Here is a 54,776-nt window from a genome sequence, read left to right as displayed (position 1 = left end):
CGACAGCGGCGCTGCGGGGCCCCTTCTGGAAAGTGCGCTGCCGGAGTTCGAGAAGGCCCTGATCCGTACCGCCCTGGCTCGCGCCCATGGGCACCGGCAGGAAGCGGCGCGGCTGCTCGGCTGGGGTCGCAACACGCTGGCACGCAAGATCCAGGAGCTGCAGCTCGATTCATAGCCGCACGTGCGGCGCTGCATGTCTGGCCAGGCGGTCTGTCGCCATCTTGCAATTGCCAGCCGTCCAGCCATCATGGCAGGCCCCTCACGCAGGCAGAGGAATCCATGAGCCGCCGGAGCACCACCACAGGCCGGAGCAGGAGCCGCCCGTCACCGGTCAAGGGACGCAATACGCCCAAATTGGGTCGCGCGCGGGTACGGACACCGGACAGCGAGAAGCGTGCACCGCTCGGCGCAGCCTCGTCCAGGACCACGAAGTTGGCGGGGCGCCAGGAGGCACCCGCCGGAATACCCGCCCATATTCGTGTGACAGGCGCCGCCGCCGATCAGGCGGACAAGGACTACCTGCGACGCAAGCTTGGCCGCAAGCTCGGCAAGTTCTCACGCGCCATCCAGCGGGTGAGCGTACGGATCGGGGACATCAACGGCCCGCGTGGGGGAATCGACCAGCGCTGCGTGATCAAGGTGACCCTGGCTGATTTTCCGAGCGTCATCATCGAATCCGACAGCGACTCGCTGCAGGCGGCGATGGACGATGCACTGGCGCGGGTGGAACGTGCCGTCAAGCAGACGGTGCAGCGGCGCCGCTCGAAGCCGCTCAGGTCACGACGGCCAGTGGGCTAGCAGACGTTGCCGGCAGCGGGAGCGGTCGCGTCGAGGCTGCCAACCAGTTGCGCCAGCCCTGACATCTGCATTCGCGTGAGGTACTCGGCCAGGCCGGCATTGATCTTCCGGCAGACCAGCGGATCGTAGAACAGCGCGGTTCCCACGCCGATGGCCGTCGCCCCGGCGATGATGAACTCCAGCGCATCCCTCGCGGTGACGATACCGCCCTGGCCGATGATCGGTATGCCGTGCTTGCGGGCCTGCTGGTATACCTGCCAGGTCTTCAATACCGCGATGGGGCGGATCGCCGGCCCCGAGAGGCCGCCCTGGATGTTGCCCAGCACCGGCCGCCGGGTCTCGACATCCACTGCCATGCCCATGAGGGTGTTGATCACGGCGAGCGCGTCGGCGCCGGCCTCGATGCAGCGGCGGGCGTTCTCCTGGATATCCGTCTGGTTTGGCGAGAGCTTGGCGATCAATGGCTTCTTCGTCGCTTTCCGGCAGGCTGCCACCACCTGTGCCGAGGCATCCGGATAGTTGCCGAAGGAGGCACCGCCCTCCTTGACGTTCGGGCAGGAGATATTGATCTCGATCGCATCGATGGGCGAGTCGTCGAAGCGTCGGCAGACGGCTACGTACTCCTCGATGGTGGAGCCGCAGGCGTTGGCGATGAAGCGGGTTTCGCTCCGGTCCAGCGTCGGCAGGATACGGCTCACCACGGCGTCCACGCCCGGGTTCTGCAAGCCGATGGAATTGAGCATCCCGGAAGGCGTCTCCCAGACCCGGTGCGGGGCGTTGCCCAGGCGCGGGTTCAGCGTTGTGCCCTTGAGGACGATGGCGCCGACATCGCGGTTCGAGAATCCCGCGATGCGCGTGTACTCTTCGCCGAAGCCCACGCAGCCTGACAGCAGCACGATGGGCGATGCGAGCGTCATGCCGCAGAAGCCGGTTGCGAGCCGCGGATCGGCGACGGTATTGCCTGGTGCAGTCAATGTTCGACCTTGTGCTTTTTCAGCCGGAAATCCCGCCAAATACCGGCAACATCATACGCCTGTGTGCCAACACGGGGACGCGCCTGCACCTGGTCGAGCCACTGGGATTCACGCTGGAGGATCGCTATCTGCGTCGTGCTGGCCTCGATTATCACGATATGGCCAGCGTGACCGTGCACCCCGATCTGGCCAGCTGCTTGGCTGGCCTCGCGGGGCAGCGGCTGTTCGCGGTGTCGACGCGCGGGCGGATGTCCCATGCCGCGGTGGTCTTCGCGCCGGGTGATGTGTTCCTGCTGGGACCCGAGACCGCGGGCCTGCCCGGCGAGATCCTCTCGACAGTGCCGCGCGAGCGGGTGCTGCGGATACCGATGAAGCCGGGCAGCCGCAGCCTGAACCTGTCGAATGCGGCAGCCGTCGTGGTGTACGAGGCCTGGCGCCAGCTCGGCTTTCCGGGCGGTGGCTGAAGCGCTGGCCCTCAGGCCGCCGATTCGGGCTTCAGCGCACGGCTCATCAGGGCCGCCACGGCCTCGCCAGGCGCGACACCCTCGTAGAGGATGCGGTAGACCTGTTCGCAGATGGGCATGTCCACGCCGCGGTGGCGGGCAACCTCGCGGACGGCCCGGGCGGCGATGATGCCCTCGCAGACGAAGCCGATTTCCGCTGCTGCGCCGCTGCTGCTCCTGCCGGCGGCAATCAGCAGGCCGGCACGGCGATTGCGCGACTGGTCGTCGGTGCAGGTCAGCACCAGGTCGCCCATGCCGGATAGCCCCATGAAGGTTTCGGCCCGCGCCCCCAGCGCCACGCCGAGGCGGGTCATCTCGGCCAGGCCGCGATTGATCAATGCCATGCGGGCGTTGGCTCCGAACCCGAGGCCGTCGGAAATGCCCGCGCCGATTGCGAGGACATTCTTCACCGCGCCGCCGACCTCGACGCCAGTCATGTCGCTGGAGGTGTAGGCACGAAAGCGCTGGTCCGAGATGCGCAAGGCAAGATCGTCGGCGAATGCCGGATCCGAGGCAGCCACCGTCAGCGCAGTGGGCAGGCCGGCTGCCACTTCGCGCGCGAACGTCGGCCCCGACAGCACGGCCAGCGGCCGGTCCGGGCCCAGCAGCTCGCGTGCCACCTCGTGAGGCAGCTTGCCGCTGGCCTGCTCGAAGCCCTTGCTCGCCCAGGCGACGCGGCTGGTCGGCGCGAGGCACGGGGCGATGGCTGCGACGAGGGTACGGAACGCCTGGCTCGGCACGCAGACCAGCAAGTCCCGATGCCGGCGCACCGCGCGTTCGAGGTCGGGCTCGACCGTCAGGTTGTCGGGCAACCTTGCCGTAGGCAGGTAACGCCGGTTGACGCGCCCGGCAGCCATCTCCCGCAGGGCCGGCGCATCGCGTCCCCAGAGGCTGGTGGCGCCGTTGACCTTCGCCAGTTGTACTGCCAGGGCGGTGCCCCAGGAGCCGGCGCCCAGCACGGCGATGGAGTCGGGTGGTGGTGCCTGGCTCACGGAGCTGCGCCGTGCGTGCGGGTGCTTCAGGCCGATGCGACGCCGGTGCGCTGTGCCTCGGCGTAGTGTGCTTCGAAGTTGATCGGTCGCAGCTGCAGGCGGGGAAAGCCGCCGCGGCTCACCAGCGAGGCAATCAGCTCCCGTGCATAGGGATAGAGCGCCTCCGGCGCACGGGTCCGCAAGAGGGCCATGGTTTCCTCCGACGGGTATCCGCGGATCTCGAACAACCCTCCCTGCTTCACTTCGATGATGAACAGGGACTTGTCGCCTGCCGTGGCATGCACGGTGACGTCCAGGGAGACCTCGAACAGGTCCTTCTCGCGCAGCCGATGACCGCTCTCGACACTGAACGTCAGTTCGGGCTGCTCGTGCCCGAACAGCACGCCGGGGACATGCGGGGATTCGAAGGAGAGATCCCGCAGGAAGACCAGGCGCAGTTCGAAGACCGGGCCGGGCGGACGGGTGTCCGCGGCACCGTTGCCGGAGGTGTTCTCAGCGCTCATGGCAGATCCACTTGCCGATCATCGGCTGATGCCCAGCAGCGGGTCGAGCCCGCCCTGCTGGTCCAGTGCGGAGAGGTCATCGAAACCGCCGACATGGCGGCTGCCGATGAAGACCTGCGGTACGGTCCGCCGGCCGCTGCGCGCGATCATCTCCTCCCGACGGCCATCGTCGCCGGCGATGTCGATCTCCCGGTACGACACGCCCTTGCCCTTGAGCAGGGCCTTGGCGGCCGCGCAGTAGGGACAGGTCGGCTTGGTGTAGATCACGACTTCCGCTGCGTGGTTCACGGGGCTTCCTCAGCTGCGCGGCCGCCCGCTCACCACGGGCAGGTTGTCCCGACGCCAGGCAGTCAGGCCGCCGTCCAGCGCCCAGGTGCTCTCGAATCCTGCCTTGCGCAGGCCGCCGACGAGCCGGACGCTCTGAGCGCCGCTGTCGCAGACGAGGATGACTGGCCGCTTCTTCTTCAGGCGGGATTCCGCGCCGGCCACGAGGTCGCCCGCAGCAAGGTTGATGGCATCGACGATATGCCCACCGGCGAAACTGTCCTTCTCGCGCACATCCACCACGGTGGCGCCCTGGTTGATCAGCATCACCGCCCGTGACGGCGGCACCGCGAGGCCGGCCCGACCGCGCAGCCGGATCTCGTTTGCGATCGCAGCGACGAGCGCCATGAGCGTACCCCCGACGAGAAGCGGGTGGCGCAGGCAGAACTCGATGAATCGGGCCATGTACTCGCGGTGCCTCGTGCAGTGGCGGCGGATTATACCCGCTCGCCGCGCGCTGCTGCCCGGCCGCGGCAGCCCTGTGACAGAATCCGCCATTCACCGGTCACTCCTCCATTCCGCGGCCTCATGACAGCATCCGCCACGCGACCGCCCCGCCAGGCTGCGGGCCTTGCCCCGGCCCTCGTCGTCCTGGCCGCCATGGCACTGCTCGCCGGCGTCGCCGGCGCAGCCGGTACGTCAGCCAGGAAGGCGGAAACCGCACGGGAACTCGATGCCATCCAGGAGCGCATCCGCAATCTGGAGACGGAGATCTCCCGGGCAGCGGCCGGGAAGCCCACGGCAGGCAAGGCGCTGAAGGACGCCGAGCTCGTGGAAGCGGACGCGCGCAGCGCCCTGCAGGGGATTCGCCGCAAGCTGGCCGAGGGGCGGGAGCGGGAGCGCGGGATCCGCGCAGACATGGCTGATGCCGAGGCGGATCTCGCCCGGCATCGCGCGGCGCTGGGCTCGCAACTGCGGCTGGCCTACGCCACCGGACGCGAAGAATGGTTGCGGGTGGCGCTCACGCAGCAGGACCCGGTCGCGCTGTCACGTCGCGTCGTCTATTACGGCTACATCACCCGCCAGCGCGGCAAGCTGCTGCAGGACGTGGAGCAGGAGCTGGCACGGCTGGCCGCCGCTGCCGCCGAACTCGACGCCCAGCTCGCCGAACTGGCGGATCTCGGTGATCGCCAGTCGGCCCGCGTGCGCGAGCTGGCGGCTGCGCGGCAGGTGCGCGCGAAGTCGCTGCAGACGCTGGAGCGCAGCCTGGATAGCCGGCAAGCGAAGCTCGGCCGCCTGCGCGAGGAGGCCAGGGGACTTGCTGCCCTCATGGCACGGCTGGAGCGTGAAAGCCGTGCCAGCACCGCACGACGCACCGCACCTGCACCGGCCCCGGGACCGGCAGTGCAGGTCAAGGACCTGCCGTTGCGGGGACGCGCCATATCGCGCTACGGCCAGCCGCGCGCCGATGGCATGCTACGCTGGGACGGCATGATGCTCGAGGCACCAGCCGGTGCCGAGGTCCGGGCGGTACGCGGCGGCCGCGTTGCCTATGCCGACTGGCTGCCTGGCATGGGGTTGCTGCTGGTGGTGGACCACGGCAAGGGCTACATGAGTCTCTATGGCCACAACCAGGACCTGCTGAAGTCCGTCGGCGACACGGTCGCGCAGGGCGAGGTGATCTCCCGTGTCGGTGACAGTGGCGGGGAGAACCGCTCCGGGCTCTATTTCGAGGTACGCCGCAACGGCAAGCCCATCGATCCGAAGGACTGGGTGCGCTAGCAGGCTGGCGCGGGTGCGCCGCCACTGGCCATGCGCAGCGATGCCCTGTGATATCGTGGCGCGCATGCCACCCGTCCCGGATAGCGCCCGCTGATGTCCGGCAGGACCCGTGGCTTCCTGCTCTTCGGCCTCGGACTCCTCGCCGGCGTCGCGGTCGCCACCGGCGGCAGCGTGCTCGCCGGGCGCGATACGCAGGGCGGCGTGCTGCCCTGGGACGACGTGCGTCTGCTGACCGAGGTCCTCGAGCGCGTCAAGCTCGACTACGTGGAACCGGTCGACGACCACCGGCTGCTGGAAAGCGCCGTGCGTGGCATGGTCACGAGTCTCGACCCCTACTCGCAGTTCCTCGATGCCGACGAGTACGAGGACTTGCGCATCAGCACCACCGGCAACTATTCGGGTGTGGGGCTCGAGGTGAACATGCGCGACGGCAAGGTGCTGGTGGTATCGCCCATCGAAGGCACGCCCGCGGACCAGGCCGGCATCCGCAGCGGTGACGTCATCCTCAGCATCGATGGCCTGGTGGTGAGCAACGACAACATCACCGATGCCATCAACCGGCTGCGCGGGCCGGCAGGCACGAAGGTGAGCCTGACCGTGTCACGGAGCGGGGAGGCCCAGCTGCTGGCCTTCGAGCTGGTGCGGGGCAATGTCGAACTGCACAGCGTCCGCTCGCGGATGCTGGAGCCGGGCTTCGCCTATGTGCGTATCAGCCAGTTCAGCGGCACCACCGGCGCCGATCTGCGCAAGGCCCTGGCGGAACTCACCGGCAGGCGACGCGGCAGCGCATTCCGCGGCCTGGTGCTGGACCTGCGCAACAATCCGGGTGGGGTGCTGGATGCAGCCGTGGAGGTGAGCGATGACTTCCTCGACAGCGGCGTGATCGTCACCGCCAGCGGCCGCGCCAGCGACGCCAGCTTCCGCCACGAGGCCCATGCCGGCGACCTGCTGGCCGGCGTGCCTCTCGTGGTGCTGGTCAATGGTGGTTCGGCCTCCGCTTCGGAGATCGTCGCCGGCGCGCTCCGCGACAACCATCGTGCCACGATCATGGGGGTGCGTACCTTCGGCAAGGGCTCGGTGCAGACGGTGATGCCACTGTCCGGAGGCCGGGCGCTGAAGCTGACCACCTCGCACTATTTCACGCCCTCCGGAGAATCCATCAACGGGCACGGCATCACGCCCGATGTGGTGCTGGAGGGCGCGGGCGCTCCGGCCCAGCCGCCGCAGGCCGATCCGGCGATCGACCAGGCGCTGGCCTATCTCAGGAGTGGCAGGACAAACGCTGCCGATCTGCCAAGCGGGTCGCGGACAGGGCCGCAGGGTACTGGCACCATCCACGACCGGTAAGGCTTTCCTGCCCTCGGGGCAGGGTGGCGGCAGCAGTCCGCCACCGGGAATCACGGACCATGGCAGATTCAACCCCGGGGTCCGACGACGGGACAGGCGGCGTCGGGCTCGCCCGCATCCTGCACGACGGCACCGGAATCGAGATCCTGCTGCTGGTGCTGGTGCTGCTTCATTTCGCCATCCCGGCGGGCGGCATGACCCATCCCGGCCTGTACCTGGGCGCCTGCCTGGCCTACGGTGTGCTGCTCGCGGCAGTGCACCGGTTCCCGGCAGACCGGTCGCGGGACCAGCGATTGCTGGCAATCGTTGCCATGGTGGCGCTGATCACCGCCGTGCTCGCACTGTCCGGTGACGGTCGCGAGAGGCTGGCAGGCCTCTATCTGCTGCCGGTCATCGGTGCGGCACTCACGCTCGGCCGGGGCATGACCATCGCTATCGTTGGCCTGGTCCTGGCAGCAAGGCTGGTGCTGGACTGGCTTGGCATGGGCCGTGAGGCGCCCGGCCTCGCCTCCTCGCTGGCATTGGTCGCCGGGGAGTTGCCGATGCTGCTGGTGGCCCTGGTGACGGCTGCATTGGCTGGGCGCATGGCCGATGCCCGCGAGAAGCTGCAGGTGATGGCCGATCACGACCCGCTGACGGGCCTGCTGACGCTCTCGGCGTTCTCGCAACTCGTCGAGACGGAGCGCGAACGGGCCATCCAGCGCGGCAGCGGCTTTGCCGTGCTGCTGGTGGACATCGACGGCCTGAAGCTGATCAACGCCCGCCATGGCCACGATGCCGGCGATCGCGTGCTCGCCGCGGTGGCCGCAGCCCTTCGGCGCAGCACCCGCTCGGTGGATCTCGTGGCCCGCTATGGTGGCGACGAGTTCCTGCTGTTCGTTTCCGGGGCCGGGCCAGCGGTGGCGAAGGCGGTCGCCAACCGCATCCGCCACAACATCGGCACCACGACCGTGGAAATCGGTGGTGTGCTCCAGCGCGTGACGGTCGGCATCGGCGCCGGCGTGTTTCCGGGTGATGGCCGCAGCCTGCTCGATCTCGGCAATGCGGCCGGGCGCGCCATGGCGAAGGACAAGGACAGACGACGTCCGCCCGCACTCGGCACCGCCACGCCCCCGGCTGCCGCCGCACGCGGCTAGTTCAGCCCGTCATCCGGTCTGCAGTGCGGCGCGGATCCTCTGCGCATGCTCTTCCAGCAGCTTGCCATCGGCCATGCTGCGGCCGTGGCTGCGAAGCGGCTGGCCGGCATAGCGTGGTATGACATGCAGGTGGAAATGGAACACCGTCTGGCCGGCTGCTGCGCCGTTGTACTGCACCAGCATGACGCCATCGGCATTGAAGGCCTGCTTCACCGCGCGCGCCAGCTTCTGGCCGGACTGGATGACGGCGGCAGCCATGGCGGGGTCGAGATCGAAAATGTTCTCTGCCGGGCTCCTGGGCACCACCAGCACATGGCCGTCCGATTGCGGCATGACATCCATGAACGCCAGCGTGCGTTCGTCTTCATGCACCCGGAAGGCGGGGATCTCGTTCCTGAGGATCTTCGCGAAGATGTTGCTGGGATCGTAGGCCATGGACCGCTAGCATAGGTTTGGCCGGCGGGCCGGACAAGCGCCGGAGAGGGCAAGGCCATGAGCGAGCAGCGCACGCGTCCCGATGCCAACCAGTGCTTCGTCTGCGGGCCCGACAACCCGCTGGGCCTGCGCCTGCCCTTCCGCATGGACGGGGAAGCCTGCCGCAGCGAGTTCAGCCCCGGTCCCTTCCACTGCGGCTACGACCGGCTGGTGCATGGCGGCATCATCTACAGCGCGCTGGATGACGTCATGGCCAACTGGCTGTTCCTCCAGGGCATCCGCGGGCACACGGCACGCTGCGAGGTGCGCTATCGCGAGCCGGTCGAACTCGGTGACCGCCTGCTGCTGGAGGGGCGACTGCTCCGGCGCAAGGGGCGGCTGGCCGTGCTCTCGGGCAAGGCAATTCGTGCCGCGGACAACACGCTGGTCGCCGAAGCCGAGGGCACGTTCATGATCGTGGATGGGGGCTGAGCGGCCGGCGGCTCACTGCATCGCCGGTGGCGGTGCCTCGAAGATGCCGATGTCGTAGATGCCGGTGCCGGCACGCAGCGGCTTGACCGTCTTCTGGTACTCGTCGCCCTTCACGAAAGCCTTGAGCTGCTCCATGGTCGGGAACTCGAGGATCACCACCGACTTGCCGTCCAGGCCGGTGCCTTCCAGCAGTTCCACGGTCTTGCCGCGCACGACGTAACGGCCGCCGTGGCTCTTCGCCAGCGCCGCGGACTTCTGCGCGTATTCCTTGAGCTGCGGGGTCATGTTCGTGAACTGGACGACCGAGATGATGTAGGCAGGCATGGCTTCTCTCCGCTGTGGCGCCGGGTGCAAGGGCCGCCATTGTAGGTTCTTCAGGGACTGGAGCGCAGCCCGGCGCGGTAGAGAAGCGCAGCAGCCAGCGCGACCATGGCCAGCCCGGCCAGCGCGCCCGGTTGCCAGGCGTCCGGCACGGCCAGCAGCCCGGTGCTGCCGGTGACGACGATCGGGATGGCGAGCAGGATGCCCACCAGCGCCTCGCCGGTGATGAGGCCTGCGGCGAACAGGGTGCCGGCGCCCGCGCCGCTGTCGGCACGGCCCAGCCGCCGTTGCACCAGCCAGGCGATGAGGCCGCCGACGAAGATCGGCGTATCCACCTCCAGCGGCAGGTAGATGCCGACCGCGACTGCCAGCACCGGCGCGCGGAACGACGCGCCACGGCGCCGCAGCCACTCGTCGAGCAGGATGATGGCAACGCCGATGGCGGCACCCGCGGCGACCATGCCCCAGGGCAGGCCACCACGGAACACGCCCTGCGCCACCGAGGCCATCAGCGTCGCCTGCGGCGCCACCAGTGGCTTCGGGTGCGCAGCGCTCGGTTCGCCGATGCCATAGGCCTGCAGCAGCAGGTTGAGGATCGGCGCCATCACGAACACCGACACCAGCACGCCCGCGGCCAGCGCCAGCTGCTGCTTCCACGGCGTCGCACCGACGAGCTGCCCGGTCTTGAGGTCCTGCAGCAGGTCGCCGCCGAGGGAGGCCGCGCAGCACACCACGGCGCCGATCATGATGGCCGCGGCCGGGCCATTGCCGCTGTCCGGGCCGAGGAGCAGCAGGAGCAGCAGCGACGCCAGCAGCATGGTGGCCATGGTGACGCCGGAGATCGGGTTGTTGGACGAACCCACCAGGCCGGCCATGTAGGCGGCCACCGAGGAGAAGAGGAAACCGGCGACCAGCATGGTGACCGCCATGGCCGCCGCTACCCCGTAGTGCCCGACGATCTGGCCGTAGAGCAGGAAGATCGGCAGCACGCAGGCGGCAATGCCGGCCAGTACCCAGGGCATGGGCAGGTCGCGGTCGCGTGGATCCGGTGCCTGCTCGCGCGAGCGGCGGAACTGCACCAGGCCGCTCCTCACGCCGGAAAACAGCGAGTGGCGGATGGCGACCAGCGCCCAGAGGCCGCCGACCAGCATGGCACCGACGCCGAGGTAGCGGATCTTCCTGGTCCAGATGAGGTAGGCGAGGTCCGCCGGCGGCAGCGCCGCCGTGCCGGAGAATGCCGGGTCGCCAGGCAGGAACCAGGCGGCGTACACCGGGATCGCCAGGTTCCAGGAGATCATGCTGCCGGCAAACACCAGCGCGGCGATGTTCAGGCCGACGATGTAGCCGATGCCGAGCAGTGCCGGCGACAGGTTGGTGCCGAAGTAGGCGATGCCCCGCCCGACATGTCCGGCGATCTGGGCGGTACCCGGCCAGAGTTGCAGGCCGGTTTCGCAGAACTTGATGAACGCTCCCAGCAGGCCAGCCCCCACCAGCGCCCGCAGCCCCTGCCCCGCCCGTTCGCCCACCCGCAGCACCTCGGCGACTGCCGTGCCCTCCGGGAACTTCAGGTCCTGTTCGACGATGAGCGCGCGGCGCAGCGGGATGGTGAGCAGCACCCCGAGCATGCCGCCGATACCGGCAATGGCGGTGACCCAGAGGTAGGGAAAGTGATCCCAGACGCCGAGAAGCACCAGTGCCGGCAGCGTGAAGATCGCCGCCGCCGCCAGTGCCTCGCCGGCCGAGCCCTGGGTCATCACCAGCGTGTTCTCGCCGATCCCGGCGTGGCCAAGCAGGCGCAGCACACCCATCGAAATCACCGCCGAGGGAATGCAGGCGGATACCGTCATGCCGGCAAACAGGCCGAGGTAGGCGTTGGCGGCGCCAAGCAGCACCGCGAGGATGCCGCCGAGGACCAGCGCGCGGACGGTCAGCTCGCGTTGCGCTTGCATGCGGTGTCCTGGCTAGCCGGCATCGCCCATCAGCCGGCGGATGGGTCGTGTGAACACGAGGAAGAGCATTCCGGCACCGGCCGTCATCAGCACGATCTGCAGGTAGAGGCCGGGCATGTCGGCCAGGACGTCATCCTTGAACTGCCCGGCGAACAGTCCCGCGAGGATATTGCCCACCGAAGCCGCGAGGAACCAGATGCCCATCATCTGCCCGACGAAGCGCCGCGGCGCGAGCCGCGTGGTCGCCGACAGGCCCACCGGGCTCAGCGCCAGCTCGCCGAGCGTGTGGAACAGGTAGGTGAAGATCAGCCAGGCCGGCAGCGCCTGCTGGCCGGCCGCCACCAGTGTCGCCGCGCCCAGCATCACGCCGAAGCCGGCCGCGAGCAGCAGCAGGCCGAGGCCGAACTTGGCTGGAGTCGACGGGTTCAGGCCGCGGCGTGCCAGGCCGACCCAGAGGGCCGCGAACACCGGCGCGAAGCTGATGACGAAGACCGGGTTCAGTGACTGGAACCACCCGGCCGGAATCTCGAAGCCGCCGATCATGCGGTCGGTGTAGCGCTCGGCGAACAGGTTGAGGGAAGACCCCGCCTGCTCGAATCCGGACCAGAACGTCGCTGCGCCGAGGAACAGCACGATGATGACCGCTACCCGCTGCTTCTCCTGCCGGTCCAGCCGGCCGAAAAGGAACAGCCAGGTGAAATAGGCGGCGGCGAGGATGCCAATGGCCCAGGCGCTGCCGCGCGCGAGCTCTGCCGGCGTCAGCGGCAGCGTGCCGGTGCCGATCAGCACGGCAAGCACGACGACCAGACCAGTGGCCAGCGCCACGCGGCGCCAGCCCGAGCGGATCAGCGCCGCCTGCACCGGGTCCGTGGCATCCAGCGTCGGATGCAGGCCGACGCTGCCGAGGCGCGACCGGGTGGCCCGGAAAAAGGCCAGACCGATTACCATGCCGACGCCGGCAGCGGCAAAGCCGTAATGCCAGCCGAAGCGCTCACTCTCGCCCAGCGTGCTGCAGATGAGCGGCCCGATGCCGGCCCCCAGATTGATCCCCATGTAGAACAGCGTGAATCCCGCGTCGCGCCGCGGATCGCCGCTGGCGTAGAGCTCGCCCACGACGGCGCTGATATTGGGCTTCAGCAGCCCGGTGCCGGCGATGATGAACAGCAGCCCGGCGAAGAATGTCGGCGTCGCCGGCAGCGCCAGGGTGAAATGCCCGACGGCGATGATGATGCCGCCGATCCACACGGCGCGTTGCGCGCCGAGCAGCCGATCGGCGATCCAGCCGCCCGGCAGGGCCACGATGTAGACCGCCGCGGTGTAGAGCCCGTAGATGGCGGTGGCGGCCTGGTCGTCCAGGCCCATGCCGCTGCCGGCGTCCACCAGGAACAGCACCAGCAGCGCCCGCATGCCGTAGTAGCTGAAGCGCTCCCAGAGTTCCGTGAAGAACAGCGTCCTCAGGCCGGCCGGGTGCCCCGACGGCAACGGCGCCCGGGCGCCGGTCATGCAGCGCTCTTGTCCGTGGAGGCCGCCGCGCCGGAGGGGTACATGAGCCGGGCCATCAGCAGGCCGCCTTCGAAGAGGCCGTACATGGGCAGGGCAAGCATGAACTGCGAGATGACGTCAGGCGGGGTCAGCACGGCGCCGACGACGAAGGAGCCGAGGAAGATGTACGGGCGCTGCCTGCCCAGGGTCTCCGCCCTGACCAGCCCGGTGGCGATGAGCAGCACGGTGGCCACGGGAACCTCGAAGGCAATGCCGAAGGAGAAGCAGGTCAGCAGCGTGAAATCGAGGTAGCTGTTGATGTCCGTCATCATGGTGACGCCCTCGGGCGTCGTCGCCGCGAAGTAGTGGAACACCGTCGGGAATACCAGGAAGTAGGCAAAGGCCACGCCGGTGTAGAACAGGACCACGCTGGACACCAGCAGCGGCACGGCGAAGCGCTTCTCGCGCCGATAGAGCCCTGGCGCCACGAAGGCCCAGACCTGGTAGAGCACCACCGGCATGGCGAGGAACAGCGCCACGAAGAAGGTCGTCTTGATGGGCGTGAGGAACGGCGCCGTGACCTGGGTGGCGATCATCTTCGCACCCTCCGGGAGCTGCTTCATCAGGGGCTGGGCCACCAGCGTGAAAATGCGGCTCGCGAAGGGCAGCAGGCCGATGCAGATCACGGCCACGGCCAGCACTGCCCGCAGCAGCCGCCTGCGCAGCTCGATGAGATGGGACATGAGCGTCCCCTCCTCGAGCACCTCGTCATCAGGAATGTCGCGCCTGTCTCCCGCCATGCCTGCGCGCCAGGGTCAGGGCCGGGCGTCGCCGGGGGGCGCGTGGCTGTCCGGGCCGGCCTGCGTCGCCTCCTCGGCCTGGGCGGATGCCGCCTGCCGTGGAGGAACGTCCTGGGCGGCTTCGCCGTGCGGCTTCAGGTCATCGACGCCGGGACGGCTGTAGTCCGGGGGTGCTGCCGGCGATGGCGGGTCCATGTAGTGGCGCGGATCCACCGCGTTCATTTCTTCCTGGAACTGGCTGCTGAGCATGCGGGCCATGCGGCGTGCCTTGCCGGCCCACTGGCCGACCTGGGCCGCGACTTTCGGCAGACGCTCGGGGCCCAGCACGATCAGCGCCAGCACGAAGATGACCACGAGTTCGGAGAAGCCAACGTCGAACATGCAGGATCAGCCCGTACCGTGCCTGGACCGGGGTGCCCGGGCCGGAATCATGGCGGCATCAGGTCCCGGAAGGGGTCAGCCGGACTTCTTGCCGGCGGTTTCGTTCTGGCGGTTCTCGGTGAAGTCCGCGTCAGCCTGCTTGTTGATCTGCTTGGGTGGCTCGTCCTGGTCGGCCTCCGACATGGCCTTGCGGAAACCCTTCACCGCGCTGCCGAGATCGGTGCCGATGGAGCTCAGGCGCTTGGTACCGAATATGAGCACGGCGATCGCCAGGACGATCAACCAGTGCCAGATGCTCAGAGATCCCATGTCCACGCTCCAGGGGGCACGCCGTGCCCTCGCCAACAGGGCTCAATCATACGGCAAAACATGGCTGCGACCCTGATACCTGCGGCTCGTTCTGGCTGCTGCGCGGCTGCTGGCGGCGCTGTCACGCGTCAGCCCTGGGCGGTGCCCGCAGCATGAAGGTCACCGGGCCCTGGTTGACGAGGCTGACCGCCATGTCGGCACCGAAGCGCCCGGTGGCTACGCGGGGCCCGCGTGCAGCAACCTCTCCCACCAGCATTTCGAAGAGGGTCCGACCGACGTTCGGTTCCGCGGCGGCGGAGAAGCCCGGCCGGTTGCCGCGATCGGTGTCGGCAGCCAGCGTGAACTGCGGCACCAGCAGCAGGGCCCCGCCTGCAGCGCGCACATCGAGGTTCATCTTCCCGGAGGCATCGGCGAACACGCGGTAGGCCACCAGGCGCTCGGCCAGCCGACGAACCTGTTCCGGTCCATCGCCACGCTCGACGGCTACCAGCACCAGCAGGCCGGGCCCGATCGCCCCGACCTCCTCGCCAGCTACCCGGACGCTGGCCTCCGACACCCGCTGCAACAAGCCGATCATGGGCTGCGGAGAATAAGGGGCCGCCCGGGAAAAAGGCAGGGGCTGGCATCGGCAAGCCAGCCGGGCGAGCAAAGATCTGTCAAACAGCATCCCACGAGACGGCCAGCAAGCCGGATTTCAGATACTCATATGAGCAGTATTGCTGCCAGCAAGAGCAGGAACGTATCGTTCATTTCAGCACTTGGATTGAGTGGGCCATACATAATTATGGAAGTGGTGAGATAACTAATAAGTGGGTCCTAGAAGCTATTTATGGCCAAAATAATTCACAATTAGTAGCATATAAATCGCCACTATCTATTCACTCATTATTCCTTTCAAGCGAATTTATCATTGAACCTGGGCAATTCCCGGTCGTTCTGCGGCAAACCGCTCCCGCAAGATGCCGTTGCCACCCGGTACGCCAGCGGTACTCGCGCTGGCAGAATGGCGCCGATGTTGTCGGCGTCGCGCTGGAGACCTGCACATTGCGGTGACGCCCGCTGGCTGGCCGTGCTTTGCGCCGGCCTGCTGGCCCTGGCCGGCTGCCGCGGTCCGACCGGGCAGGAAGCAGCCAGGGCGTCCCCCGAGCCCGACGCTGGCATCAAGACCTTTCGCCACTCGCTCGACCAGGCCCCCTCGTCCCTCGACCCGGTGCAGGCTGCCAATGTCTACGCGAACCATGTGGTGCTGAATGCCTACGACACGCTGTTCGCGTACAAGTACCTCGCGCGGCCCTATCAGCTGAAGCCCAACCTGGCGGACGGCTGGCCGGAGATATCCCCGGACCTGCTGCGCTACCGGATCCGTATCAAGCGGGGCGTGTTCTTCCAGGACGATGCCGCTTTCCCCGCTGGCAAGGGGCGGGAACTGGTCGCCGAGGACTTCGTCTACTCGCTCAAGCGCCAGTTCGACCCGAAGAACCGGCCGCAGGGGGCGTGGTTCTGGCAGGGACGCATCGTCGGGCTCGATGACTGGAAGGCAGCTGGCTCCGACTACGATCGCGAGGTTCCCGGCCTGCGAGCGGTGGACCGTTACACCGTGGAGGTTCGCCTGGTCCGTCCCTATCCGCAGCTGCTGGATACCTTCGCCCAGGGATTCTCGGCAGTCGTGCCACGCGAGGCCGCCGAGCACTACGGGCGCGAGCTGGGAACCCACCCGGTCGGCTCAGGGCCCTTCAGGGTGGTTTCCTATGACAGTTCGCGCGTGGTATTCGAACGCAACCGCCGCTTCCGCCAGGAGCCGGTGGACCTGCAGGCCGAGGGCTACGATCCGGCCACGCAGCGCTACACCGGCGTCGAGCGCATCCAGGGCCGTTCCCCGCCGTTCGTCGACCGCCTGATCATCGACTTTGCCGACGATGACGCCTCGCGCTGGAACTCGTTCATCAAGGGCAACGAGATCCAGGTGACCGGATTGCCGGCGGAAAAGGTGGACGAGGTCCTCGAGTCGCGCGACCCGGTGCGCCTGAAGCCGGAGTTCGCCCGGAAGTACCAGGTGGCCTCCGGCCTCGAGGCCGGCTTCGTCTTCCAGGCGTTCAACTTCGATTTTCCCGAGTTCGGCTACAACCCCGATCCGGTGCGCGAGCGCCGCAACAAGGCCCTGCGCTGCGCCATCATCAAGGCATTCGACTGGGAAGCGCGCAACCGCAGCTGGTACTTCGGCCTGGCGACCATATTCCCGGGCATCATCGTGCCGGTGGTGCCGGAGTTCGACCCTCAGCTGTCGCGGTCCAGCGTAACCCGCGATGTGGCGGGCGCCCGGCGCCTGTTGCAGGAGAATGGCTGGACGGCGGAGACGTTGCCGGTGCTGGTGTACGGGCAGAGTGCCGGGGTCAAGCAGCGGATGTTCTTCGAGCAGTTCCGTGCCGAGCTCATGGACATCGGCTGGCCGCAGGAGAAGGTGGTGCTCAAGCAGTACGCGACCTTCGGCGACCTGGGCCGCGCCTGGAAGGAAAGCCGGCTGCCCATCGTCAGCAAGGGCTGGGGCCTCGATTACCCCGATGCCGAGAATACCCTGCAGCTCTTCTACGGCCCCAACGGCTCGCCGGGCTCCAATGACGCCAACTACCGCAATCCCGCCTACGACCGGCTCTACGAGCAGGCCGCGGTGATGCTGTCTTCGCCGGAACGCACGGCGCTCTACCGCCGCATGAACCAGATGGTCATCGATGACTGCGCGGCCATCACCGGTCTGTCCCGCAAGCGCATCTACCTCTGGCACAAGAATGTCGTGGCGCTGCCGGATCGCGAGATCGTCGGCGGCTTTTTCCTGAGGTATGTCGACGTGCTGCCGGAGGGCGAGAGCGCGCGGCCGCCTGACCTGGAGCCGGCGGGCTGATGGGCATACTGCAGTACGCGCTGCGCCGGCTGCTGGCGGGCCTGCCGCTGCTGCTCGGGGTGACGCTGCTCAGCTTCACCCTGATGGTCTACTTCGGACCCGACAAGACCTTCGACCTGCTGGGCAAGAATCCCACGGCGCAGGAGATCGCCGAGCTCCGCCACCAGCTGGGCTACGACCGGCCGTTCGTCGTGCGTTACGGCGACTACCTGCGGGAACTGGCCACCGTGGACTTCGGCAATTCCGATTCCACGGGCGAGAAGGTGTCGAGCCTGCTGGCGCGGACCATTCCGGTCTCGCTGGCCCTGGAACTGCCGGGGTTCATCCTCGGCAACCTGCTGGGTATCGCCCTGGCACTGCTGGCCGCCTACCACCGCGGCCGCTGGCCCGACAAGCTGATCATGGGCCTGGCCGTCATCGGCATGAGCATCAGCTTCCTCGTCGTGATTTTCGCCTTCCAGATCTGGTTTTGCACCAGCTACGGCCTGGATCTGTTCCCGGTCCGCGGCTGGGGCGCTGCCGACCTGGCCGATTACCTGCGCCACGTCACGGTGCCCACCCTGGCCACGGTATTCGTGGCGCTGGGCTACAACACGCGCTTCTACCGGGCGGTGATCGTCGAGGAGATGGGCCGTGACCATGTGCGCACCGCGCGGGCCTTCGGCGCGGCGCCGGTGCGGCTGTTCTGGTGCGACATCCTCAAGAACTGCGCCATCCCGATCATCACCCGCATCATGTTCACCATCCCCGCCATCGTCATCGGCGGGGCGTTGCTCCTCGAGACGAGTTTCGGCATCCCGGGAGTCGGCAAGGCGGCCTACGAGGCCATCATCAGCGGCGACCAGCCGGTACTGAAGGCCGTGGTGGGGCTGACCGCCGCGCTGTTCGTCATCACGCTGCTGGTGGCGGACATTCTCTACAGGGCAGTGGACCCGCGGGTGTCCCTGGAATGACCGCGGCAAACTCCAGCCTGCCGGCAGCCGGGCCGCCGCGCGCGTCACTCTGGCGAAGCGCCCTGTACAAGCTGCGGCGCGACCGGGCGGGCCTCTTTGGCCTGGCGGTGGTGCTGGTGTACCTCCTTGCCGCCGTCGGTGCCTGGTCTGGCTGGTGGGCCAGCGACTGGGCGCTGATCACCGGTACCAAGTGGGGGCCGGTATCGGCGCAGCACTGGTTCGGCACCAACATCATCGGCCAGGACATCTTCCAGCGTGCCATCTACAGCACCGGGACCGCCTTCCAGGTGGGCCTCGTGGTTGCGCTGCTGGCCGTCACCCTGGGAGCATTGCTGGGCGCGGCCGGCGGCTTCTTCGCCGCCACCTGGATCGACGAGGTCGTGCTCTGGCTCATGGGCGTGCTGGATGCCATGCCCTTCTACCTCATGGTGGCGGCAATAGCCTTCGCCATGGCCGACAATCCCTATGCCATGCACGTCGCCATGGTCTCGACGTTCTGGACCACCACCGGCCGGCTGGTGCGCGGCGAGGTCATCAAGCTGCGCGAGCTGGAGTTCGTCGAGGCGGCGCGCGCCATCGGCGTGCCGCCAGCGACCATCATTTTCCGGCACATCCTGCCGAACACCTTCCACATCCTGCTGGTGCAGCTGACGTTGTGCTTCGTCGATGCCATCAAGGCGGAGGTGGTGCTCAGTTTTCTCGGGCTGGGGGTCAAGGACGGCATGAGCTGGGGCCTGATGATCAGCGAGAGCACGCTCGAGTTCCTCGCCGGGCATTTCAACAACCTCATCGTCGCCTCGGCGCTGCTGTTCGGCCTGGTGTTCGCCTTCAACATGCTGGCCGATTCGCTCCAGGACGCCCTGGACCCGAAGCAGGTGGCCTGAGCCGATGAATCCGCCGTCCCCGCTGCTGTCAGTGCGCGACCTCACCGTGGAGTTCGACACCATGGCCGGCCGGGTACGGGCCGTGGATGGCGTGGGATTCGACGTCTTCCCGGAGGAGAGCCTCGCGCTCGTGGGCGAGAGCGGCTGCGGCAAGACCGTCACCGGGCTGTCGATCCTGCGGATGGTGCCGCAGCCACCCGGCCGCATTGCCGCTGGCAGCATTTGCTTCGATGGCCAGGAGCTGCTGGCCCTGCCCGAGCGCGGCATGCGCGCGGTGCGCGGGCGTGACATTGCCATGATCTTCCAGGAACCGATGACGGCGCTGAACCCGGTGTTCACCGTCGGTGCGCAGCTCACCGGCGTGATCCGCCGTCATCAGCGGCTGTCGAGCCGCGAGGCCCGCGCGGCGGCGCTGGCGTTGCTCGAGCAGGTCGGCATCCCGGAGCCGGGCCGTCGCATCGACGAGTATCCCCACCAGCTTTCTGGCGGCCAGCGCCAGCGTGTCGGCATTGCCCGGGCGCTGGCGCTGAACCCGGCGCTGATCGTCGCCGACGAGCCGGTCTCGGCCCTCGACGTCTCGGTGCAGAGCCAGGTGCTGAACCTGGTGGCGCGCCTGCAGCGCGAGCATGGCATCGCCTTCCTGTTCATCAGCCATGACCTCGCCGTGATCCAGCACGTCAGCGACGAGGTGGCGGTCATGTACCTCGGCCGCATCGTCGAGACCGGGCCGGCCACCGGCCTGTACCGCGAGCCGCAGCATCCCTATACGCAGGCCTTGCTGTCCGCCGTGCCGGTGCCCGATCCCACCCGCCGGCGCCAGCGCATCGTGCTGGCCGGTGAGGTTCCATCGCCGGCGAATCCCCCATCGGGATGCGCCTTCCACCCGCGCTGCCCGCGTGTCCGCGAGCGCTGTCGCCACGAGCGGCCGGAACTCGCTCCCGCGGCTGGTGCGCCCACCGCCGTGCATGTTGCCTGCCATTTCCCGGGACCGGCGGGAAACTGAGCCGGGGAGGTGACCCTGCACTGCCGCTGCAGAGGCGCAGGGATCGGTAAACTGCCCCGATCATGGCGGCATATGAACTGCGGGTGTCGACCCGCCGGCGCACGCTGGCGCTCGAGGTGCACCGCGATCTGCGGGTGATCGTCCGCGCGCCCGCACGGCTGGACCGCGGCATCATCGACGCCTGGGTCGCCGGGCGAAGCCAGTGGATCGCCCGCCAGGTCGAGCGCTTCCGGCGACTGGACCAGGAGCGGCCAGCCCCGCCCCGGTACGTTACGGGCGAGACGCTGCCATTCCTCGGCAGGGACTTCCGGCTCGAGGTGGCTGCCGCCCCGCGCCCGGCCGTCTGGCTGGCTGGCGATACCCTGCAAGTCGCGACACGCGGCGGCATGGGCGGCGAAGCCGCGAGGCGCGTCCTCGAGCGCTGGTACCGGGAGCGGGCCACAGGGATTTTCGCCGCGATCCTCGAGCGGAACTTCGCGTGGTTCGCCGCCCGTGGCCACGTCCGGCCCGAGGTGCTCGTCCGCCGCATGACCCGCCGCTGGGGCAGCCTGTCCGGACCCGTTCCCGGGTCGGAGCGTCGGGACCCGCGAAGCGTCGCGCCGCGGCGCATGACCCTGAACCTCGCGCTGGTCCGCGCGCCCCGGGAGTGCATCGAGTACGTGGTGGTCCACGAGCTCTGCCATCTCGAGCAGCGTGGCCACGGCCGCCCCTTTCATCTGCTCATGGACCAGCGGCTCCCGGACTGGCGCGAACGCAGGCGGAGGCTGGAGTCGGCCGTTCTCCCGGGCTGAGTGTCGGGCAGCGTCGGCGGCGGTCGGCTCGCAGTGTCCCGGCGGTGTGAGCGCCGCTTGCCCGAATCCATCCAGTGAACATGCAGGCGATGGGTACGGCGCAGACCAGTATTCGATCCAATAGATTATCGAGGCAGTTTTATTGCATTTGTCAGATCTGCTCCGGCCGGCCACAATGCCCTGGCGATGGCGGCAGGACCGCCATGACCCAGGCAAACCATCCGCATCACGGCCTCCGGCCGCGACCATGACCAGGAGCAAGACGATGGGCAAGAAACTGACCACCAACGCCGGTTGCCCGGTAAGCGACAACCAGAACGTGCTGACTGCCGGTCGGCGCGGTCCGCAGCTGCTGCAGGACGTGTGGTTCCTCGAGAAGCTGGCGCATTTCGACAGGGAGGTGATCCCGGAGCGGCGCATGCATGCCAAGGGCTCGGGTGCCTACGGCACGTTCACCGTGACCCATGACATCACCCGGTTCACGAAGGCGAAGATCTTTTCCCGGGTCGGCAAGAAAACCGAGCTGTTCGCGCGCTTCACCACCGTGGCGGGCGAGAGGGGCGCGGCGGATGCCGAGCGCGACATCCGCGGCTTCGCCGTGAAGTTCTACACCGAGGAGGGCAACTGGGACCTCGTCGGCAACAACACGCCGGTGTTCTTCCTGCGGGACCCGCTGAAGTTCCCTGATCTGAACCATGCGGTAAAGCGTGATCCGCGCACCAACCTGCGCAGCGCGAAGAACAACTGGGACTTCTGGACCTCGCTCCCCGAGGCCCTGCACCAGGTCACCATCGTCATGAGCGACCGGGGCATCCCGGCCACCTATCGCCACATGCATGGCTTCGGCAGCCACACCTTCAGCTTCATCAACGCGAAGAACGAGCGCCACTGGGTCAAGTTCCACCTCACGAGCCAGCAGGGCATCCGCAACCTCACCGACGCCGAGGCGGAAGCCCTGGTCGGCAAGGACCGGGAGAGCCACCAGCGCGATCTCTACGAGAGCCTCGAGAAGGGCGATTTCCCGAAGTGGACGCTGAAGGTGCAGGTCATGCCCGAGGCCGATGCGGCGAAGGTCGCCTACAACCCCTTCGACCTGACCAAGGTCTGGCCACACAAGGACTACCCGCTGATCGAGGTCGGCGTCATGGAGCTGAACCGCAACCCGGAGAACTTCTTCGCGGAAGTCGAGCAGTCCGCGTTCAACCCCGCGAACATCGTGCCCGGCATCGGCTTCTCACCGGACAGGATGCTGCAGGGGCGGCTGTTTTCCTACGGGGATGCGCAGCGCTACCGGCTCGGCGTGAATCATCACCTGATCCCGGTCAATGCCCCGCGCTGCCCGGTGCACAGCTACCACCGCGACGGCGCCATGCGGGTGGACGGCAACCACGGCGGTACGCCGGGCTACGAGCCGAACAGCTACGGGGAGTGGCAGGAGCAGCCGGACTTCCGTGAGCCACCGCTGTCGCTGGATGGTGCGGCGGACCACTGGAACCATCGCGAGGATGCCGACTACTACTCGCAGCCCGGTGCCCTGTTTCGCCTCATGACCGCTGCCCAGAAGCAGGCGCTGTTCGACAACACCGCCCGCTCCATCGGCGAGGCGCCACGGGAGATCCAGCTCCGGCACATCCGCCACTGCCTGCAGGCCGACCGTGCCTATGGCGAGGGCGTGGCCAGGGCACTGGGTATCTCGCCGAACGAGCTAAAGTAGGAGAGTTCCGGCGGGCTTCGCGAGGACCACCATGACAAGGCTGCACCAGTTCTTCCTCGGTATCTCGATCACCGCGCTGGCGGCCTGCGGTGGTGGCGAAGTGCCGGCACCGGGCAACTCAGCGGCGTCGCCGGCTTCGACGGCGACGCCGCCAGCCGCTCCGGCCAGTGCGGATGGCATCACCGCGCGTGCGTTCCTGGAGCAGGCGCTTGCCGAGGCACGGGCCTGGCAGCCCGATGCGGAGCTGGTGGGTGTCTCCACCAGCCTTGCCGACGGGCCGCGCAACACCTTCTGGTTCTACGACGTGCAATCGCCCGGCCAGGGCCGGTGCACGCGCATCCGGGCGCTGGAGAACGGCGATGTCGAGAACGTGGGCACCGGTGGTGCCTGCGTGCTGATGAAGCCGGTATCGGCGGGTTTCGTGGACAGTCCCGCGGCCTGGCAGGCGGCCCGGGCCGCCGGTTTTGCCGGCGGAGATTCAGTGCAGCTCAGCCTGCGCTACCAGCGCGATGCGGCACTGCCCGAGCCGCAGCCATGCTGGGTCCTGTGGTCCGATGCCGATGGCGGGGGGCAGGCAGGGCTGATCCGCGGCTGGTGCGTGGACCCGGCAAGCGGCCAGTTCGTGGTGCGCCTGTCGGGGCAGGGACGTCCCGATCCGCTGCAGTGAAGCGTCAGGGTGATCGCGTGGCCCGGACTGATGGTCCATGGCTATGATGCGAGAGTCACATCCCTGAAGGGCAAGCCACCATGATGACGCCAACACGCCCCAGTCCGGTTCGGGCGCTCTGCCTCGCCTCGGGCCTCGTCCTGTCGGTCCTCGCGCTGTCGGTACGGGCCGACGACCATTCGGCGCACCAGCAGCACGGCGACGCCCATGCCATGAGCGCCGAAGACCTGGCAACCCTGCGCAGCAAGGTGCCGCTCTACCGCACGTTCACGGACCAGCAGATCAACGAGAGCATGGGCCGCATGCGTGACGTCGAGGATTACCTGAGCCCGCCCGGCCTGCGAGGTGAAGTGGGCGTGCTCGCCCTCGGCCACGGCTACGGCGACCAGGGTGATGCGCAGTTCGAGGCCGGTTTCGCCGACGTCGCGAAGACCATGCCGACGGCGGCCGCCCTCGGCATGGCCATGATGGGTTCGGTACACATGCAGCGCGCGGTGGATGCGCTCGAGGCCGCGGGGGCGAAGACCATCGTCGTGGTGCCGACCGAGATCGGCCAGCGCACCGACCTGACGCGGCAATGGCTCTACATCCTCGGCCTCGAGGAGCACTCGGCCTATCTCGACGTGCCCCGCCTGAAGACGAAGGCGCGGCTGGTCATGGCGGCCGGGCCGACTGCCAGCAGCGTGGTCAGCGACATCCTCGCCGCGAACCTGCGCACCATCAGCCGCGATCCCGCCCATGAAGTGGCCGTGATCATCGCCCACGGGCCGGCAGACGAGCAGGAGAACGCGGCGGAGCTGGCCGACCTTGAGCAGCACGCCGCCACGGTCCGCAAGGCGCTGGGCCTGGCCGGTGCCTGGGCCGCCACCCTGCAGGACGATGCGCCCGCGGCCATGCGCGAGGCCAACGTCAAGCGCGTGCGCGACCACATCGCCGCGGAAACCGCCGCCGGCCGGCGCGTGCTGGTGACGCCGCTGCTCATCACCGGCCGCGGCTATGTGTCGAAGAAGATCCACAAGGATCTCGAGGGGCTCAAGATCGAGATGGTGGATGTCGGCCTGACCGAGAGCCCGCTGTTCGCGAAGTGGGTGGCTACGACGGTGGAAGCGGCCCTGGCCGGGAAGGGGAACTGACCAGCCACTCGACGACCGCCGTCCCGGCCAGCATCGACCCTGCGAACAGCGCGGCCGGCTGGGCCGTGCCTGCCCCGTACGGCGCCCCCAGGGCCTCGGGAGCATGGCAGGCAGATGACTGACAATATATATAAATGATTGATGAATATTCGGAAACAATACCTGTCTATTTAAATGTCCATTACTGTTGATATACCGGTTGCCGCTTCAGGATGAACTCCCGGTCGCGATGCTGCCCGACCGGAAACAGGTACTCGCCGACCGGCTGGAAACCGTAGCGGGCGTACAGCCGCTGGGCACCGAAGTTTTCCGACCAGACACCGATATACAGCGGCTCGTGGCCTGCGGCTTCCAGCCACGCCAGAGCGGTTTCGAGGAGCCGCGTCCCCAGGCCGCGGCGCTGGTATCCGGCGCGCAGGTAGAGCTGGCGCAGTTCCCCGGCCAGCGGCTCGCGGCCGGCGGCTGGCAGCTTGCAGGGTCCGGCGACCGCGTAGCCGGCCGCACAGCCCGCGGCGCCGACGGCGATCCAGGTGGCGAGCGCGGGATCCGCCAGCGTCCGCTGCCAGGCTTCGGGCGCATGCGCCGTGCCGAGGAAAGCAGCCAGGTCTTCCGGCCGGTAAAGGTGCCCGAAGGTTTCTACGAAGCAGGCGCGCCCAGCCTGCGCCAGCAGATCGCGGTCGGCAGGGGTCGCTCGACGCAGCTCGATGAACGCGGACTCGTTCGTCATGTCGGGCAATTCCAGGCAGGGGGCGGCTGTCTGCCGCAGGGCTGCTTAATTGTCATATCAACATGACGTTTGTATGATCCGGCGACTGCTGCCCGCCAACAGCCGCCGAGGTCACCAGCCACCATGACGGACTCCACCCGCTCCGCGCGCCTCGGTCCCATAGAACTCGTGCCCGGCATCACGCGTGGCAATGTGCTGGTCAAGCTCTGGGCCGCCTTCGTCGGCATCGGTGCGCTCTCCGGCATCTCCATACTGCAGAGCTACATCCTCAACGTACACATGCATGTGCCGCGTGCCGAGCAGGGCACCCTGTCCGGTGATCTCGCCTTCTGGACCGAGATCATCGGCCTGCTGCTGTTCGTGCCCTTCGGCGTTGCCGCCGACCGCCTCGGGCGCCGCGCGGTGCTGACCTTCGGCTTCGTGATGGTCGGGATCGGCTGGGGCCTGTACCCCTTCGCCGAGAACCCCGGCGAGCTGCTCGCGTTCCGCATGGTCTATGCCATCGGTGCGCCGGCGGTGGCCGGGGCGCTGGCGACGCTGGTCAACGACTACCCGGTGGATGGGTCTCGCGGCATGTTGATCGGCATCACCAGCGTCTGCAATACGCTGGGCACCATATTCGCCAGCAAGTTCGTGGGCAGCATTCCGGATTTTCTCCACCAGCGCGGTATCGATGCGATCACGGGTGGCAAGGTCATGTTCCTCACCGGCTCGGTCGTGTGCCTGCTGACCGCGGTGCTGGCCGCGCGCGGGCTGGCACCCGGGCTGCCTGCGGGACGCCAGCGGCGGCCGCCGGTCGGCGAGCTGGTGCGCTCGGTGCTCGGCGCCATGCGCAACCCGCGCATTTCGCTGGCCTATGCCGGTGCGCTGGTGGCCCGTTCGGACGTGGTGATCAAGGGCTTGTTCCTCGGCCTCTGGGCCATCCAGGCGGGGCGGCACGAGGGACTCTCCCCCGCCCGCGCCATGGCGCAGTTCGGGACGATGATCGTGATCATGTATGGCGTGTCGCTGGTGTCGGCGCCGGTCTTCGGCTGGGTCATCGACCGGGTGAACCGCGTGACGGCGCTGATCATCGCGCTGGCCACTGCATCGGTCGGCTACCTGTCCATGCCGCTCCTCACCTCGCCGCTGCACCTGGAGATGGCGCCGTTGCTGGTGCTGCTGACGCTCGGCACCAGCTTCATGGTGAAGGCCACGCTGTCGCTCCTGGGCCAGGAGGCACCGGTGGCCGAGCGGGGCAGCATCATCGCCGGCAGCAGCTTCTGCGGTGCGCTGGGGATTCTGGTGTTCACCGCGGTGGGCGGGCGTGTCTTCGACAGCTGGGGGCCCTGGGCACCGTTCGTGCTGGCCGGGGCCTACCAGGCCGTGCTTCTGGTGGTTGCCATTGCCGTGCGCTGGTTTGCCCCGGGTCCCGCATCACCCCATGCGCGCCGGCTGATGGCAGCGAAGGCGCGCGCCTAGCGCCCCGGGCCCAGCGTCAGCCAGCCGGCCTGAAGCCAGTCGCGGAGCAGGGTGAGGCAGGCCGCTGGCGCGGCGGCGAGCTGTCGTCCGTCGAGGCGCCGGCGATCGGCCAGTTGCCTCAGGCTGGCCGGTACGCCACCCGGCGCAGCTGGAACGAACTCCCCATTGATGCCGACTCCCGTGCGACCGGTCAGCAGGCGGCTGCGCGGGTCGAGCAGGACGCCGCGGCGCCGGGCGGCGCGCGCGAAGGCAGCCGGCGCCGGTATCCGCGGTGGCCGTCGGAAGACGATGTGGTCCTTGGGTTCGGAGAGGTACTCGAGCAGGAAGCGCTCGGTGTCCGCGCGCCGCGGGCGGTGGCGTGACAGGGCGGCGTGCACGCGCGCGACCATGGCGGGTGGCAGCGCACCCGGGCGTGTCGTGGGCCGCAGTCCGGGATCGGCATAGCGGCCGGGGAGCTCGTTGCGGCTGGCGAAATCCGCGAACCAGGGATCGAGCAGCTCCTGAAAAGTGGGCGTGCGATAGCCCACCGACAGCGTGATGCTCTCGCCCACGGCAATGCCGTCGTGGGCGACTCCCGGCGGCAGGTAGAGCAGGTCACCCGGCCCGAGCAGCCATTCCTGCTCGGGCTGGAAATGTGCCAGCAGCCGCAGCGGGCGTCCCGGCTGCAGGCGGGGATCGCGCGCCCTGCCGATGCGCCAGCGGCGAAAGCCCGCGGCCTGCACCAGGAAGACATCGTAGTTGTCCACGTGAGGCCCGACCCCGCCGCCATCGCTGGCGTAGCTCGCCATCAGGTCGTCCAGCCTGGCGTCGGGGACGAAGCGAAAGCGCGCGAGGAACCGGTGCGCCGCCTGGTCGAGCCCGTCGAGGCCCTGCACCAGCAACGTCCAGTGCTTCTGGCGCAACGGTGGCAGGGCGCGTCGCGGGATCGGCCCGTGGCGCAGTGTCCAGTCCTGTCCACGGCGCACGATGAGGCGTGACTCGACCTCGTCGCGAGCCGCGAGGGCGAACAGCTGCCTGCGGTCCACCGCTGGGGGTGTCAGGGCATTGCGGACCAGCAGCGGCCGGCGCTGCCAATGTTCACGCATGAAGCGGCTGACGCTCATGGCGCCGAGATGGGTGAGCGTGCGATCCATGCGGCGATTATAGGGAAGCAGGTAGCATGGACAGCCGCGGCAGGGCATGACGGGACAGGTGGATGCGCGACCAGCAGCAGGACGACGGGCAACAGCCGGCAACCGGGCCGGGCAGGGGCATCCTCCATGCACCCTGGGAGCGGGCCTTCGAGCGGGTCCTGAGTCCTTTCGAGGAGTTCATCCGCAGCCAGACGAGCGGCGGTCTCCTGCTGTTCGCCGCCACGGTGGCAGCCCTGGTCCTCGCCAACAGCAGCCTGGCCGAGGCGTACTGGCAGCTGGTGCGGCTGCCGGTCAGCATCGGCATCGGCAGCTGGCGCCTGGAGATGTCCCTGCACCACTGGATCAACGATGGCCTGATGGCGTTCTTCTTCTTCGTCGTCGGCCTGGAGCTCAAGCGCGAGCTGCTGGTGGGCGAGCTGGCGGAGCCACGCCAGGCCGCCCTGCCAGTGGCGGCCGCACTGGGTGGCATGGTGGTGCCGGCGCTGGTCTTCCTCGGCTTCAACGCCGGTGGCGATGCCGTGCACGGTTGGGGGATACCCATGGCCACCGACATCGCCTTCGCCGCCGGGGCGCTGGTGATGCTGGCCGGGCGGGTGCCCAGGGGACTGATCATGTTCCTGGTGGCCCTGGCGATCGTCGATGACCTGGGCGCGGTGGCGGTGATCGCCCTGTTCTACACGGGCGAGCTGGTCCTCCCGTGGCTGGCCGGCGCCGTGGCCGTGGTCGCCGCTCTGGTGGTGCTGAACCTGGCGGGAGTGCGTCGCGTGCTGCCGTATTTCCTGCTGGCCGTGGCCCTGTGGTTCACCATGCTGCAGTCAGGCGTGCATGCGACGCTGGCGGGCGTGATCGGTGCCTTCACCGTGCCGGCGCGGCCCAGGTACGACGCGGCGTGGTTCAGCGCCCAGCTGCGCCGCTTGACCGAGCGCTTCGACGCCAGCCGCGCGCCTGGCGCGGGCATCCTGGCCAACGAGGAGATGCACGCGGCGGTGCAGGCCCTGGAGAACGGGGCGGTGGCCGTCCAGGCGCCGCTGCAGCGGCTGGAACACGCCTGGCATCTGCCCGTGGCGTTCGGCGTGATCCCGCTGTTTGCGCTGTTCAATGCCGGCATTCGCCTGGACCCCGGTACCCTGGGCGAAATCTTCCGCCAGCCGGTGGCCCTCGGCGTCACCGTCGGCCTGGTGCTCGGCAAGTTCGTCGGCGTGACCGGCGCGAGCTGGCTGGCGCTGCGCCTGGGCCTGGCGCAGCTGCCGGCGCAGACGCGCATGGCGCAGATCGCTGCCGTCGGCCTGCTGGCCGGCATCGGCTTCACCATGTCGATCTTCATCGCCGAGCTGGCCTACATGGAGCAACCGGCATACCTGCTGCTGGCGAAGACCGGCATCATCGCTGCCTCGCTCATCGCCGGCCTGGGTGGCATGAGCTGGTTGTGGCTGCTGGGATCAGCCACCCGCGCCGGGCAGCGCTGAGGGCACCAGGCCCAGCCGGGCGAGGGCCTGCCCGGCCAGCGCCAGGTTGGAGGTGACCACGGGCACGCCGACCGACGCGCGGATCGCCGCCAGCGCCGGCAGGGTCGCCATGCCGGTACCGGACATCAGCAACGCATCCGCGCGCAGGTCACCGGCCGCGCGGGCCGCGGCCAGTGCGTCGGCGCTGGTGAGCTCGTAGATGCTGCGGGTGTCGCCGGGCCGCGCGATGGCGACGGGGTGGCAGCTGCTGACCTCGAACCCACGGCTGCGCCACCAGTCCGCCGCGGCGTCGATGAGCCACCGGGGATAGGGCGCGAGCAGCGCAATGCGCGTGGCACGCAGCTGGTGCAACCGCTCCTCCAGGGCTTCCGTTGCGGTCAGCACCGGGTAGCCGAAGCGCTGCGCGGCATGGTCCACTCGTTCGCGCTCGCGGGCATGGCCCAGCAGGTACGAAGAGCCGGTGCAGGCGAAGCAGAACAGGTCCAGCGCCAGGCCGCCGTAGGCCGCCAGGTAATCGTCCAGGTGCTCGAGGTACTCCACCAGGCGCTCGCGGGCATCGGCCCGGCTGCTCACCAGGCGCGTGGTGAGGAACTCCACCCGGGCCGGCAGCAACTGGCGGAACTCGGCCTCCACGGTAGGGTTGGCCTGCGGCGTGCCGACACCGATGCGGCCGGCCGTGCCGTAGTCGCGCCTGCTGGCATCCGCTTGCATCAACGTGGCCTCACTGGATGGTGGCTGCCCGGCGCAGGCCGGCGATCATGGAGGATGCCAGCAGGTGCGCGCGGGCCGCATCGCGATCCGCGGCAATGGCCTGCAGGCGCGCGAGTTCCGCGCGACGCCAGGCGGGATCGGCATTGCGCATGCGATGGCGGTTGCGGTCTGCCTGGCGGAGGATCTCGTCGGCCGCCACCGGGCGGCGCTGGCGATCATAGAGTGCCAGCAGGTCCTCGCTGCCGCCTTCGAATACGCCGGCGAGCTTTTCGGCGAGGCTGAAGGCATCGTGGATGCCGCAGTTCATGCCCATGCCCCCGGAAGGGCTGTTGACGTGTGCGGCATCGCCCGCCAGCAGCACGCGGCCGGAATGGTAGGTCGGCACGATGCGCTGGTGCACGCGGTAGGGGCGATGCTCCAGCACCTCGTAACGGCCCGTCTGCGGCACGATCCGTTGCAGCTTCGCCTCGATGCGCGCCGGGTCGTCCATGCGCCAGGGTTCGGCCTGCGGGTCCTCGTCCGGATCCGGGTAGAGGCTGACTCGCCAGCAGTCCGGCAGGCGCAGCAGCGCGTAGTTGCTGTCGCCGATCCAGACATAGTTGACCCGGGAAAGTCCGGGCAGGTGGTTCTCGAACGGAAAGGTGGTGGTGGCGAGCACCGTGGTTTCCGGGTAGGTCAGCCCCTCGAAGGGCAGCGCCAGCAGGCGCCGCAGCGTGCTGCCGGCACCGTCGGCGGCGACCACGTAGCGGGCCCGCAGAGCATCGCGGCCACCCGGGTGGGTGACGGAAAGGCTCACCGCATCGTCCAGCCGGACCATGCCCTTGACCTCGGCACCAAAGCTGACGCGGATGCGGGGTTCGGCGCGCACGGCGTCCAGCGCCAGGCGGCAGAATGCCGCCTGCTCGAACTGCACCCGGTAGGGGTGGCGCGTGTCGCCGGCGAGTACGCCGAGGTCGAAGACCGCGCGTTCGTGGGTCTCGTGCTGGCGTATCTGCCAGGTCGGAGCCCGCAGGCCACCCTGCAGGATGGCGCCGGTGAGCCCGAGGTCCTCGAGCATCTCCAGTGTCGGCGGGTGGAATGTCGAGGCGCGCAGGTCGGCGGGCAGCTGGCGCTCGCGCTCCAGCAACACCGTGCTGATGCCGCGGCGGGCGAGGCAGAGCGCGGTGCACAGGCCGACCGGGCCCGCGCCCACCACCACCACCGGAACTGCCGCCTGCGCGCTCATGGTGGCGTGAGGCTAGCGCAGCAGCAGTTCCGGCAGCCAGAGGGCGATGGCCGGAAAGGCGAGCAGCAGCAGCGCCAGCAGCAGGTTGCAGCCGAGGTACGGCAGGGCGGCACGCACGACATCGCCGAAGCGGGTGCCGGGCGGCGAGACGCCGAGCATGACGAACAGCAGCAGGCCGAATGGCGGCGTCGTCAGGCTCATCTCCAGGGCCAGCAGCACCAGCAGGCCGAACCAGACCGGGTCGATGCCGAGCGCCTTCACCAGCGGGAAGAAGATCGGGATCGTCAGCAGCATGATCGAGATCTGGTCGAGGAAGCAGCCGAGAACCAGCACCGCCGTGAACATCAGGGCGAGCTTCAGCAGGGCGCCGCCTTCGAGCGCCAGTGCCCAGTCCACGGCCACGCGGCTGAGTCCCGAGAAGGCCATGAGCTGGCTGAACACCGAGGCGGCGATGATCAGCACGAACACCATGCCGGTGACGATCACGGTATCCCGCAGCGCCGCGTTGATGGCGCCGATGCCCAGGCAGCCCTGTGCCGCGGCGATGAGCACCACTGCCAGCACGCCGAAGGCAGCCGCCTCGGACGGGGTGGCGATGCCGATGACGATGAGCCCCACCACGGCGAACAGCACCAGACCGAGGGGCAACACGTTGGTGACCAGCAGTCGCAGCCGGCGGCCAGCCGGTACGGCTGCAACCTCGTAGACCGGGGCCAGGCCGGGGTTGACCCGCAGCTGCAGCCAGATGCTGGCGCAGTACAGGGCGGCCAGCATCATCCCGGGCAGCAGGCCGGCGATCAGCAGCGCGCCGATGTTGATGCCGGCAAGGCTGCCCAGCAGCACCGCCAGCGACGAGGGCGGGATCAGCATGGCCAGGCCGCCTGTGCCCACCACCGGGCCGATGGCCATGCGCGGCGCGTAGCCGCGGCGAATCATCTCCGGGACCATCAGCGAGCCGAGCATCGCGGTGTTGGCGAGGGTCGAGCCGGTGAGGGTGGAGAACGCCGTGCTGCCCGCGACCGTCAGGTAGCAGAGCCGACCGGGGATGCGCCCGAAGAAGGTATCCAGCGCATCGAAGACCCGCACCGCCAGGCCACTGTGGAACAGCAGGCTGCCCATCATCACGAACAGCGGCACCGCCACCAGCGTGAACGAGGTGATCAGGCTGACCGAGTTGTCCACCGCCTGCAGCAGGCCGGCAAAGCCGTGCATGAGCAGCCAGGCGCCGAGCAGGTTGGCGCCGAGGAAGGCGAACAGTACCGGCACGCCCAGCGCCATCAGCACCAGCACCGTGGCGAAGACCAGGGCTCCGGACTCGACCGGGCTCACAGGCTGCCCTGCCCGGAAGCCGGGCGTGCCAGGTTTTCGCCGCGCCAGAGCAGGCGCAGGAGCTCCGTGGCCGTGAGCAGGAAGCCGGCCGCCAGCGGCGCGAACAGCCAGGCCCGTGGTACGTCCAGCGAGCGGACGTCGATCTCGCCCCGGCGTGTGGCTTCCACGGCCAGCATCGTCGCCAGCAGCGCCACCAGCAGCGAGAGCGCCGTGGAGAAGACCAGGATGCAGCGGTCGACCCAGCGGCGCAGCCGCGGCGGGAAGCGCTCGTGGAGCAGCTCGATGACGATATGGCCGCGCTCGCGCACCAGTGCCGGCGCCACCGCCATGGTGGTGTAGAGCAGGGCGTACTCGGTCAGGGCCACCGTGGATCGCGGCGGATGCAGGCCGAGGTTGCGCGCGATGACATCCCAGGCGATGAGCAGGCAGACCGCAGCCATGATGAGCCCGGCCGCCCGGACCAGGCCGTCCACCAGCGCGTCGTAGGCGCGAACGATGCGGTTCACCGCGCTGGCATTGCCGGGCTCTCCGGCCAGAACAGCGGCCGCAGGCGTGCGGCCGAGGCGGGTGCGCGCGCCGCCAGCCGCTGCCAGACGGTCTCGAAGGCCAGGTCGCTGAAGGCCGCCACCCGCTCCGGTGCGACGCTTACGCTCTTCAGGCCATCGGCTGCAAGCTGCCGCTGCTCGCCGGCCTGCAACGCGAGGAAGCGTTCGCGGTTGCCGTGCTCGTAGCGGATGGCTTCGGCCTCCAGCAGCGCGCGGGCCGCCGGCGCCAGGCGGTTCCAGGTGTCGAGGTTCACCTGCAGGCAGACCGAGAGCTGCAGCACCGGTGGATCGATGCGGTAGTGGATGAACTGCCCGACGCCCAGGTCCGGCAGGCCGATGGTGGTGAAGGCGATGCCATCCACCATGCCGCGTTCCAGGGCCGTGTAGATCTCGCTCACCGGGATCTGCACGGCGCGGGCGCCCAGCGCGTCGAGCATCTCGCGGTTGGATGGCGAGGTGCGGATGGCAAGGCCGGTGAGGTCCGGCAGGCCGTCGGCACGAAAGCGCGGCACCGTGCGCAGGTAGAACTGCGCGCCCATGCCGGCCTGCACCCAGCCGACCAGGTGGGCATTGATGCGCTCGCGCCAGTAAGGCTGCAGGGCGTCGAGCGCGCCACTGGCCCGGGCGCGGTCCGGGTCCAGGGTGGAGGCGAACAGGGCGTCGCCTTCGGGCAGCACGCCGCGGTAGTAGGTCATGCCGCCGAAGGCCATGTCGATGACGCCGCGGCGCAGGGCATACAGGAGCTGCTGCTCGGGCACGGCCTCGGGCCCGCCGAGGAAGCGGATCTGCACCAGGCCTTGCCCGGCGCGGTTCACGGCCTCGACGTAGCGGAGGAAGTCGGCGGTGAAGTTCTGCCGCTGGCTCCAGGCACTGGCCAGCGTGAGTGTGACTTCACCGGCCCGGGTGCCCAGGCTCCACAGGCCGAGGGTCAGCAGCAGGATGGCGGCGCGGGCGATGGCCATGGCGGGCGATGATAACCCGCGGCGCAACGGCAGCGCGCCCGCGCTGCCGGGCGCGCTGCCGCCGTGGTGCCTACTGCTTCGGGTTGATCTCGAGCAGCTCCACCTCGAAGTTGAGGGTGGAACCGGGCGGGATGGGACCGCCGGTGTTGCGGTCGCCATAGGCCAGCGTCGCCGGGCACACCAGCTGCGCCTTTTCGCCGACCTGCATGCGTTGCACGCCCTCGGTCCAGCAGGGGATGACCTGGTTCAGCGTGAACTCCGCGGGCTGGCCGCGCTGCAGGGAGCTGTCGAAGACCGTGCCGTCGGGAAGCGTGCCCTGGTAGTGCACCTTGACCTTGTCGGTTGCCTGCGGGTGCGCGCCACCCTTGCCCGGGGTGATGGTGCGGAATACCAGGCCCGAGTCGGTCTTCACGGCGCCCTGCTGGGAGGCGGCGCTGGCGAGGAACTCTTCGCCCGTCTTCCTGGCATCGGCCGCACCGGCGGCGATGCGTGCCTGCGCGAGTTCGCGGAACTTCGTCTCGTACTCCTCGATCTTCACTGCCGGCTCCTTGCCCGAGACAGTGTCGCCGAAGGCATTGCGGAACACTTCCAGTTCCTCGGCGGACAGGCGCAGCTGCTTGTTCTGCTCTGCCATCTGCTGGCCGATGGCGGCGCCATAGGCGTAGATCGCCTTCTGGTCTTCCGTCATGGCGGACGCCTTCGGTGCCTCCGGCGGCTTCTGCTGGCAGGCTGCGGTGAGCGACACCAGGCCGAGGAGGAGGAAACTGGCTGACTTGAGGTGCTTCATGGATTTGGCCCCGTGGAAAAAAGGCCCGGAGCGGCTGCGCCACTCCGGGCCGAACCCAACGGGCCACGCGCGCGGCGTGGCCCGGCATTCGTCATGTGAAAGGCTGCCTGGCCTAGTTGACCATGCCCTTGAGCGCCTTCAGCGGCAGCGCGCGGACCTTCTTCGAGGCGGGCTTCGCCTTGAAGACCATCTTCTCGCCGGTGAAGGGATTCGTGCCCTCGCGTTCCTTGGTCGCGGGCTTCTTGATGACCTTGAGCTTGAGCAGGCCCGGCATGGTGAACAGGCCGTTGCTGCGCAGGCTCTTCTTGATCACGCCGTTGAGCGAGTCGAACACCGAGGACACCTGCTTGCGGGAGAGCTTCGTGTCCTTCGCGATCGCGTTGAGGATATCCGACTTGGTCGGTGCGCCACCCTTTTTCGCCATTTTTTCAATACTCCGTGAGAGTGTAGAGATGTAGTCCCGGGAGCGAAGTATAAACGCGCTCGTGCAACATCCAAGAGAATATTTTCGCCGGGCAAGGGCGTTTGAGCCTGCATTTACAGCCTTTTCGTGAAAGCTGACCATTGGCATGTACGCGCCTGAAAGGCCACGGCTTCTGTCTCGTGCATCCTGCGGTATGATCCGGCCATGTTCTCGCTCTTGATCCTGGTCATGGCGGCAGCAGGCTTCCTGGCCTGCCTTTGGGCCTTCGGCGAGTGGCGGCGGAGTCGCTCGGTCATCCTGCTGTTCAACGTCCTGGTGCTGGCGGCGGCAGTGCTCCATGCGCTGATCGCCGGTACCGGCCGCTGGGCCGGCCCGGGCGCGGACCTGCGGGGCCTCTACGTCCTGCCCCTGCTGGTGGCGACGGTGGCCCTGCCGGCGGCGCTCTTCACCTTCGCCACCATCAGCCGTGGCAGCGGCTTCGCCTGGGCCCGGATCGACTGGGGGCACGGCGGGGTCTGCCTGCTGGCGGTGGCCCTGCTGATCTACAGCCTGCCGGGGATCTTCGTCATCCCGACGCTGGCTCCGGCATGCTGGCAGGACGTGGTCTGGTACCTGCCGTCGGTGCCCCCGCCGCTGTTCTGCCCGGATGCGGCCCCCGAACTCCTGCTGCCGCCACGCCTGCCGGTGGTGCCTGCCATCGTGCTCGCCGCCTACCTGGGCCTCGGTGCCGGTCTGTGGTACCGGCAGGACTGGCCCTGGCTGCTCGCCGGCATGGGTGTCGGCACGGCGCTCCTGCTCCTGCCGCTGACCTGGGGTCCGCTGCCGCGTTTCGCCGGCGAATTGCTCTGCGCCGCGGCCATGGCGCTGGCCGCGGTCCGCTACGTGCGCAGCCAGCCACCCCCGGCCGCGCCGGCCGGCGACGGGCCCGCCGGCTAGCCGCGCGGCTGCGGGCATCATCGCCGCTGCCATGGCCGACTGGCGCGTCTACATGCTCGAGTGTGCCGACGGCAGCCTTTACACCGGCATTGCCCGGGACGTTGCCGCCCGCCTCGCCGCGCACAACAGCGGGCGCGGCGCGCGCTACACGCGCAGCCGGTTGCCGGTGCGACTGGTGCATGTGGAGGCGGCGGCGGACCGCGGTGCCGCGCTCCGGCGCGAGTACGCCATCAAGCAGCTGGCCACCACCGACAAACACGCCCTCCTCGGGCGCCCGATGAAAGGGGAACCGTGATGCCGTCCGTCCTGCAAGCCATCCTCGCCTTCCTGGTCGCCAGCCTGCTGCCCGCCCTGGTGTCGGCCGCCGACAAGCCCGACGAGGGGCCGTACACCGTGATCCAGGCCGGCGAGCTGCTGGCGGTACCGGGCACGCCCGCGAAGCGCAACCAGACTCTGGTGATCCGCGGCCGCAAGCTGCTTGCCGTGCGCGATGGGCTCCTCGGGGCCGAGGCCGTCGGCAATGCCGGCGATGCGGCCGTGGAGGTGATCGACTTGCGGGACCGCTTCGTCATGCCGGGCCTGATGGATGCCCACGCGCACCTGATGTGGTCTGGCGGTGATCATCCGCCGAAGAAGGCCGACAAGATGACGGAGGCGGACCTGACCCTCTGGACCCTGCGCAACGCCCGCGTGACGCTGATGTCGGGCTTCACCACCGTGCGCGAGCAGGCATCCGGGCCGCATCCGGTATTCGCGGTACGCGACTGGATCAACGCCGGCAAGTTCCTCGGGCCGCGCATCCTGGCGGCCGGCAATCCCGTCACCGCCCCGGGTGGTCATGGCGACATGACGAAGGAGGACCTCAGCCCGCTGGACATCGATGCCTCCAGCCTGTGCAGCGGCGTGGAGAGCTGCCGCCATGCGGTGCGCATGCAGCACAAGCTCGGCTCCAACGTCATCAAGATGATGGCGACCGGCGGGTTCGCCGACAACACCGGTATCGACCAGCGCTTCTTCTTCGACGAGATGCAGGCCATCGTCGAGACGGCGCACCAGCTCGGCATGATCGTCGGCACCCATGCCTACGCCACCCAGGCCGTGGCCGACGCGGTGCGTGCCGGCGTGGATTCCGTGGAGCATGGCTTCGGTGCCGATGACGCCACGCTGAAGCTCATGAAGCAGAAGGGCATCTACCTGGTGCCGACGCTCTCGGTGGCGCAGTCCGGGCCGATCCGGGAGTACCGCGAGCAGGGCCACGCCTTCGAGCGCGCGCTGAAGTTCGGCACGCCCATCGCTTTCGGCACCGATGACGGCGGCATACCGCACCGCCTCGCCGCGAAGGAGTTCGGCTACATGGTCAGGGCCGGCATGACCCCGGCCGCGGCGCTGCAGGCCGCCACCGTGAACACGGCACGCCTGTTCCGCATCGACCAGGAAGCCGGCACGCTGGAAGCCGGAAAGCTGGCCGACATCGTCGCCGTGAAGGGCAGTCCGCTGGATGACGTCGCCGTGCTCGAGAAGATCGACTTCGTCATGAAGGCCGGCCGGGTCGCCAAGCGGGACGGCAAGGCGCTCGATATCGTCGTCGAGTGAGGCGGCCCGCCACGCGGCTGGCACTGGCGCTCGGCCTGGCGCTGCTGGCCGCGTCCCCGGGCGCCATCGGTGCCGCGGCGGCAGGGTCCGCTTCCCGTATCGAGCGCCGCGTGCTGTATTACGAGATCACCGGCAGTACGGCCGCCGGGCTGCGTGCCGCGCTCGACCAGGCCGGCCCGGTCGATGATGCCGGCCGGCGCTGGGATGGCTACACCGCCTGGCACCTGCGCTGGCAGCCGCTGACCAGGATGAGCGACGGTGCCTGCGTGCTGGAGCACGTCGAGGCACTGCTGTGGATCGACGTGACGCTGCCCCGCTGGCAACCACCGGCGGACGCGGATCCCGGCCTGGAGCGCCAGTGGCGCCGCTACCTCGGCGCGCTGCAGGCCCACGAGGCGGGGCACGAGAAGATCGTGCGCGACGCCGCGGCGGCCTTGCGCAAGGCCATCGAACGCCTGCGCGAGGCCCCGGATTGCGACAGCTTCCGGCGCGCGGCCGATGCCGCGGCGGACCGCGTGCTCGCCCGCTTCCGCGCCAGGGAGCAGGAGTACGACCGCCGCAGCCGCCACGGTGCCCGCCAGGGCGCGCACTTTCCCTGATCTTTCCGCCGGGTGCGGCATGTGGTCGCAGCGGGCGGCCGGTGACGGCCACGCGTCGTAGTATCCCGCTGCATCACGGATCTGCGACAGCGAGGTGCCTCATGCTTTCACGCATCCTGGTTTTGCTGGCCGGCGCCCTTTTCGCCGCACCGACGGTTCTTGCCGAAGACGCGGCGCCCGCCCCCGCCCATGTGCCCACGGTGCTGGTGACCGGAGCCAATCGCGGCATTGGCCTGGAACTCGTCCGCCAGTATGCGGCACGGGGCGCGCGCGTCATCGCCACGGCCCGTGACCCCGCCCATGCCGACGAGCTGAAGGCGCTCGCCGCGTCCAATCCGCGGGTCAGCGTCGAGCAGCTGGACGTCACGGACCTGGCGCAGATCCGCGCGCTGGCGGCGAAGCTTGCGCAGACTCCCATCGACATCCTGATCAACAACGCCGGCGTCAACGGCGGCATGCAGAACCAGATGTTCGGCAAGATGGACTACGCGGTCTTCGAGGACGTGCTGCGCGTCAACACGATCGCGCCGCTGGCGATCAGCGAGGCCTTCATGCCCAGCATCCTCGCGGGCCACGACAAGCGCATCGTCGCCATCTCCAGCAGCGAGGGCTCGGTCGGCCTGGTGAGCGGCCCGCGCCTGTACTTCATGCGCGCCAGCAAGGCAGCGCTGAACATGGAGATGCGTACCCTGGCGTTCCAGCTCAAGCCGAAGGGTGTCAGTGTCGCCATCCTCAATCCGGGCATGGTCGATACCGACTTCATGAAGGGTCTGCCGAAGAACATGCTGCGACCGGTGGGGGATGCCGCGCGCGACCTCATCCGCAACATCGACGGCATGACCATCGACAACACCGGGTCGTTCATCAACTACGACGGGGCGGTGCTGCCCTGGTGAGCTGAGGCGTCTTGCGGCAGGGCCGGCCTACTGCTGGCCCCTGTCGAGCCGTCGCAGGAACACCGTCATCTCCTTCTCCGCCTGCCGGTCGCCCTTGCGGGCTGCCGCGGCGAGCCCCTGTTCCCAGGCCTGCCTTGCCTGTGCGGCATCACCCTGTGCCGCATGGGCCTTGCCGAGCAGTTTCCAGGCGGCGGAGTAGCCGGGATCCTGGGCAACGGCCCGCTGCAGGTGCGACACGGCTGTCCCGGGGTCGCCGGCATTGAGGTACTCGCTGCCGAGGGAAAAGCGCAGCAGGGCGTTGTCCTGGCCCCTGGCCAGCAGCGCCTCCAGGGCGGCTGCGCGGCCCATGGCGGTCAGCGCCGCCAGAAGGCCGGGGAGATCAGCACGAAGAGCGTGAAGATCTCCAGCCTGCCGAGCAGCATCGCCAGCACGCACACCCACTTGTCCGCATCATGCATGGTGGCGAAATTCGCCGCGATGGCCCCGAGCCCCGGGCCGACGTTGTTGAGGCAGGTGGCGATGGCGGAGAAGGCAGTGACCTGGTCGACGCCGGTGGCGAGCAGCACCAGCATCATGGCGCCGAACAGCACCACGTAGATGGCGAAGAAGCCCCACACGGCATCCACCACCCGCTGCGGCACCACGGTTTCGCCGAGCCTGACGGGGATCTCGGCAGCCGGATGCACCAGCCGCACCACCTCGCGCGCGCCCTGGCGGTAGAGGAGCAGCCAGCGGATGACCTTCATGCCGCCGGCCGTCGAGCCGCCGCAGCCGCCGATGAACATCGACAGCACCAGCAGCACCGGCAGGGCCCCGGGCCAGGCGGTGATGTCGCCCGTGCCGAAGCCGGTACTGGTCATGAACGAAACCACATGGAAGACGCCCTGCAACCCGGCTTCCTGCAGGCTGACGTAGTGTCCGCTGAGGAACAGGTAGGCGACGACGAACACGGAGATCGCCGCAAGGATCACCAGGTAGGCCCTGAACTCCGGATCGCGGCCGTAGTTGCGCAGGCTGCGTGATTGCCAGACCAGGAAGTGCAGCGCGAAATTGGCGCCGGCCAGCACCATGAACACCACGGCGATGATGTCGATCAGCGGGCTGCCGAAGTAGCCGAGGCTGGCGTCGTGCGTGGAGAAGCCGCCGGTCGCCATGGTGGCGAAGCTGTGGCAGACCGCGTCGAAGAACGACATGCCGGCGGCCCAGTACGCCAGCGTGCAGGCAATGGTCAGCCCCAGGTACACGTACCAGAGCGCCTTGGCGGTCTCGGTGATGCGCGGCGTGAGCTTGGTGTCCTTGATCGCGCCCGGGGTCTCGGCGCGATAGAGCTGGAAACCGCCGACTCCCAGCATCGGCAGCACGGCCACGGCGAGCACCACCACGCCCATGCCGCCCAGCCAGTGCAGCTGCGCACGGTAGTAGAGGATCGCCGGCGGCAGCCGGTCGAGACCGGTCAGCACGGTGGCGCCGGTGGTGGTGACGCCCGAGACCGCCTCGAACACCGCGTCGGTGAGCGACATGGACGGCTGGTCGGCAAACAGCAGCGGGGCACCGCCGAACAGGCCGAGCAGCGTCCAGAAGCCGGCCACCACGAGGAAGCCGTCACGCGAGCGCAGCTCGCGGCTTTCCCGGCGCACCGGGGCCCAGACCAGCAGGCCGGTCAGCAGCGTCACCAGGAAGCCGGAGACGAAGGCCGCGGCGGAGCCGTCGCGGTACCAGGCGGAGATGAACACCGGCGGCAGCATGGTGGTGCTGAAGAGCATCAGCAGCAGCCCGAGGATCTGCTGGATGTTTCTGAGCCGCATGGTGCGAATCGCGTCAGCGGAAGCGGCCGGGCAGCTGGAACAGCCGCGCAACCTGATCCACCTGGCGCCGGTCGGTGAGGAACATGATGATGTGGTCGTCGGTGCGGATCAGCGTGTCATGGTGTGCTTCCATGACCTTGTCCTCGCGGACGATGACGTTCATGGTCGTGCCGGGCGGCAGCGCCACCTGTTCGACGGTGCGGCCCACCACCCGCGAGATCTCCGCATTGCCGTGGGCCACGGCCTCGATCGCCTCCGCGCGACCCCGGCGCAGCGAGTGCACCTTCACCATGTCGCCCTTGCGGGCCAGGGCCAGCAGCGAGCCGATGGTGATCTGCTGCGGCGAAATCGCCACGTCGACCCGGCCGGTCTCCACCATCCCGGCGTAGGCGGGGCGGTTGACCAGCGCCATGACCTTCCTGCAACCGAGCTGCTTGGCCAGCATGGCGGAGAGGATGTTGGCTTCATCGGCGTTGGTCACGGCGACGAAGACGTCGGCCGTGTCGATGTTCTCCTCCAGCAGCAGCTCCTCGTCGGCGGCATCGCCGTGCAGGACGATGGCCTTGGCCAGGCGCTCGGAGATGCGCTGCGCCCGCTCGCGGTCGCGCTCGATGACCTTGACGTTGTTGGTCTGCTCCAGGGCCGAGGCGAGCCGCAGGCCGATGTTGCCGCCACCGGCGATCACCACCCGGCGCACCGGCGGCTCGAGCTTGCGCATCTCGGCCATGACGGTGCGGATGTCGTTGCGCCCGGCGATGAAGAACACCTCGTCGTTCTCGCGGATCAGCGTCTCGCCATCGGTGGGCACGCTCTGGCCGGCGCGGTAGACCGCGGCAATGCGCACCTCCACGTTGGGTATGTGGGCCTTCAGATTGCGGATGCGCTGGTTCACCAGCAGCCCGTCGCGGCGCGCACGCACGCCGACCAGGCGCACGCGGCCGTCGGCGAAGTCCAGCACCTGGAAGGAACCCGGATAATGGATCAGCTGCTGGATGTGCTGGGTGACCAGCTGCTCGGGGCTGATGCGCATGTCGATCGGGATCGCCTCGGGGCTGAACAGGTTCGGCGTGGCGATGTATTCCGCGGAGCGCACGCGCGCGATCTTGGTGCCGATGTGGAACAGCGTGTGGGCGACGCTGCAGGCGACCATGTTCACCTCGTCGCTGCTGGTCAGGGCGATGATCATGTCGGCGTCGGCGGCGCCAGCGCGCTCGAGGGTGGCCGGATAGGCCGCGTGGCCGACGACGGTGCGCACGTCGAGACGGTCCTGCAGGTCGCGCAGCACCGTGGCGTTGTGATCGACGATGGTGACCTCGTTGGCTTCCTGCCGGGCGAGCTGGAACGCAGCCGTCGAGCCCACCTGCCCGGCGCCAAGGATGATGATCTTCATGGGGTGCCGGTGTTGCGGTTTCGGAAGACTGTCATGCGATGAGGTGCCGTTGCCCGAGATCCGATCCGGTCCGGCGCCGGCCGTCCGGCCAGGTTCTTTGCCGAAACCGCAACACCGGCACCACGACGCAAGCTTACATCAGCTCGAGGTTGGCATAGGACATGACGAGCCACTTGGCGCCGCCGTTCTCGAAGTTGACCTGGACCCGGGCATGGGCTCCGGATCCCTCGCAGTTGAGCACGATTCCCTCGCCGAACCGGCCATGGCGCACCCGCTGGCCGAGCCGGACGGGCTGCTCGGGATCGTGGACCAGCCCGCCGGATTCCATGGGCCGGCGATAGACCGGTCGCGAGACGCGGATGCGTGGCCGCACCTCTTCGAGGAGTTCGGCCGGAATCTCGCCGATGAACCGCGAGGGCTGGCCGATGCTGTCCACGCCGTGCAGGCGCCGCTGCTCGGCGTAGGTGAGGTAGAGCTCGCTCATGGCGCGGGTGGTGCCGACGTAGCAAAGGCGCCGCTCTTCCTCCAGGCCCTGCGGATCCTCGAGCGTGCGCCGGTGCGGGAACAGGCCGTCCTCCATGCCGGCGATGAACACCAGCGGAAACTCCAGCCCCTTGGCGGAGTGCAGGGTCATGAGCTGCACGCAATCGTCCCAGTCCCCGCCCTCGGCCTCGCCAGCCTCCAGCGCGGCATGGGCGAGGAAGGCATCCAGCGGCGCCATGTCGGCAGCGCCAGCCTCGCTGTCGCCGGCGTCCACGGCATCGAAGCTGCGCGCGGCGCTGACCAGCTCCTCGAGGTTCTCGAGGCGCGCCTCGGCCCGGTCGCGCACCTCCTTGCGGAAGTGCTCCACCAGGCCACTGCGCTGCACCACGTGGTCCACCTGCTCGTGCAGCGGCAGGCCGGCGGTATCGCGGGCCATGGCGTCCACGAGCGCGAGGAACTCGTGCACGGCCTTCGCGGCGCGTGCCGGCAGGGCGCCACCGGCGGCGGTCTGTGCCGAGCGCCACATGGGCATGGCGTTGGCACGGGCGTAGCCGCGGATCTCGTCCACGGTGCGCGTGCCGATGCCGCGCGCGGGCAGGTTGACTACCCGTTCGAATGACGGATCGTCGTCGCGGTTGGCGAGCAGGCGCAGGTAGGCCAGCGCATCCTTGATCTCGGCGCGCTCGAAGAACCGCAGGCCGCCGTATACCCGGTAGGGCATGCCGGCGTGCATCAGCGCCTCCTCGAAGGCGCGGGACTGGGCGTTGGAGCGATAGAGGACGGCCACCTCCGAGCGCCGGTGGCCGCGGGCGACCCAGTCGCGGATGCGCTCGATGATGAACTGCGCTTCCTCGCGCTCGTTGAAGGCGCCGAAGAGGCGGATGGGCGTGCCCTCGCCGCTCTCGGTCCAGAGCTGCTTGCCGATGCGCCCGCTGTTGTGGGCGATCAGGGCATTGGCGGCCCTGAGGATGGTGCCGGTGGAGCGGTAGTTCTGCTCCAGCTTGACCACGCGCGCCCCGGGGAAATCCTGGCGGAAGCGCGCCAGGTGCTCGGTGCGCGCGCCACGCCAGCGGTAGATGGACTGGTCATCGTCGCCGACGGCGAAGGGCAGGCCCGTGTCGCCGGCCAGCAGCCGGAGCCAGGCGTACTGGATGGCATTGGTGTCCTGGAACTCGTCCACCAGCACGTGCCGGAAGCGGCGCCGGTAGGTGGCGAGCAGATCGGGGTTGCGGGCCCAGAGCTCCTGGGCGCGCAGCAGCAGCTCCGCGAAGTCGACGAGGCCCGAGCGCTCGCAGGTCTCCTGGTAGAGACGGTACAGGTGGATGAGCTGGCGGCGCGTGACGTCGCCTTCGTCGCGCAGGTCGTCGGGCCGCCGGCCCTCGTCCTTCTGGTTGTTGATGAACCACTGGACCTCGCGCGGCACCCAGGTGCTCTCGTCCAGTTCCAGGCCCTTGAGCAGGCGGCGGATCAGCCGCTGCTGGTCCTCGGCATCGAGGATCTGGAAGCCCTGGACCAGGTTCGCCTCGCGCCAGTGCCGCCGCAGCAGGCGGTGGGCCAGGCCGTGGAAGGTACCGACCCAGAGCTGGTCCACCGGGATGCCGAGCAGCGTCTCGATGCGGCTGCGCATCTCGGCGGCCGCCTTGTTGGTGAAGGTCACCGCGAGGATGCCGTAGGGCGAGACGTTCTCGACCTGGATCAGCCAGGCGATGCGGTGCACCAGGACGCGGGTCTTGCCGCTGCCGGCACCGGCCACCACCAGCACGGGGCCCGGCGGCGCGGTGACGGCGTCGCGCTGCGCGTCATTGAGCGGCGCAAGAATGCGGGTGACATCCATCCCGCCATTCTAGCGAGTAATCGGCGGGCCATTGCCGGCCCGCCCGATCAGTCGCGCATGCTGCTGAACACGTACTCGCTGTCCTTGCGGGGCTGGTGACAGCCAAAGCAGGCGGTGGCGGCGTCCTTGCCGACCGCCCGGTCGCCGGACGCGCCGCCACGGAAGCCCTCGAAGCCCCAGCCCCCGGTGGCGGCATACCGGCGGGCGTCGCGGACCATGACACCGACGATCTTGCGCGGTCCCTCGCTGATGGCCGAGTCGGCCGGGCGGGCCTCGAGCAGGTCGAAGACGATGACCGCGCCGTCGGCAAAGTGGCCGCTGCGGTAGCCCTGCACGGCCTTCGGGTTGGCGTACAGGTGGTGGATGCCGCCGAAGGCCTGGTACAGCGGGTGCCCCGGCTCGATCACCATGCTTTTCACATGGCGCCAGTCGCGATAGCCTTCCGGATAGGGAACGGTGCTGTCATCGGCGGTGGCTGGCTGTTGCACCGCGAGCGCGAGCAGCAGTGCGATGATGGTCCTGGTCATGCTGGTCTCCCTGGTCTGCCGGCGTTGCGGCGAAGTCTCCAGGCCAACGCTAGCGCAGGCGCCTTGTCGCCGAAAGCGGGCACCTCGCGGTGGGGTGGGAACCAAATGGTATGGATCGATGAGCTCGCCTGAACCTGTCTCGCGCATGGTCGAGGACATCGTCGGCTGCAAGTGGTCCCTGGCCGTCATCGACCTCGTGCGCCGCGGCGTGTGCAGGCCGGGTGCCATGGAACACGCCATCGAGGGCCTGAGCGCGAAGGTGCTGAACGAGCGCCTGCGCAAGCTGCAGCGCTACGGCATCCTGGAGAAGGCCAGCTATGCCGAGATCCCGCCCCGGGTGGAGTACTCGCTGACGCCCTTCGGCATGAAGTTCACAGGCTTGCTGGACCAGATCCGGCAGCTGGATGCGGAGTTGCGGTCCGTGCCTGCGGTGCCTGCGGCCCGCGAGCGAGCACCGAGTCGAGGGCCTCGGCAAAGGCGGCAATGACCGGGCCGTTGTAGCGACCCACCGGCACGCCGTTGTAGATCAGGTGCGTGCCATCCACGATGTACTCGCGCGTGTAGGGAACCGTCCAGTCGGGGTAATCGACCTGCTGGTAGCGGTCGTAGCCCGGGATGTGCTCGAAGTTGAACATGGCGTGGGAGAACAGCGTGTCGGTGTTCTCCGCGAAGAATTCGATCGGCACGTTGATGACGTAGTCGTAGCGCTCGCGGATGCCGTCGAGGAAGGCCTTGTTGGTCGACAGGTAGCGGCCCTTCGGGTTGTTGACCGGATCCGCGAAATGGTCCTGGGCCTGGACGATCGCGGTGCGCGCGAAGCCGTAGCTCTCCAGCAGCGCCCTGAGGTCGGCGAGCGTGGTGTCACGATAGGCCGGCGCGAGTTCGATCCAGGCCTCGTTGGGTGTCAGGTCCCAGGCCATGCCGTGGATCGACATGACCACCTTGACCGCAGCCGTACGCGGCAGGGTGTCGAGGCGGTCGCGCAACATGGCCACCCAGGCCTGGCGGAGCACCGCGAAGTCGCCGATCTGCGGCTGGATGATCACCTTGACGGGCTTGCCGGCGTGGGCTTCCTGCCACTCGTGGATGTAGTGCATGGCGTGGCGGATGCTGCCGTTGAACTCCTCGTGATGCGAGTAAATGGCGGCCGGTGCCGCGAGGATGACGGTGTCCACGCCGGTATCGAGCAGCGAGTACATGGCTGGCCGGGCCAGGCTGAAGTTGTCGGCCGTGACCCAGCGCCAGGGAACCGGGCCGTACTTCGCCTGGACCTGCGCCATGGCGCCCTCGACGATGGCGCGCATGCCGGCTTCGTGCGGCATCTTGTGGCCCTTGATGCCGATGCCGTAGTAGTAGGTGAGCGCCTTGGTCGCGAGCTTGGCCGCCACCGTGGGCATGCCGCCCGGGTGGCCCGGCAGCAGGAAGTAGCCGTGGTCGAGGTGCACGCTGGCGCGCGGCGGGACCCACTCGACCTCGCCGCTGCGGTACTTGTCGACATAGGCGACGCCGTCGCTGTCGGTGTCGCTGCCGTTGGCATCCACCAGCCGGGCGGGCGTGAAGGCCTCGAACTCGTAGGGGCGCTGCGGGTCGAGCAGCAGCACGCCGCGGTCGGCATCGAACTGCAGGCGGAACGGCCAGGGCACGTACTGCATGGCCTTCAGCGCCAGCAGGCGGAAGTCCTCCTGGCGGTAGTCCTCCGGCATCACCAGGCTCGAGATGAAGATCCCGACCTTCCCTGCCGGCACCGGGTCCTGGTGCTTGTAGTACTCGAAGTAATTGGGCGCCACCAGCTGCGCCGGCGTGCGGTTCTCGTAGCGATAGGCACCATAGCCGGCCACGGCCAGCACGACGATGCCGATGAACAGCCCCAGGACGACTCGCTTCAGGATCTTCACGGCTGGACTACCCCCTGGAAATGCCATCGACGATAGCGTCCGGGCTTCCCCTGCGCCAGCCCCGGCCTCAACCCGCCTCGTGGCCGCGCAGCACCTCCAGGAAGGCCGCCCCGTAGCGTTCGAGCTTCACCTGGCCGACACCGGTGATGCGCAACAGCGCCTCCGGGTCCCGCGGCCTGGCCTGGCTCATCTCCACCAGCGTCACGTCACCGAACACCACGTAGGGCGGCACGCCCTGGCTGGCGGCCAGCTCGCGACGCAGGCTGCGCAGGGCTTCGAACAGCGGCCGGTCCGCCGCGGCCAGTTCCACGGCATGGCCTGTGGTGGCGCCGCTGCGCGCCGCCGCCTTTGCCTTGCGTGCCGGGCGGGCCAGCTGCAGTGTCGTCTCGCCCCGCAGCAGCGGGCGGGCGGCCTCGGTCAGCCTGAGCACCGAGTAATTGGCGATGTCCTGCACCAGGTAGCCGCGATGGATGAGCTGGCGGAGAATGGACATCCACTCCGCTTCGCCGAGGTCCTGGCCGATTCCCCAGGTCGACAGGCGCTGGTGGCCGAGCTGGCGGATGCGCTCGGTGTCGGCGCCGCGCAGCACGTCCACCACGTGCTTCATGCCGAAGCGCTGGCCGACGCGATAGATGCAGGACAGCGCCTTGCGGGCCGCTTCGGTGGCGTCCATGTGCTCTGGCGGGTCCAGGCAGACATCGCAATTGCCGCAAGGCTCGGCAAGCGATTCGCCGAAATAGCCGAGGAGTACCTGGCGGCGGCAGGTCAGGCTCTCGGCGAAGGCCACCATGGCCTGCAGCTTGTGCGATTCGATGCGGCGCTGCGCGGGGTTGGCGGTCTCCTCCAGCAGCTGGCGCGCGATCACCACGTCCTGGGTGCCGAACAGCAGCAGGGCTTCGGCCGGCAGGCCGTCGCGACCCGCGCGGCCGGTCTCCTGGTAGTAGCCCTCGATGTGGCGGGGCATGTCGTGATGCACGACGAAGCGCACGTTGGGCTTGTCGATGCCCATGCCGAAGGCCACGGTGGCGACGACGACCTGCAGCTCGTCACGCAGGAACTGCTCCTGCACCGCATTGCGCTCCGCGGCGGGCAGGCCCGCATGATAGGCCGCGGCCCGCAGCCCGCGGCCGGCGAGCGCCGCCGCGATGTCCTCGACCCGCTTGCGGGACAGCGCGTAGACGATGCCGGACTCGCGGCCCTGGGTGGCGAGGAAGCGCAGCAGCTGCTCCAGCGGCCGGTGCTTCTCGCGCACGGTGTAGCGGATGTTCGGGCGGTCGAAGCTGGTGACATGCACGCTGGCGTTGTCGAGTTTCAGCACCCGCATGATGTCCTGCCGGGTCTGCGGGTCCGCCGTGGCGGTGAGCGCGATCAGCGGCACGCCGGGCAGGCGTTCGCGCAGCCCGCCGAGCGCGGCATATTCGGGCCGGAAGTCATGCCCCCACTGGGAGACGCAATGCGCCTCGTCGACGGCGATGAGCGCCACCTCGATGCCCGCCAGGCGATCGAGGAACTCCGGGCTCATCAGGCGCTCCGGCGCCACGTACAGCAGGTCGAGTTCGCCGGCATGCAGCCGTGCCAGCACGCGGCGTGCGGTGCCGGCATCCAGCGAGGAGTTGTAGCAGGCTGCGCGCACGCCGGTGGCGGCCAGGCCGTCGACCTGGTCCTTCATCAGCGAGATCAGTGGCGAGACCACGATGCCGACTCCCGGACGGTGCAGCGCCGCGAGCTGGTAGCACAGCGACTTGCCGCCACCGGTGGGCATCAGCACGAAGGCATCCCGGCCGGCGATGAGGTCCTCGACGGCCTCGCGCTGGTGGGGCCGGAACCCGCGCAGGCCGAAGACCCTGCGCAGGCTGTCGTCGAGGGGATCGGGGCGCGGGGCAGTGGCGTTCACGGCGGGCCCGCTCCCGTGGCTGTCACGGCCCGCAGTGTCAGCCCATCCTCAGCCGGGCGCCACCGGGGAAAGACGCGGCGTGGTTGAGATTGATGACGGCGAGCAGCAGCAGCGCCGCGCCGCCGTTGTGCGCCGTCGCCACCCACAGCGGCAGGCCGAACCACACGGTGCTGAGCCCGAGGACGACCTGCAGGGTGACGGCGCCGAGCACCAGCCAGCCGGCGAGCACCACGGGCGGCGGATGCTGCCGGCTGCGGGTGGCGCGGCTGCCGACGACGATCATGACGATCAGCGTCAGCAGCGCGCCCAGCCGATGGGCGAAATGGATGGCCACCCGTGCCTCGGGTTCGAGCACGCCGCCTTCGTAGTTGATGCCGAGCCCGCGCCACAGCACGAAGGCCTCGCTCCAGTCGGCCTGGCCGGGCCACCACTGGCCGAGGCAGCCGGGCAGGTCGGGGCAGGCGAGCGCGGCGTAGTTGGAGCTGGTCCAGCCGCCGAGCGCGATCTGCAGCACCAGCACCACCAGCGCGACGACGCCGGGCAGGAAGGCACGGCGGGTCACGCGGGGCGCGGACACCGCCCGCTGGCGCCGCGCCTCCAGGATGAGCCAGAAGGTGAGCCCGAGCGTGGCGAGACCACCGAGCAAATGCGCGACGACGATCAGCGGCTTGACCAGCAGGGTCACGGTCCACATGCCGAGCAGGCCCTGGAAGATGACCAGCGCCAGCAGCACCACCGGCAGGCCGACCGGTTGGCGGGAGTCGCGCCGGTTGGCCAGCGCCAGGCCGGCGATGCCGACGATGCTCAGGCCGAGCGTCGTCGCCACGTAGCGATGGATCATCTCGTGCCAGGCCTTGTGGGTCTCCAGCGGCTTGTCCGGGAAGGCCTGCGCCGCCGCCGCGTGCTCGTGCTCCTCGTTCGGCACGGTGAGCTGGCCGTAGCAGCCCGGCCAGTCCGGGCAGCCCAGGCCCGCATCGGTGAGCCGGACCCAGGCGCCAAGGACCACCACGGTGAGGGCGAGTGCGGCAGCGAGGTAGAGCAGGCGTTGGTAGGTGGCGTACATGGCGTGTCCCTGGATCAGCCGATGGTGGATATCTTCAGCAGGCGCTGCAGGTCGGTGTGGATGGCCTTCATGGTGGTGCCGGCAGGGTAGCGCATCACGAGGTTGCCGAGCGGGTCGCTGAGGAAGAGGTCGCCGGCGTGGATGTCGCCGATGATGCCGACCAGCTCCTGCACCTCGATGGGCGCCTCGACGATGCCGAGGCCCGGGTGCTCGGCGCCGAGGAAATCCCGGGCTGCCGTGCCCGAGGTCACCAGGTACAGGCGCTGCACCCGGTCCATGTCCCGGCCCAGCGCGCGGCGGACCTGCCGGATCTCGACCAGTGTCTGCTGGCAGCTGTCGTCGCACTGGCCCGGGCCGGCGTAGATGAGGGTCCACTTGCCATACAGCTGCGCGGTGCCGGCAGGGTCGCCGAGCAGCGTCATGCCGACGTCCGGCATGGGCCGCGGTGGCAGGAAGAGTTCGCCGTGCTGCGTGGTGCCGCCGGGCCGCAACTCGAATCCGGTGAAATACAGCGCCATCGCCACCGCCATCGGCCCGAGGAACACCACGGCGAGCAGCAGCAGGGTGCGGCGGCCCCGGTTGGCCGTTGGCGGGCTGGCGGTGCTGTCGGTCATGGCGGGGGGGCGGAGCGCCTGCGCAGGTTCAGGGCCGCATAGATTACGACGAGCGCCACCGCCAGCGCGAACCATTGCACCGCGTAGCCCAGGTGCTGCTGCGGTGCCATCAGCGCCGGCCGCCAGTCGCGCAGGTAGCCGTCGGCTTCATCCGCGGCGAGCAGCACCTGGAAATCCCTCACCGGGTAGCCGGCGGCCGCGCCGATCTCCGCCGTCGTCGGGAAAAGCAGGCGGCGAGGCCAGGGGTCCTGCGGTGATGGCGCCGGAGCGGCACCCGCGCTGAGCGCCGGGCGCGGCAGCATGTCCAGATAGCCGCTGATGCGCCGCTGCCCGGTACCGACCGCGACCCCGGGCAGCTGGCCGCGGTCCGCGCCCTCGGGCACCCAGCCGCGGTTGACCAGCACGGCCGGCCCGTCGCCGAGCAGTGGTGTCAGGACCTCGTAGCCGGCCTGGCCGCCGTGGCTGCGGGCATCGAGCAGCACCTGGTGGGCGGCATCGTACCGCCCCTGCAGGATCACCCGCCGGTAGCGCAGCGCACCGAGGGGACCGGCGCCTGGCGGCGGCAGCGCCACGGTGGCGGCGTTGCTGCCGGAATCGAAGGCCTCAAACAGCGCGCGCTTCTGCGCACCGCGGTCGAGTTGCCAGAAACCGAGGCCGACGAACAGTCCGCCGAGCAGCAGCGTGCCCAGGGTCGCCCACCAGGGCGGTCGGAACCTTGCTCTTGGACCCCTCACGGTTTAGCGTGCCCTGGGCGCCGTCATGCCGGCGGCTTGCGGTGGCGCAGATGAAACTGGTGGTCATTGTCCTTCTTCTGGGCATCCTCGCGAGCCTGGGCTCGGGGCTTTTCTTCCTGATGAAGGACCGTGACGGCTCGCGCCGCGTGCTGAACGCGCTGACCATCCGCATCGCGCTGTCGGTGGCGCTCTTCCTGTTCCTCTTCGTCGCCTGGTACGCGGGCTGGATCGAGCCGCACGGCGTCACCAGCCGCTGATCCGGGCGCCTGGCGGCCCCGGCCAGCGGGCCGGCCGCTGCGCTACAGCCAGTAGACGAAGATGAACAGGCCCAGCCAGACCACGTCGACGAAGTGCCAGTACCAGGCCACGCCCTCGAAGGCGAAGTGGCGGTCCGGGGTGAAGTGGCCGCGCAGGCAGCGCAGCCAGATCACCGTCAGCATGATCGCGCCGATGGTGACGTGCAGGCCGTGGAACCCGGTCAGCATGAAGAACGTCGTGCCGTAGATGCCGCTCTTCAGGGTCAGGTTCAGCTCGGTGAAGGCGTGGTTGTACTCGTAGGCCTGGAACCCGAGGAAGATGAAGCCGAGGATGAAGGTGCAGGCCAGCCAGAAGGCCACCTGTCCGCGATGGTTCGCCTTCAGCGCGTGGTGGGCGATGGTCAGCGTCACGCCGCTGGTGAGCAGGATCGCCGTGTTCAGCGCCGGGATTCCCCATGCCCCCATGGTCTGGAAATGGCCGCCGATCTGGCCGGGGCCGTTGGACGGCCACTCGTTCTCGAAGCCGCGCCACAGGAACAGGTTGGTCCAGGGGTCGGAACCTTCGCCGCCCAGCCAGGGCAGCGACAGCTGCCGGGCATAGAACAGGGCGCCGAACAGCACGGCGAAGAACATGACTTCGGAAAAGATGAACCAGCCCATGCCCATGCGGAAGGAGCGGTCGACCTGCAGGTTGTAGAGCCCGCCCTCGCTCTCGCCGATGACCTGGCCGAACCAGCGGAACATCATGAAGACCAGCATCAGGAAGCCGGCCACCATGAGCCACTCGCCACCGCTGGTGCCGTTCAGCAGCACCGAGAAGCCGATGAGCAGGGTGAACAGCGCGACCGACCCGATGATGGGCCAGTGGGTGCCATGGGGAACGTAGTACTTCTGGGCGGTGGCGTGAGCCATTGCGATCCTTCCTTCAGCTGCGGGACGCGGCCGTGGCGGTGGCGGCCTGGGGTTTCACGTAGAGCGTATACGAGAGGGTGATGCGGTCGACGTACTCCGGCAGTGCCGGATCGAGGTAGAACTGCACGCGCAGGTCGCGCTGCTCGGCGGGCGCGAACTCCTGGGCCTGGAAGCAGAAGCATTCCGTCTTCCTGAAGTACTTCGCGCCCTCGCCCGGGGCGATGCTCGGCACCGCCTGGCCGACCAGGTGGCGGTCGGTCAGGTTGCGGGCCAGGAAGGCCACGTCATAGAGCTTGCCCGGCTCGACCTCGATCGACGTGGTTTCCGGACGGAACTCCCAGGGGGCGTACTCGTTGACCGTGGCGACGAACTCCACCGCCACGCGCCGGTGCGCGTCCACCGTCGTCGGCGCGGCAGCCGCCACGTCGGAGGGACGACCGCCGATGCCGGTGATGTCGCAGATCAGGTAGTAGAACGGCACCAGCAGGAAGCCGAAGCCGAACATCGCCACGGCCATCAGGCCCAGCCTGAAGGTCAGGCGGCGGTGGCTGCGCTTTTCCGGCTCCGCGATCATGCCTGCATCAGCCCGCCAGGTGGCGCGAGGCCTCGATCAGGAAATAGCTCGCGTAGACCGCCAGCGCCAGCAGCGCCAGCAGCCAGGCGTTGCGCCGCACGCGTCGTCGCAGCTGATCCTGCTCGCCGCTGGTCACTTGACCTCCGGTGCCTCCTGGAAGGTGTGGTACGGGGCCGGCGAGGGCACCGTCCACTCGAGGCCGCGGGCCTCGTCCCAGACCTGGGATGTGGCCTTGGCACCGCCGCGCACACACTTGATGACCACCCAGACGAACAGCAGCTGGCTGAAGCCGAAGCCGAAGGCGCCGATGCTCGACCACATGTTCCAGTCGGCGAACTGCGTGGCGTAGTCCGGGATGCGGCGGGGCATGCCCGCCAGGCCAAGGAAGTGCTGCGGGAAGAACAGCAGGTTGACGAAGATGGTCGACAGCCAGAAGTGCAGCTTGCCGAGCTTCTCGTCGTACATGTGGCCGGTCCACTTCGGCAGCCAGTAGTACGCGCCGCCGAGCGCGGCGAACAGCGCGCCCGGCACCAGCACATAGTGGAAGTGGGCGACGATGAAGTAGGTGTCGTGGTACTGGAAGTCCACCGGCACCAGCGCCATCATCAGCCCGGAAAAGCCGCCGATGCTGAACATGAAGAGGAAGCCGACCGCGAACAGCATCGGGGTCTCGAAGGAGATCGAGCCCTTCCACATGGTCGCCGTCCAGTTGAAGATCTTCACGCCGGTCGGTATCGAGATCAGCATCGTCGACAGCATGAAGAACATCTCGCCCGCCAGCGGCATGCCCACCGTGAACATGTGGTGGGCCCAGACGATGTAGGAGAGGAAGCCGATCGCCGCCGTCGCGTACACCATCGAGTCATAGCCGAACAGCGGCTTGCGCGAGAACGTCGGGATGATCTGCGAGATGATGCCGAAGGCCGGGAGGATGATGATGTACACCTCCGGGTGGCCGAAGAACCAGAAGATGTGCTGGAACAGCACCGGGTCGCCGCCACCGGCGGCCTGGAAGAAGCTGGTGCCGAAGAACTGGTCGGTGAGCAGCATGGTGACGCCGCCGGCCAGCACCGGCATGGCGCCGATCAGCAGGTAGGCGGTGATCAGCCAGGTCCAGGCGAACAGCGGCATCTTCATCAGCGTCATGCCCGGGGCGCGCATGTTCATGACCGTGACGATGATGTTGATCGACGCCATGATCGAGGAGATGCCGAGCAGGTGCACCGAGAAGATCAGGAAGGGGAAGGCATCGCCCGTCTGCAGCACCAGCGGCGGGTACATCGTCCAGCCCGAAGCCGGGCCGCCGCCCGGCATGAGCAGCGTCGACAGCAGCATGACGGCCGCGAAGGGCAGCAGCCAGAACGACCAGTTGTTCAGCCGCGGCAGCGCCATGTCCGGGGCGCCGATCATCATCGGGATCATCCAGTTGGCGAAGCCGGCGAAGGCCGGCATGATCATGCCGAACAGCATGATCAGCGCGTGCACCGTGGTCATCTGGTTGAAGAAGTCCGG

The 54,776-nt window shown here is 68.7% G+C and carries 59 protein-coding genes (2 of these 59 only partly in view); 24 read left to right on the top strand and 35 right to left on the bottom strand.

Translation table 11 applies throughout. The features are described from left to right. Both ntrC and HRU81_12390 read left to right on the top strand, forming a co-directional pair. Window positions 1-175, top strand: the end of a protein-coding gene (gene ntrC / locus HRU81_12395; protein ID QOJ32848.1) for a nitrogen regulation protein NR(I). 1,232 nt of this gene lie to the left of the window's left edge; only the last 175 of its 1,407 coding nucleotides appear in the window; the start codon falls outside the window, past its left edge; the stop codon is at window positions 173-175. A gap of 305 nt (window positions 176-480) precedes the next feature. Beyond that, window positions 481-798 carry an HPF/RaiA family ribosome-associated protein gene (locus HRU81_12390; protein QOJ32847.1) on the top strand — a complete coding sequence of 106 codons (318 nt, stop codon included), beginning with the start codon at window positions 481-483 and terminating at the stop codon, window positions 796-798. Here HRU81_12390 and HRU81_12385 read toward each other — a convergent pair. Beyond that, window positions 795-1,772, bottom strand: coding sequence for a dihydroorotate dehydrogenase (locus HRU81_12385; protein ID QOJ32846.1), 978 nt, complete (start codon window positions 1,770-1,772; stop codon window positions 795-797). The genes HRU81_12390 and HRU81_12385 overlap by 4 nt on opposite strands. Between HRU81_12385 and HRU81_12380 the strand changes: the two genes are divergently transcribed. Beyond that, on the top strand, window positions 1,772-2,236 hold the full coding sequence (locus tag HRU81_12380) for a tRNA (cytidine(34)-2'-O)-methyltransferase (GenBank protein QOJ32845.1): 465 nt from the start codon (window positions 1,772-1,774) through the stop codon (window positions 2,234-2,236). The two genes, HRU81_12385 and HRU81_12380, sit on opposite strands and share 1 nt — an antisense overlap. Before the next feature lie 11 nt (window positions 2,237-2,247). On the opposite strand, the gene HRU81_12375 is transcribed toward HRU81_12380, so the two are convergent. From HRU81_12375 to HRU81_12360, 4 genes are read right to left on the bottom strand one after another with little or no spacing between them, the layout of a single operon-like run. Continuing rightward, window positions 2,248-3,267 (bottom strand): NAD(P)-dependent glycerol-3-phosphate dehydrogenase, encoded by a 1,020-nt coding sequence (locus HRU81_12375; GenBank protein ID QOJ32844.1) that lies wholly within the window; start codon window positions 3,265-3,267, stop codon window positions 2,248-2,250. 26 nt (window positions 3,268-3,293) lie between these two features. Further along, the gene (gene secB / locus HRU81_12370; protein ID QOJ32843.1) at window positions 3,294-3,770 is read right to left on the bottom strand and encodes a protein-export chaperone SecB; all 477 of its coding nucleotides are present in this window, start codon (window positions 3,768-3,770) and stop codon (window positions 3,294-3,296) included. 18 nt (window positions 3,771-3,788) lie between these two features. After that, window positions 3,789-4,058: a glutaredoxin 3 gene (gene grxC, locus HRU81_12365; GenBank protein QOJ32842.1), complete on the bottom strand. Its 270-nt coding sequence runs from the start codon at window positions 4,056-4,058 to the stop codon at window positions 3,789-3,791. 9 nt (window positions 4,059-4,067) lie between these two features. Then, entirely contained in the window at window positions 4,068-4,499 is a 432-nt protein-coding gene (locus HRU81_12360) for a rhodanese-like domain-containing protein (protein ID QOJ32841.1), read from the bottom strand. A 123-nt stretch (window positions 4,500-4,622) separates the two neighbouring features. On the opposite strand from HRU81_12360, the gene HRU81_12355 reads away from it, so the two are divergent. From HRU81_12355 to HRU81_12345, 3 genes are all read left to right on the top strand, one after another. Next, complete coding sequence (locus HRU81_12355; protein QOJ32840.1) at window positions 4,623-5,816, top strand: peptidoglycan DD-metalloendopeptidase family protein; 1,194 nt, start codon at window positions 4,623-4,625, stop codon at window positions 5,814-5,816. A 93-nt stretch (window positions 5,817-5,909) separates the two neighbouring features. Next, entirely contained in the window at window positions 5,910-7,163 is a 1,254-nt protein-coding gene (locus tag HRU81_12350; GenBank protein ID QOJ32839.1) for a S41 family peptidase, read from the top strand. Window positions 7,164-7,222: 59 nt separating this feature from the next. Beyond that, window positions 7,223-8,299 (top strand): GGDEF domain-containing protein, encoded by a 1,077-nt coding sequence (locus HRU81_12345; GenBank protein QOJ32838.1) that lies wholly within the window; start codon window positions 7,223-7,225, stop codon window positions 8,297-8,299. A 9-nt stretch (window positions 8,300-8,308) separates the two neighbouring features. Here the strand turns inward: HRU81_12345 and HRU81_12340 are convergent, their stop codons facing one another. Beyond that, window positions 8,309-8,734, bottom strand: a complete 426-nt coding sequence (locus HRU81_12340) for an HIT family protein (protein ID QOJ32837.1) — start codon at window positions 8,732-8,734, stop codon at window positions 8,309-8,311. 57 nt (window positions 8,735-8,791) lie between these two features. Here HRU81_12340 and HRU81_12335 point away from each other — a divergent pair, with 57 nt between their 5' ends. Next, window positions 8,792-9,205 carry a PaaI family thioesterase gene (locus HRU81_12335; protein ID QOJ32836.1) on the top strand — a complete coding sequence of 138 codons (414 nt, stop codon included), beginning with the start codon at window positions 8,792-8,794 and terminating at the stop codon, window positions 9,203-9,205. A gap of 12 nt (window positions 9,206-9,217) precedes the next feature. Here HRU81_12335 and HRU81_12330 read toward each other — a convergent pair whose 3' ends face one another. From HRU81_12330 to HRU81_12300, 7 genes are all read right to left on the bottom strand, one after another. Continuing rightward, a complete protein-coding gene (locus HRU81_12330; protein QOJ32835.1) occupies window positions 9,218-9,529 on the bottom strand; it encodes a DUF1330 domain-containing protein in 312 nt (103 codons plus the stop codon). Window positions 9,530-9,579: 50 nt separating this feature from the next. Then, window positions 9,580-11,475, bottom strand: a complete 1,896-nt coding sequence (locus tag HRU81_12325; GenBank protein QOJ32834.1) for an oligopeptide transporter, OPT family — start codon at window positions 11,473-11,475, stop codon at window positions 9,580-9,582. 12 nt (window positions 11,476-11,487) lie between these two features. Continuing rightward, complete coding sequence (locus tag HRU81_12320; GenBank protein ID QOJ32833.1) at window positions 11,488-12,978, bottom strand: peptide MFS transporter; 1,491 nt, start codon at window positions 12,976-12,978, stop codon at window positions 11,488-11,490. Then, window positions 12,975-13,757: a twin-arginine translocase subunit TatC gene (gene tatC, locus HRU81_12315; protein ID QOJ32832.1), complete on the bottom strand. Its 783-nt coding sequence runs from the start codon at window positions 13,755-13,757 to the stop codon at window positions 12,975-12,977. The genes HRU81_12320 and tatC overlap by 4 nt, the downstream gene beginning before the upstream one ends. 15 nt (window positions 13,758-13,772) lie before the next feature. Then, window positions 13,773-14,138: a twin-arginine translocase subunit TatB gene (gene tatB / locus HRU81_12310; GenBank protein QOJ32831.1), complete on the bottom strand. Its 366-nt coding sequence runs from the start codon at window positions 14,136-14,138 to the stop codon at window positions 13,773-13,775. Window positions 14,139-14,213: 75 nt separating this feature from the next. After that, on the bottom strand, window positions 14,214-14,447 hold the full coding sequence (gene tatA, locus HRU81_12305) for a Sec-independent protein translocase subunit TatA (GenBank protein ID QOJ32830.1): 234 nt from the start codon (window positions 14,445-14,447) through the stop codon (window positions 14,214-14,216). Between the two features lie 121 nt (window positions 14,448-14,568). Then, a complete protein-coding gene (locus HRU81_12300; GenBank protein QOJ32829.1) occupies window positions 14,569-15,024 on the bottom strand; it encodes a D-tyrosyl-tRNA(Tyr) deacylase in 456 nt (151 codons plus the stop codon). Between the two features lie 435 nt (window positions 15,025-15,459). Here HRU81_12300 and HRU81_12295 point away from each other — a divergent pair, with 435 nt between their 5' ends. The 8 genes from HRU81_12295 to HRU81_12260 all read left to right on the top strand — a co-directional run bounded on the left by HRU81_12295 (window position 15,460) and on the right by HRU81_12260 (window position 24,488). Continuing rightward, window positions 15,460-17,343 carry a hypothetical protein gene (locus tag HRU81_12295; GenBank protein QOJ32828.1) on the top strand — a complete coding sequence of 628 codons (1,884 nt, stop codon included), beginning with the start codon at window positions 15,460-15,462 and terminating at the stop codon, window positions 17,341-17,343. Further along, the gene (locus HRU81_12290; GenBank protein QOJ32827.1) at window positions 17,343-18,296 is read left to right on the top strand and encodes an ABC transporter permease; all 954 of its coding nucleotides are present in this window, start codon (window positions 17,343-17,345) and stop codon (window positions 18,294-18,296) included. The genes HRU81_12295 and HRU81_12290 overlap by 1 nt, the downstream gene beginning before the upstream one ends. Continuing rightward, window positions 18,293-19,180 carry an ABC transporter permease gene (locus HRU81_12285; protein QOJ32826.1) on the top strand — a complete coding sequence of 296 codons (888 nt, stop codon included), beginning with the start codon at window positions 18,293-18,295 and terminating at the stop codon, window positions 19,178-19,180. Before HRU81_12290 ends, HRU81_12285 begins: the two co-directional genes overlap by 4 nt. A 4-nt stretch (window positions 19,181-19,184) precedes the next feature. Continuing rightward, complete coding sequence (locus HRU81_12280) at window positions 19,185-20,183, top strand: ABC transporter ATP-binding protein (GenBank protein QOJ32825.1); 999 nt, start codon at window positions 19,185-19,187, stop codon at window positions 20,181-20,183. Window positions 20,184-20,245: 62 nt separating this feature from the next. Next, entirely contained in the window at window positions 20,246-20,974 is a 729-nt protein-coding gene (locus HRU81_12275) for a M48 family metallopeptidase (protein QOJ32824.1), read from the top strand. A 265-nt stretch (window positions 20,975-21,239) separates the two neighbouring features. Then, window positions 21,240-22,688, top strand: a complete 1,449-nt coding sequence (locus HRU81_12270) for a catalase (GenBank protein QOJ32823.1) — start codon at window positions 21,240-21,242, stop codon at window positions 22,686-22,688. Window positions 22,689-22,719: 31 nt separating this feature from the next. Further along, on the top strand, window positions 22,720-23,355 hold the full coding sequence (locus HRU81_12265; protein QOJ32822.1) for a hypothetical protein: 636 nt from the start codon (window positions 22,720-22,722) through the stop codon (window positions 23,353-23,355). 80 nt (window positions 23,356-23,435) lie between these two features. Next, window positions 23,436-24,488 carry a hypothetical protein gene (locus HRU81_12260; GenBank protein QOJ32821.1) on the top strand — a complete coding sequence of 351 codons (1,053 nt, stop codon included), beginning with the start codon at window positions 23,436-23,438 and terminating at the stop codon, window positions 24,486-24,488. Window positions 24,489-24,669: 181 nt separating this feature from the next. Here the strand turns inward: HRU81_12260 and HRU81_12255 are convergent, their stop codons facing one another. Continuing rightward, a complete protein-coding gene (locus HRU81_12255; GenBank protein QOJ32820.1) occupies window positions 24,670-25,215 on the bottom strand; it encodes a GNAT family N-acetyltransferase in 546 nt (181 codons plus the stop codon). A 123-nt stretch (window positions 25,216-25,338) separates the two neighbouring features. Between HRU81_12255 and HRU81_12250 the strand changes: the two genes are divergently transcribed. Then, complete coding sequence (locus tag HRU81_12250) at window positions 25,339-26,676, top strand: MFS transporter (GenBank protein QOJ32819.1); 1,338 nt, start codon at window positions 25,339-25,341, stop codon at window positions 26,674-26,676. On the opposite strand, the gene HRU81_12245 is transcribed toward HRU81_12250, so the two are convergent. After that, window positions 26,673-27,761, bottom strand: a complete 1,089-nt coding sequence (locus tag HRU81_12245) for a cupin domain-containing protein (GenBank protein ID QOJ33400.1) — start codon at window positions 27,759-27,761, stop codon at window positions 26,673-26,675. The two genes, HRU81_12250 and HRU81_12245, sit on opposite strands and share 4 nt — an antisense overlap. 110 nt (window positions 27,762-27,871) lie before the next feature. On the opposite strand from HRU81_12245, the gene nhaA reads away from it, so the two are divergent. Then, window positions 27,872-29,275, top strand: a complete 1,404-nt coding sequence (nhaA, locus tag HRU81_12240) for a Na+/H+ antiporter NhaA (GenBank protein QOJ32818.1) — start codon at window positions 27,872-27,874, stop codon at window positions 29,273-29,275. Here nhaA and HRU81_12235 read toward each other — a convergent pair. The 7 genes from HRU81_12235 to HRU81_12205 all read right to left on the bottom strand — a co-directional run bounded on the left by HRU81_12235 (window position 29,249) and on the right by HRU81_12205 (window position 35,258). Beyond that, complete coding sequence (locus HRU81_12235) at window positions 29,249-29,986, bottom strand: hypothetical protein (protein QOJ32817.1); 738 nt, start codon at window positions 29,984-29,986, stop codon at window positions 29,249-29,251. The genes nhaA and HRU81_12235 overlap by 27 nt on opposite strands. 10 nt (window positions 29,987-29,996) lie before the next feature. Beyond that, window positions 29,997-31,211 (bottom strand): FAD-dependent monooxygenase, encoded by a 1,215-nt coding sequence (locus HRU81_12230; GenBank protein QOJ32816.1) that lies wholly within the window; start codon window positions 31,209-31,211, stop codon window positions 29,997-29,999. A 12-nt stretch (window positions 31,212-31,223) separates the two neighbouring features. Further along, window positions 31,224-32,540, bottom strand: coding sequence for a TRAP transporter large permease (locus HRU81_12225; GenBank protein QOJ32815.1), 1,317 nt, complete (start codon window positions 32,538-32,540; stop codon window positions 31,224-31,226). Further along, window positions 32,537-33,046, bottom strand: a complete 510-nt coding sequence (locus HRU81_12220; protein QOJ32814.1) for a TRAP transporter small permease — start codon at window positions 33,044-33,046, stop codon at window positions 32,537-32,539. The genes HRU81_12225 and HRU81_12220 overlap by 4 nt, the downstream gene beginning before the upstream one ends. Then, on the bottom strand, window positions 33,043-34,047 hold the full coding sequence (dctP, locus tag HRU81_12215; GenBank protein QOJ32813.1) for a TRAP transporter substrate-binding protein DctP: 1,005 nt from the start codon (window positions 34,045-34,047) through the stop codon (window positions 33,043-33,045). Before dctP ends, HRU81_12220 begins: the two co-directional genes overlap by 4 nt. 70 nt (window positions 34,048-34,117) lie before the next feature. Then, window positions 34,118-34,834 (bottom strand): FKBP-type peptidyl-prolyl cis-trans isomerase, encoded by a 717-nt coding sequence (locus HRU81_12210; protein ID QOJ32812.1) that lies wholly within the window; start codon window positions 34,832-34,834, stop codon window positions 34,118-34,120. Between the two features lie 112 nt (window positions 34,835-34,946). After that, entirely contained in the window at window positions 34,947-35,258 is a 312-nt protein-coding gene (locus HRU81_12205) for an HU family DNA-binding protein (GenBank protein QOJ32811.1), read from the bottom strand. 204 nt (window positions 35,259-35,462) lie between these two features. Between HRU81_12205 and HRU81_12200 the strand changes: the two genes are divergently transcribed. The 5 genes from HRU81_12200 (at window position 35,463) to HRU81_12180 (ending at window position 39,282) form a co-directional block, all read left to right on the top strand. After that, entirely contained in the window at window positions 35,463-36,194 is a 732-nt protein-coding gene (locus HRU81_12200; GenBank protein QOJ32810.1) for a hypothetical protein, read from the top strand. A 31-nt stretch (window positions 36,195-36,225) separates the two neighbouring features. Continuing rightward, a complete protein-coding gene (locus HRU81_12195; protein QOJ32809.1) occupies window positions 36,226-36,489 on the top strand; it encodes a GIY-YIG nuclease family protein in 264 nt (87 codons plus the stop codon). Further along, complete coding sequence (locus HRU81_12190) at window positions 36,489-37,787, top strand: amidohydrolase family protein (GenBank protein ID QOJ32808.1); 1,299 nt, start codon at window positions 36,489-36,491, stop codon at window positions 37,785-37,787. The genes HRU81_12195 and HRU81_12190 overlap by 1 nt, the downstream gene beginning before the upstream one ends. Then, window positions 37,784-38,386, top strand: coding sequence for a DUF922 domain-containing protein (locus tag HRU81_12185; protein QOJ32807.1), 603 nt, complete (start codon window positions 37,784-37,786; stop codon window positions 38,384-38,386). The genes HRU81_12190 and HRU81_12185 overlap by 4 nt, the downstream gene beginning before the upstream one ends. A 191-nt stretch (window positions 38,387-38,577) precedes the next feature. Continuing rightward, window positions 38,578-39,282, top strand: coding sequence for an SDR family oxidoreductase (locus HRU81_12180; protein QOJ33399.1), 705 nt, complete (start codon window positions 38,578-38,580; stop codon window positions 39,280-39,282). 27 nt (window positions 39,283-39,309) lie between these two features. Here the strand turns inward: HRU81_12180 and HRU81_12175 are convergent, their stop codons facing one another. The 5 genes from HRU81_12175 to HRU81_12155 all read right to left on the bottom strand — a co-directional run bounded on the left by HRU81_12175 (window position 39,310) and on the right by HRU81_12155 (window position 45,321). Further along, entirely contained in the window at window positions 39,310-39,630 is a 321-nt protein-coding gene (locus HRU81_12175; GenBank protein ID QOJ32806.1) for a tetratricopeptide repeat protein, read from the bottom strand. Window positions 39,631-39,635: 5 nt separating this feature from the next. Continuing rightward, on the bottom strand, window positions 39,636-41,087 hold the full coding sequence (locus HRU81_12170) for a potassium transporter (protein ID QOJ32805.1): 1,452 nt from the start codon (window positions 41,085-41,087) through the stop codon (window positions 39,636-39,638). Window positions 41,088-41,100: 13 nt separating this feature from the next. After that, complete coding sequence (gene trkA, locus HRU81_12165; protein ID QOJ32804.1) at window positions 41,101-42,477, bottom strand: Trk system potassium transporter TrkA; 1,377 nt, start codon at window positions 42,475-42,477, stop codon at window positions 41,101-41,103. A 133-nt stretch (window positions 42,478-42,610) separates the two neighbouring features. Beyond that, window positions 42,611-44,794, bottom strand: a complete 2,184-nt coding sequence (gene uvrD / locus HRU81_12160) for a DNA helicase II (protein ID QOJ32803.1) — start codon at window positions 44,792-44,794, stop codon at window positions 42,611-42,613. Window positions 44,795-44,841: 47 nt separating this feature from the next. Then, window positions 44,842-45,321 carry a cytochrome P460 family protein gene (locus HRU81_12155; GenBank protein ID QOJ32802.1) on the bottom strand — a complete coding sequence of 160 codons (480 nt, stop codon included), beginning with the start codon at window positions 45,319-45,321 and terminating at the stop codon, window positions 44,842-44,844. 118 nt (window positions 45,322-45,439) lie between these two features. Between HRU81_12155 and HRU81_12150 the strand changes: the two genes are divergently transcribed. After that, window positions 45,440-45,808, top strand: a complete 369-nt coding sequence (locus HRU81_12150) for a helix-turn-helix transcriptional regulator (GenBank protein QOJ32801.1) — start codon at window positions 45,440-45,442, stop codon at window positions 45,806-45,808. On the opposite strand, the gene HRU81_12145 is transcribed toward HRU81_12150, so the two are convergent. From HRU81_12145 to HRU81_12125, 5 genes are all read right to left on the bottom strand, one after another. Beyond that, a complete protein-coding gene (locus tag HRU81_12145; protein QOJ32800.1) occupies window positions 45,693-47,216 on the bottom strand; it encodes a hypothetical protein in 1,524 nt (507 codons plus the stop codon). The genes HRU81_12150 and HRU81_12145 overlap by 116 nt on opposite strands. A gap of 67 nt (window positions 47,217-47,283) precedes the next feature. After that, window positions 47,284-49,110: a DNA helicase RecQ gene (gene recQ, locus HRU81_12140; protein ID QOJ32799.1), complete on the bottom strand. Its 1,827-nt coding sequence runs from the start codon at window positions 49,108-49,110 to the stop codon at window positions 47,284-47,286. Between the two features lie 37 nt (window positions 49,111-49,147). Further along, window positions 49,148-50,173 (bottom strand): COX15/CtaA family protein, encoded by a 1,026-nt coding sequence (locus tag HRU81_12135; GenBank protein ID QOJ32798.1) that lies wholly within the window; start codon window positions 50,171-50,173, stop codon window positions 49,148-49,150. A 14-nt stretch (window positions 50,174-50,187) separates the two neighbouring features. Continuing rightward, on the bottom strand, window positions 50,188-50,787 hold the full coding sequence (locus HRU81_12130; GenBank protein ID QOJ32797.1) for a cytochrome oxidase assembly protein: 600 nt from the start codon (window positions 50,785-50,787) through the stop codon (window positions 50,188-50,190). Beyond that, window positions 50,784-51,521, bottom strand: coding sequence for an SURF1 family protein (locus HRU81_12125; GenBank protein ID QOJ32796.1), 738 nt, complete (start codon window positions 51,519-51,521; stop codon window positions 50,784-50,786). Before HRU81_12125 ends, HRU81_12130 begins: the two co-directional genes overlap by 4 nt. Window positions 51,522-51,571: 50 nt before the next feature. Between HRU81_12125 and HRU81_12120 the strand changes: the two genes are divergently transcribed. Continuing rightward, window positions 51,572-51,778: a twin transmembrane helix small protein gene (locus HRU81_12120; protein QOJ32795.1), complete on the top strand. Its 207-nt coding sequence runs from the start codon at window positions 51,572-51,574 to the stop codon at window positions 51,776-51,778. A 42-nt stretch (window positions 51,779-51,820) separates the two neighbouring features. Here HRU81_12120 and HRU81_12115 read toward each other — a convergent pair whose 3' ends face one another. The 3 genes from HRU81_12115 to ctaD all read right to left on the bottom strand — a co-directional run. Continuing rightward, window positions 51,821-52,690, bottom strand: coding sequence for a cytochrome c oxidase subunit 3 (locus HRU81_12115; GenBank protein ID QOJ32794.1), 870 nt, complete (start codon window positions 52,688-52,690; stop codon window positions 51,821-51,823). Window positions 52,691-52,703: 13 nt separating this feature from the next. Beyond that, window positions 52,704-53,264 carry a cytochrome c oxidase assembly protein gene (locus HRU81_12110; GenBank protein QOJ32793.1) on the bottom strand — a complete coding sequence of 187 codons (561 nt, stop codon included), beginning with the start codon at window positions 53,262-53,264 and terminating at the stop codon, window positions 52,704-52,706. A 132-nt stretch (window positions 53,265-53,396) separates the two neighbouring features. Further along, window positions 53,397-54,776 carry the 3' portion of a cytochrome c oxidase subunit I gene (gene ctaD / locus HRU81_12105; protein ID QOJ32792.1) on the bottom strand. 225 nt of this gene lie beyond the right edge of the window, so 1,380 of the gene's 1,605 nt are visible here — the last part of the coding sequence; the start codon falls outside the window, past its right edge; it ends in the stop codon at window positions 53,397-53,399.

This window comes from Gammaproteobacteria bacterium, from assembly GCA_015709695.1.
In the GTDB taxonomy this organism is placed as follows: Bacteria; Pseudomonadota; Gammaproteobacteria; order Steroidobacterales.
The sequence above is the reverse complement of the archived record's forward strand: the minus strand, read 5'-3'. Positions and strand labels throughout refer to the sequence as shown.

Excerpts from the sequence above, each read along its gene's own strand:
- HRU81_12355 (QOJ32840.1), top strand. The coding sequence starts at position 4,623 with ATGACAGCATCCGCCACGCGACCGCCCCGCCAGGCTGCGGGCCTTGCC.
- HRU81_12245 (QOJ33400.1), bottom strand. The coding sequence starts at position 27,761 with ATGCGTGAACATTGGCAGCGCCGGCCGCTGCTGGTCCGCAATGCCCTG.
- dctP (QOJ32813.1), bottom strand. The coding sequence starts at position 34,047 with ATGGCCATCGCCCGCGCCGCCATCCTGCTGCTGACCCTCGGCCTGTGG.
- HRU81_12330 (QOJ32835.1), bottom strand. The coding sequence starts at position 9,529 with ATGCCTGCCTACATCATCTCGGTCGTCCAGTTCACGAACATGACCCCG.
- HRU81_12250 (QOJ32819.1), top strand. The coding sequence starts at position 25,339 with ATGACGGACTCCACCCGCTCCGCGCGCCTCGGTCCCATAGAACTCGTG.
- HRU81_12290 (QOJ32827.1), top strand. The coding sequence starts at position 17,343 with ATGGGCATACTGCAGTACGCGCTGCGCCGGCTGCTGGCGGGCCTGCCG.
- HRU81_12280 (QOJ32825.1), top strand. The coding sequence starts at position 19,185 with ATGAATCCGCCGTCCCCGCTGCTGTCAGTGCGCGACCTCACCGTGGAG.
- tatA (QOJ32830.1), bottom strand. The coding sequence starts at position 14,447 with ATGGGATCTCTGAGCATCTGGCACTGGTTGATCGTCCTGGCGATCGCC.
- HRU81_12300 (QOJ32829.1), bottom strand. The coding sequence starts at position 15,024 with ATGATCGGCTTGTTGCAGCGGGTGTCGGAGGCCAGCGTCCGGGTAGCT.
- HRU81_12345 (QOJ32838.1), top strand. The coding sequence starts at position 7,223 with ATGGCAGATTCAACCCCGGGGTCCGACGACGGGACAGGCGGCGTCGGG.
- HRU81_12275 (QOJ32824.1), top strand. The coding sequence starts at position 20,246 with ATGGCGGCATATGAACTGCGGGTGTCGACCCGCCGGCGCACGCTGGCG.
- HRU81_12205 (QOJ32811.1), bottom strand. The coding sequence starts at position 35,258 with ATGGCGAAAAAGGGTGGCGCACCGACCAAGTCGGATATCCTCAACGCG.
- HRU81_12255 (QOJ32820.1), bottom strand. The coding sequence starts at position 25,215 with ATGACGAACGAGTCCGCGTTCATCGAGCTGCGTCGAGCGACCCCTGCC.
- HRU81_12265 (QOJ32822.1), top strand. The coding sequence starts at position 22,720 with ATGACAAGGCTGCACCAGTTCTTCCTCGGTATCTCGATCACCGCGCTG.
- HRU81_12210 (QOJ32812.1), bottom strand. The coding sequence starts at position 34,834 with ATGAAGCACCTCAAGTCAGCCAGTTTCCTCCTCCTCGGCCTGGTGTCG.
- HRU81_12135 (QOJ32798.1), bottom strand. The coding sequence starts at position 50,173 with ATGTACGCCACCTACCAACGCCTGCTCTACCTCGCTGCCGCACTCGCC.
- HRU81_12130 (QOJ32797.1), bottom strand. The coding sequence starts at position 50,787 with ATGACCGACAGCACCGCCAGCCCGCCAACGGCCAACCGGGGCCGCCGC.
- HRU81_12295 (QOJ32828.1), top strand. The coding sequence starts at position 15,460 with ATGTTGTCGGCGTCGCGCTGGAGACCTGCACATTGCGGTGACGCCCGC.
- uvrD (QOJ32803.1), bottom strand. The coding sequence starts at position 44,794 with ATGGATGTCACCCGCATTCTTGCGCCGCTCAATGACGCGCAGCGCGAC.
- HRU81_12195 (QOJ32809.1), top strand. The coding sequence starts at position 36,226 with ATGGCCGACTGGCGCGTCTACATGCTCGAGTGTGCCGACGGCAGCCTT.
- HRU81_12335 (QOJ32836.1), top strand. The coding sequence starts at position 8,792 with ATGAGCGAGCAGCGCACGCGTCCCGATGCCAACCAGTGCTTCGTCTGC.
- HRU81_12325 (QOJ32834.1), bottom strand. The coding sequence starts at position 11,475 with ATGCAAGCGCAACGCGAGCTGACCGTCCGCGCGCTGGTCCTCGGCGGC.
- HRU81_12360 (QOJ32841.1), bottom strand. The coding sequence starts at position 4,499 with ATGGCCCGATTCATCGAGTTCTGCCTGCGCCACCCGCTTCTCGTCGGG.
- HRU81_12320 (QOJ32833.1), bottom strand. The coding sequence starts at position 12,978 with ATGACCGGCGCCCGGGCGCCGTTGCCGTCGGGGCACCCGGCCGGCCTG.
- secB (QOJ32843.1), bottom strand. The coding sequence starts at position 3,770 with ATGAGCGCTGAGAACACCTCCGGCAACGGTGCCGCGGACACCCGTCCG.
- tatB (QOJ32831.1), bottom strand. The coding sequence starts at position 14,138 with ATGTTCGACGTTGGCTTCTCCGAACTCGTGGTCATCTTCGTGCTGGCG.
- HRU81_12230 (QOJ32816.1), bottom strand. The coding sequence starts at position 31,211 with ATGAGCGCGCAGGCGGCAGTTCCGGTGGTGGTGGTGGGCGCGGGCCCG.
- nhaA (QOJ32818.1), top strand. The coding sequence starts at position 27,872 with ATGCGCGACCAGCAGCAGGACGACGGGCAACAGCCGGCAACCGGGCCG.
- HRU81_12120 (QOJ32795.1), top strand. The coding sequence starts at position 51,572 with ATGAAACTGGTGGTCATTGTCCTTCTTCTGGGCATCCTCGCGAGCCTG.
- HRU81_12235 (QOJ32817.1), bottom strand. The coding sequence starts at position 29,986 with ATGCAAGCGGATGCCAGCAGGCGCGACTACGGCACGGCCGGCCGCATC.
- HRU81_12270 (QOJ32823.1), top strand. The coding sequence starts at position 21,240 with ATGGGCAAGAAACTGACCACCAACGCCGGTTGCCCGGTAAGCGACAAC.
- HRU81_12150 (QOJ32801.1), top strand. The coding sequence starts at position 45,440 with ATGAGCTCGCCTGAACCTGTCTCGCGCATGGTCGAGGACATCGTCGGC.
- HRU81_12170 (QOJ32805.1), bottom strand. The coding sequence starts at position 41,087 with ATGCGGCTCAGAAACATCCAGCAGATCCTCGGGCTGCTGCTGATGCTC.
- HRU81_12110 (QOJ32793.1), bottom strand. The coding sequence starts at position 53,264 with ATGATCGCGGAGCCGGAAAAGCGCAGCCACCGCCGCCTGACCTTCAGG.
- HRU81_12190 (QOJ32808.1), top strand. The coding sequence starts at position 36,489 with ATGCCGTCCGTCCTGCAAGCCATCCTCGCCTTCCTGGTCGCCAGCCTG.
- HRU81_12115 (QOJ32794.1), bottom strand. The coding sequence starts at position 52,690 with ATGGCTCACGCCACCGCCCAGAAGTACTACGTTCCCCATGGCACCCAC.
- HRU81_12175 (QOJ32806.1), bottom strand. The coding sequence starts at position 39,630 with ATGGGCCGCGCAGCCGCCCTGGAGGCGCTGCTGGCCAGGGGCCAGGAC.
- HRU81_12340 (QOJ32837.1), bottom strand. The coding sequence starts at position 8,734 with ATGGCCTACGATCCCAGCAACATCTTCGCGAAGATCCTCAGGAACGAG.
- HRU81_12285 (QOJ32826.1), top strand. The coding sequence starts at position 18,293 with ATGACCGCGGCAAACTCCAGCCTGCCGGCAGCCGGGCCGCCGCGCGCG.
- HRU81_12260 (QOJ32821.1), top strand. The coding sequence starts at position 23,436 with ATGATGACGCCAACACGCCCCAGTCCGGTTCGGGCGCTCTGCCTCGCC.
- HRU81_12380 (QOJ32845.1), top strand. The coding sequence starts at position 1,772 with ATGTTCGACCTTGTGCTTTTTCAGCCGGAAATCCCGCCAAATACCGGC.
- HRU81_12350 (QOJ32839.1), top strand. The coding sequence starts at position 5,910 with ATGTCCGGCAGGACCCGTGGCTTCCTGCTCTTCGGCCTCGGACTCCTC.
- trkA (QOJ32804.1), bottom strand. The coding sequence starts at position 42,477 with ATGAAGATCATCATCCTTGGCGCCGGGCAGGTGGGCTCGACGGCTGCG.
- HRU81_12200 (QOJ32810.1), top strand. The coding sequence starts at position 35,463 with ATGTTCTCGCTCTTGATCCTGGTCATGGCGGCAGCAGGCTTCCTGGCC.
- tatC (QOJ32832.1), bottom strand. The coding sequence starts at position 13,757 with ATGGCGGGAGACAGGCGCGACATTCCTGATGACGAGGTGCTCGAGGAG.
- HRU81_12155 (QOJ32802.1), bottom strand. The coding sequence starts at position 45,321 with ATGACCAGGACCATCATCGCACTGCTGCTCGCGCTCGCGGTGCAACAG.